Source organism: Blattabacterium sp. (Mastotermes darwiniensis) str. MADAR (genome assembly GCF_000233435.1).
In the GTDB taxonomy this organism is placed as follows: Bacteria; Bacteroidota; Bacteroidia; order Flavobacteriales; family Blattabacteriaceae; genus Blattabacterium.
Genome location: NC_016146.1, coordinates 57,672 through 115,342, shown reverse-complemented (window position 1 = coordinate 115,342; position 57,671 = coordinate 57,672). Strand labels below are relative to the sequence as shown.

Genomic DNA, 57,671 nt, shown 5'->3' with positions numbered 1-57,671 from the left:
TTCTTCCCGTGTGAAACTTTTTATTATTCCATTATCGGTTTCATAGACTTTTACTTCTAATAAAGTATCCTTTACTTCCACTCCATAGGCTCCAATGTTTTGAATTGGGGAAGCCCCAACTGTACCAGGAATAAAGGATAAATTCTCTAAACCAATGAATCCTTTTTTTATAGTCCAACCTACGAATTTATTCCAATTTTCTCCAGCAAAAGCTTGAACAATTGCTTGAGAATTGGTTTCCTTAATCACTTTCTTCCCTTTTATCCCAATTTTTATTACTAGTCCTTGATAATAATTTTTTAAAAAAAGAATATTACTTCCATTTCCCAAAAAAAATTTTTTAATATAAGGATATCTACAAAAAGTTTTTTGTATCTCTCCTATACTTTTCACATTTACAAAATAATGGGCATAAACATTTATTCCAAATGTATTAAAATTTCTTAGAGAGAAGTTTTTTTGAAAATCTAACATAATAGAAAAATATTTTCATAAATCAACAAAGACAATTTTGTACGTAAATATTGTATGATTAAATTTATTCGTTTATTATTTATTTAACAAAATCATTATTATGAAAAAAGGAGGAAGTTTTTTTTGGGGTTTTATTCTTGGAACTATGGCAGGTATAATAGTAGGAATTCTTTTATATCCTCAAAAAAAAGAGCATAAAATTAAAAATATACTAGGGAAAAAAACAGAAGAACTGAGAGATAATTTACAAGAAATAAGTAAAAAAATTGGAAAAAAGGTACATAGAATTAAATCTGAATTTGAATCAAAGTGGAAAAAAAATAAAATAGATGATAAAAATGACAAAGTAGAAGAAGAATTGGGGACTTAATAAGTTTTTTTTTAATGTTCACTTTTATTAAAAATTTTATCAATAGAAAATTGGAATACTTTCAAAATGAAGCTATAAAAGTGATAGTATCCCTAATGACCGAAATATTCATGAACTTTTTTTTACTTATATTTTTCATAATTATTTTTTTTTTAGGTAGCCTTTATTTCTCTTTTTTACTATCCTATTATTTTGGAAGTTATATTTTAGGATTTGGAATTATTACTTTTTTATATTTTATTCTTCTGTTGGTATTATTTTTTTTCTGTAAAGATTTTATACGATGTTTTATAAAAAATTCCCTTCTTAAAATTTTTAATAGAGGAAAATAAAAAAAAAAATGAAATTAGAAGTTATTTATGGCATACATCCATTAATAGAAGCCATTAAATCTAAAAAAACTATTATAAAAAAGCTCTTTTTTCAAAGAGGCTGGGAACAAGGATCTAATACTTATAAAAAAAAAAATTAATCAGTATTTCAAAAGAAAATAACATACCCATTTATACTGTTACGAAACAGAAATTTCATCGATTTAAAAATAAAAATCATCAAGGAGTTTTTGCTATTCTTTCTCCAATAGAAACTTATCATATAGAAGATTTACTTCCTGTGTTTTATGAACAAGGAAAAAATCCAATTTTGCTCATTTTAGATTGTATTACAGATGTCAGAAATTTTGGATCTATAATTCGTACTTCTGCCTGTGCAGGGGTAGATGCTGTCATCATTCCAAAAAAAAATACAGCTATGGTTGGATCTGATTCAATCAAAACTTCTTCAGGAGCTTTATTTAAAGTTCCGATATGTCAAGAGAAAAACATTTTAAGAACTATAGAATATTTGATTGAATCAGGATTAAATATTGTTTCTGCTACAAAAAAATCCAATAAATATTGGTATGATATTGATTTTTCATCTCCTACGGCTTTAATTTTAGGAAATGAGGAAAATGGAATCCACCATAAATATTTAGAACTTTCCTATGAAAAAGCAAAAATACCAGTAGGAAAAAAAGGAATATCTTCTTTAAATGTTGCCGTAGCTTGTGGAATACTTTTATATGAAATATTACGACAAAGAAAATTCATTAAAAGATAATTTAAAAATCAAATGGATCCTTTAAAAATCACTTTTAAATTGTCTTAAAAAACGAATATCGTTATCAAAATAAATTCTAATATCATGGATTTTATAAATCAGTATGGCAAGGCGTTCTATTCCTATTCCAAAAGCAAATCCAGAATAAGTTTCTGAATCAATGTTTACGTTGTTCAATACTTTTGGATCTATCATCCCACATCCCATAATTTCTAACCATCCTGTATTATTATTATGGTCACAATAATATACATCCACTTCAGCACTAGGTTCTGTAAATGGAAAATACGAAGGACGGAATCGTATTTTTATTTTTCCAAAAAGGGATTTTATCAAATACTGAATGGTTTGTTTGAGATCTGAAAAGGATACTTTTTTATCTATAGAAAAACCTTCTGCCTGATGAAACATAAAATGGGAACGTGAGGAAATTGTTTCATTTCTATATACTTTTCCTATAGACAAAACACGAAAAGGAGGACTATTTTCTTTCATATATCGTATTTGCACAGAAGAAGTATGTGTACGCAACAAAATATCTGGATTTTTGTATAAAAAAAATGTATCCTGCATATCCCTGGATGGGTGATCTATAGGAATATTTAAAGCCGTGAAGTTATGCCAATCGTCTTCAATTTCAGGTCCTTCTACATAAGAAAAACCAATTTTTCTAAAAATTTCTATAATTCGATTTTTTATAATCGATATGGGATGTAAAGATCCTATTTCTATAGATATTCCTGGCATTGTAGGATCGAAATTTAGAATATTTTCATTTTTCATGAAATATCTTGAATGATTCCTTTGTATTTTTTCTTGAACCTTCTTTTTTAAATCATTGATAATTTTCCCAAAAATCTTTCTTTTATGAATGGGTTCTTTTTTTAATTCTTTAAACAACATTGTTAAAATACCTTTTTTTTTTCCCAAAAATTTAATTCTGAATCTTTCTAAGTCCTCAGATGTTTGAGCCTGAAAAAATTTTATTTCTTCTTTTATTTTATCCATTTTTTTATCCATAAAAAATGATCATTTTTTTTTTATCATCCATCAATAATATTTTCCTCAATCATATAACGAATGATAGCTTTTTTAATTAAAAAAGATTGTTCTCCCTTAGGAATTTTTTTTTTAGATAGATAATGTGGCCATCCTTCTTTATCCTTTCCAATAAAAACATAATACCCAAAAGGTTCTAAAATTCTACATATTGCGATATGTAAAAGGTTCATTTTCTCTTCCCTTTTAAAGAATCTATTTTTTCCTTTTCCTAGCTCTTGGATTCCTATCAGGTAAATAATTCCAATGAGATCAATTTTTCCTTCTATGTAAAAATGATTACGTATATATAAAACTACTTTATTCCAATTTATATGAAATTCTTTTTTCATATTATTATGTTCTTAAAAATATTTAATTTATGATTTTAACAGATATAATTATTTTAATTATAGTTATTTATGGGGGATACAAGGGGTATAGAAAAGGGTTATTATCCCAGTTATTTGTATTCATGATATTTTTCATGCTTATATATAAGGGAATCGATTTATTTCACTTATTTTCAGAAATATTACCAAAAAAAGTAAATATAAGGAAGGAAAAACCATTTTCAACAGTTTTTTCTCTAATAATTTTATTTTTTTTTATAATTATTATAGCTTTTTTCACTAAAAAAATCATAGAATTTATTTTTAGAATTACATGGATCAATCCACTTGATAAATGGTTAGGTGGTCTATTAGGATTGATCAAATATTTTTTTTATCTATCAATATGTATTCTTTTACTTAAAGAAGCAAATGAAAAAATAAATTTAATTCCTTATAATTTTTTTCAAAATTCCTTTGAAAAAGAATTTCAATATATTAGAAAAGGTCCAATTTTTAATCAACTGGAAGAATTATACTTTTTATTTTCAAATGAACTTTAAAAGAAATATTTTTTCTATAAGATCCAAAAAAGAATTTGAAACTTTAACCTTGGATATATTCAATTTTCAAGTAGAAAATAACAAAATTTATAGAGATTATCTTCAATCATTAAAAATTAATCCATATCGTATTCAAAATATTTATGAAATACCTTTTTTACCTATTTCTTTTTTTAAAACACATAGTGTTTGGAGTAGTCCAAAAAGTATCGTACCAGAAATAATTTTCACCAGTACTGGAACTACAGGAATAAAAAGTAGGCATTATGTAGCTGATTTGAATGTTTATATTAATAGTATTTGTAAAGGATTTGAATACTTTTATGGTCCAATAGAAAACTTCCAATTTTTAGCCTTCTTTCCTCTTATCCATAGAAAGGATTCTTCCTTAATTTATATGATAAAATATTTGATACAACAAACATATAAAAATAACAGTCATTTTGTTTCCTTAAAAGAAAGAAAACCTCTCTCCCTTCATTTTCATGAAAAAAAAAATATTTTACTTTTTGGACTAAGTTTTTCTTTATTAGATTTTATAGAAAATAATAAGTATACTTATACTATAGAAGAGTCTGGAAAAAAAAATATTATTCTCATGGAGACAGGAGGAATGAAGGGAAAAAGAAAAGAAATAATTCGCGAAGAGTTACACCATCTTTTAAGAAAAGGTTTTTCTCTAAAAAATATTCACTCGGAATATGGAATGACGGAATTGCTTTCTCAAGCATATGCAAAAAAAAACGGGATATTTAGATGTCCTCCTTGGATGAAAGTATACATCAGAGACCAGGAAGATCCTTTTATTCATATAGGAAAAAATAAAATTGGTGGAATTGATATCATCGATTTATCTAATTATTTATCCTGTCCTTTTATTTCTACCAATGATTTAGGAAAAAAAATCAATGACGATGAATTTGAAGTATTAGGAAGAATGGATTTATCAGATTTGCGTGGATGCAATATGATGACCTTTTTTTAAATTTTTATGTGTTTCAACAACAAAATAGAATCGTCTTTTCTTGATGAGGAAAAATGGGATAAAAAATCGGTATATAATAAAAGTATTTCTTCTATATTTTCTGTAATATTTTTTGATTGTAAAAGGATGTCCAACATTAATAAGGTATTTTTTGTTCCATATTTTTTATGGAGAATTCCCATCACCTGTTGATTCATTTGTTCCTCTATCTTTTTGATAATTTTAATTTTTATGGTACGATTAACTTGTCCCACATGTTTCTTAAAACTTTTATTTATGGTTATTTTTTTTATGATATGGAAATGTTCCAGCATAAAATGCTCAATCGTAAGCAAATTCTTTTTCTGATGGAATTTTAAAGGTTTATGGCTATTAATCACATGAAATAAAGTTCTATTGGTAATAATATCTGAAGAGTTCATGATTTCTTTAGTTTTGTTATATATCCGTATATAAAGTATTCCAAAAAAAGGTTCAATAGTCCTATTTTTTCTAATCACTCTAATTAAAGAATTTTGTATCCACGTAAAATTTTCCTTTACTTTTAAAAAGCTTTTTCTACTATATTGAAGGCTTTTTAAATTATATTTAGTAATTCCTTCTATACTACTTTTATAAATCTGTTCTATAGATTCCAGTATAGGACCTAAGAGATCCGAATTATCGGAATTTTTGTTTTTTAAAGTTTTCCCTAAAGTAAAGGGGCCTAAAAGTGTTTTTTCCTCTTCAATTTTTTGATATTGTACTTTTTGAGAGTTTTTATAACTCTTGTAAAAAACAACAATCAATAAAACAATAAAAAATATCAGTGCCCATACTTTTATCAAATACAAAAACGACACCGTGATCCCTGCCATGATAAATGCTATAAGACCTGTTAAAAACCAGCCTCTTATTACTTTTAGTACTCCTGATACTCTGTAAACAGCACTTTCTCTATCCCACGCTCTATCTGAAAGAGAAGTTCCCATAGCCACCATAAAAGTTACGAAAGTAGTGGATAGTGGTAATTTTTGAACAGTAGCTATAGAGATCAATATACTAGATATAGTTAAATTAGAAGAAGCCCTAACTAGGTCAAAAGCTACGTTGTCATCTTTTTGTGTTGGTTGCTTAAAATTTTTTTCTATTCTAACCAAAAATCGTTTCGGAAATAAATTAAAAAATTTATTTCCGAAATATAAAAAAAATCGAACTATTCCTCTTGAAAAAGAATTGGATAAAAATTTTTCTTGAACTTCATTCTGTCGACTTAAATTAATTTCCGTATTGGTGATTGTTTTTGTTTTTTTAGAAAACCAAAGTGTCAATATCATAATTATACCTGAGAATATCAAAATTAAAGATGGAACTTGTACATTTCCAGATAAACTTTTCATATTAAATTTTTCAGCAGGAGGACTTCCTGCTGCTTTCCATATATTATAAGATTGTATACTAGCTATAGGAACCCCTATAAAGTTGACTAAATCATTACCTGCAAAAGCCATTGCTAAGGAAAATGTTCCATATAATACGACAAATTTTAAGATATTATATCCTAAAAAAAAGAATACCTTCGTCACAAAGATCCAGGTTGTAAATAGTACAAGAAAAAAAACAAAAAAATGGTGATTCACCCACCTCATAAAATTTTGGATCAATAAGGGCAATCCTGTTGGATGATCATCCACTACTACTTGTAAAGGACTATGCAATCCTTTTACAATCAAAAAGTAAGTCATACTACTCAATGAAATAGAGGCCCATATCACTCCTACATATTTTAATCTACTTTCATATTCAAAACTTAATAAAAGTCGTATGAAATAATGAATAAAAGCTCCGGAAAAAAAAGAAATTATAATGGATAAAAAAATTCCTATTCCTATTGTTAATGTTTTTTCCGCTTTAATGTATTGACTCAAATGATGAAGTGGTTCATTACTTAATGGAGAAGCCATTTTTATCATGGATAGACTAAATGCTCCACCTAATAAACAGAAAACCATCGATACTGTGGTAGAAGTAGGTAATCCGAAAGTGTTAAAAACATCCAATAAAATAATATCGGATATCATAACAGCTAAAAAAATAAAAATAAGATCGGAAAAAGAAAAAAAAGACGGATCAAAAACACCCTTTCTCGCTACTTCCATCATTCCACTGGATAAAAAAGCTCCCAATAAAATACCTAAACTAGAAAAAACCATGATAGTTTTACGAGAAGCTACTTTAGATCCAATAGCGGAATTAAGAAAATTTACGGAATCATTAATCAAACCAACAATAAGATCAAAAACGGATAATACAAAAAGAATCACTATAATTGATGGATAAAAAAGTTTCATAAAGAGGTAAGTATTAATTAATAAATTTCACGAAAAAAACAAAAGTATATTATTTGGTTTGTTTTTTTTCAATAAAAGCAATTTGATATTATCAAAAATTGTCAATAATTTTTGACTATTTTACAATTTTTTCAAAGATTCTTTGATTAGATTTTCCACAGTAAATTCTGGATTATTATCTAAAATATCTTCTAATACTTTTTTAGATTCTTTAGGAGAAAAACCTAGAACAATCAAAGCACTTAAAGCTTCCTTTCTTATTACAGAAGGAGTATTCATTTTTACGTTTTTTTCTTTTTTAGGAATAATTCCTTTAGGAATTTTATCTTTAAGTTCTATTATAATTCTATGAGCCGTTTTTATTCCGATTCCTTTAACTCTGTTAAATGCTTCTATATCTTCTTCTGATATAGATTTTTCTATTTCATATGGAGTTAAGGAAGACAATAAGGTTATAGCAGAACTCGGTCCTATCCCATTCACAGATATCAAATGAGAAAATATTTTTCTTTCTCTCCTATCAAAAAAACCATATAGAACATGTTGGTTTTCCTTTATAAAAAGATAAGTATAGATATATATATCTTCTCCTTCTTTTTCTACCAATAAAGAAGAATAAGTGTAAGAGGATATATGAATGTAATAACCGATTCCATTACAATCTATTATTAAATAAGATTTATTTTTTTCAATTAACTTTCCTCTTAGATGTGTTATCACTTAATATAGAAAGTTATTTTTTTCTAAAAAAAATTCTTATAGGAACTCCTCTGAAATCGAAGTAATAACGAATTTTATTTTCGATAAATCTTTTATAAGATTCTTTTATATACTGAGGATAATTAGAAAAAAAAATAAATTTAGGTGTAGATGTAGGCAACTGAGTACAATATTTTATTTTAATCAACTTTTTTTTATAAGTAGGAGGATTTATTTTAAAAATGGGTAACATCACTCTATTCAATAAATTCGTTTTTAATTTTTTTTTACGTATTTTAAAAATATGATAAGCTATGGGGATAATTTTATTTATCCCCTCCTTATTTTTAGCCGATACAAAAAGTATAGGAACATTATCAAATGGGGCAATATTTTTTCGAATAAAAATTTCGAAATTTTTCTTCCTGGAACAGTTTACATGTAATAAATCCCATTTATTAATAATAATTATTATTCCTTTCTGATTTTTTTCAACTAATCTAAAAATATTCCTGTCTTGCGATTCCCATCCACGAACAGCATCAACCATCAAAAGACAGATATCTGTGTATTCAATTGTTTTAACCGTCCTCATAGTAGAATAAAAATCTATACTTTCACTTATTTTTGATCTCTTTCTTACTCCAGGTGTATCGACTAAAATACATCGATATCCAAATTTTTGGTAGAAAACATCTAGACTATCTCTAGTTGTTCCAGAAATATTTGTTACAATATGATGATTTTTTTCTAAAAAGGAATTGATCAATGTGGATTTCCCTACATTGGGACGTCCGATAACCGAAAAACGTGGAAAATAACCTTTTTCCATTATTTTTTTTTCTTCTAATTCCTTCAATATTTCTACCAATCCATCCAACATGTCTCCAGTTCCACTCCCATTTATAGCGGAAATAAAATAATAATTACTAAATCCTAAACGAAAAAAATCTGTATTATGATACATGTATGTTCCGTTATCTACTTTATTCACGATCAATAGAATTGATTTTTGATACTTTCTTAGTATTTGAGAAATTTCTATCTCTACATCGAGTAAGCCTATTTTCATATCGATCAAAAACAAAATTACATCAGATTCTTTTACAGCTATTAAAATTTGTTTCCTAATTTCTGTATCCAGAATATCCATCTTATTATTATATCCTCCTGTATCTACTACAGAAAAAGTAACTCCATTCCATTCAGAATTTCCATAAATACGATCCCTTGTTACTCCACTTTTAACATGTACTATAGCTTTTCTTTTTCCTACAAGACGGTTAAACAATGTCGATTTTCCTACATTGGGACGTCCTACTATGGAGACTAAATAACTCATTTTAAAAAATTATTATATTAACAAAGGTAGAATTTTTTCACTATTTTACGTTAAATATTAATTCAAAAAAAAATGCGTATAGATATTGTTAGCGTAGCTCCTGAAATACTAAAGGGGACCTTGTATAATTTTCTCATTAAAAGAGCTATATATAAAGGAATTATGGAGATTTATATTCATGATTTACGAGATTATGGTTTAGGAATATGTAAGAAAGTGGACGATTATCCTTATGGAGGGGGATCCGGAATGGTTATTCGAATAGAACCTGTATATAGGTGTTTTCACAAACTATTCTCAGAAAGAAATTACGATGAAAAAATTTTCATGACTCCTGATGGTAATATTTTTTCACAAAAGGATGCTAAAGAATTAACTTACAAAAAAAATATTCTTATTCTTTGTGGTCGTTATAAAGGAATTGATCAGAGAATTAGAGATCACTTAATTTCCAAAGAAATATCTATCGGACCTTATATTTTATCTGGGGGAGAACTAGCGGCAGCTGTTGTAGTAGATGCTATAACCAGATTGTTACCTGGAGTACTTAATAATCCAGATTCCATGATGACGGATTCGCTTCAAAGAGGTTCTATTTACACTCGTCCGGTAATTTATAAAGGGTTATCCGTTCCAAAAATACTTTTATCTGGACATCATCAAAAAATAAAAGAGTGGATCCGTAAACAATCCAATCCATAAGAAGAAATACAATATGGTCCTATGGTCCCATAAATTAATCGTTCTATATTTTCACTTTTTTATATCTATCTTTATCGATCGATACAAAACAAAATAAAAAAATTAGGATTATGAGGAAAAGTGAAACAAAAGATTATACGGCAGATAGTATACAATCTTTAGAAGGAATAGAACACATAAGGATTAGACCTTCTATGTATATTGGAGACGTAGGAATTAGAGGATTACATCATTTGGCTTACGAAGTGATAGATAATTCCGTAGATGAATCCTTAGCCGGTTTTTGTGATAAAATATGGGTAACAATTCACAAGGATGGATTTATTACAGTTCTTGACAATGGTCGTGGAATTCCAATAGATATTCATAAAAAAGAAGGTAAATCAGCTCTTGAAGTAGTAATGACTAAAATTGGAGCAGGAGGAAAATTCGATAAAAACTCCTATAAAGTTTCTGGAGGATTGCATGGAGTAGGGATATCCTGCGTAAATGCCTTATCCAGAACTCTTATAGTCACCATTTATCGTAATGGAAAAGTTTACCAACAGGAATATTTTAAAGGAAAAGCTCTTTATGATGTAAAATGTTTAGGAAGAACCAATAATAAAGGAACAAAAATCCATTATTTGGCTGATCATTCTATTTTTAGTTCTATCACATATGATTATGACATATTATCCAAACGTTTGAAAGAATTATCTTTTCTAAATAAAGGATTACACTTGTTTTTAAAAGATGAAAGGAATAAAAAGAAGGAATATTTTTCCTCTAAAAATGGATTAAAAGAATACCTTTCTATTTTGGATAAAAATAAAGATACATTAACCAAAAACATTATTTCCATTGAAGGAGAGAGAGAAAGTACCATTGTAGAAATAGCGATGCAATACAATACTTCTTTCAAAGAAAAAATTTATTCTTATGTTAATAATATCCATACTTATGATGGAGGGACTCATATATCTGGATTTCGAAGAGCTTTAACAAGAACGTTAAAGAAATACGCGGATGTATATGGTTCATTATCCAATAAAGATAAAAAAATAGAATTAACAGGAGATGATTTCCGAGAAGGAATTACAGCTATTATTTCTGTCAGGGTGATGGAACCTCAATTTGAAGGACAAACTAAAACAAAATTAAGCAATCACGAAGTAGGAGGAGTTGTAGAAAAAATAGTTGGGGAAAGATTGAATATTTATTTAGAAGAACATCCTAGTGATAGAAAAAAAATTATAGAAAAAGTGATCTTATCCGCTAAAGCTCGTCAAGCTGCTAAAAAAGCAAGAGAATTTATACAAAAAAATAATCCAATCCACAATAGTTTTTTACCTGGAAAATTAGCGGACTGTTCCTTCAATAAACCAGAAGATTGCGAAATCTATTTGGTAGAAGGAGATTCTGCAGGTGGAACTGCTAAACAAGGTAGAGATAGAAAATTTCAAGCCATCTTGCCTCTGCGAGGTAAGATACTAAATGTAGAAAAGGCCGTTCAGTATAAAATATTTGAAAATGAGGAAATAAGAAATATATTTACCTCCTTAGGGGTTTCTATTGAAACTGAAAACAATCAAAATAATTTAAATATCAAAAAACTTAGATATAATAAAATTATTATTATGACAGATGCGGATATAGATGGTAGTCATATTTCTACTTTGATTTTGACATTGTTTTTTCGTTATATGAAACCATTAATAGAAAAAGGACACATTTATATTGCTACCCCTCCACTTTATTTAATCCGAAAAGGAAATCGTTTTCAATATTATGCTTGGAGTGATCAGGAAAGAGAAAATATTCTTCACCAATTAGGGGGTAGGAAAAATGTAAATGTACAACGTTACAAAGGATTAGGAGAAATGAATGCAGAACAACTTTGGGATACTACTATGAATCCAAAAAAAAGAACCTTACGAAAAGTGAATATAGAAAACCTTTCGAAAGCTGATAAAATATTTTCCATTCTTATGGGAGATGAAGTTCCTCCACGTAGAAATTTCATAGAAAAAAATGCAATACATGCAAAAATTGATGTTTAGAATATTTTTTATCCATCGTGTAAAACAATTTTTTAATGAATTATATTCAGTCAATCCTATTAGGTATTATTGAAGGGATTACAGAATTTTTTCCTATTTCTTCTACAGGACATATGATCCTTGCATCTTCCTTAATGGGAATACTGAATAAAAGGATAACAAAATTATTCCTAATATCGGTTCAACTTGGAGCTGTTTTTTCGGTTGTTCTTTTATATAGAAAAAAGTTTTTTTTTCAAAAATTGGATTTTTATTTAAAAATTTTTATAGCTAGTTTTCCCATAGGATTGTTTGGTTTTTTCTTCAACAGTAGAATAACTTTTTTTTTAGAAAATCCACTTATTGTAGCTATTTCTCTTCTTATAGGAGGACTAGTTATTTTGAAAGCAGAAAATTATTATGAAAAAAATTTTTCTAAAAAAAAGAATCATAATCTTACTTATTTTAAAGCTTTTATTATTGGATTATTTCAATGTCTTTCTCTAATTCCAGGAGTATCTAGAAGTGCTGCTACTATAACATCTTGTATGCTTCAAAATATTGAAAGAAAAAAAGCTATTGAATTTTCCTTTTTTTTATCTATTCCGGTTATTGTAATTGCTACATGTAAAAAATTAATGGAACATTACTTCCCCTCAATTTATTTAAGTTTTTCCTTATTTGATTTCCGTATAGGTTTTCTTTTTTCAAAAGAACTTATTTTGCAAGAAATAGGATTATTATTGATTGGAAATATAATAGCTTTTATTACAGGAATCATATCCATAAAATGTTTTATGTCCTATATAGAAAGAAAGAATTTTAAACTATTCGGATATTATAGAATTATTTTGGGATTTTTCTTTATTGTTATACATTATTTGGTTAAACCAATTGGAAATGATTAAAACGGTCCATACTACTAATTTTTCTTTTTCCAAAGATGGAATTTTTGATGTGCTTCTTCATCCCTTAATACTCCTTTTTTAACTCCTTCTAATAAATGTTTTTTGAGGTACACTCCATTTCTTCTAAAAATAGATTTCACTGTATCTGTAGGTTGTGCTCCTTTTATCAACCATGATACAGAATTTTCTATTCTTAGTACAGTTGAAGGAGGATCCGTATGAGGATTATAAGTTCCTATTTTTTCAATAAATTTTCCATTTCTTGGAGAACGGGAATCGGCTACTACTATATGGTAAATAGGCCTATGTTTTTTTCCAATTCTTTTTAATCGTATTTTAACAGACATAATTTTGATGAATGAATTACAATTACGGTAAATATAAAATATATATGGATAATTCGTTGCACGCATCCGGATTAATGTTTTTGAAAAAAAATGGTATATATTTACATTTTTCATAGACCCGTTGTGTAACGGTAGCACAGCAGATTTTGGTTCTGTTAGTTGGGGTTCGAGTCCTCACGGGTCTGTCACCGAATTATCCTTTTTTTTTAGGTTGGATTTTATTACAAAATGAATATTGGAATGAAAATAAAAAAAAAAAAAATTTTACTAATAGCATTTTTAAGTTTTTTTGCATATGTGGTCATACACTTATCCAAAAATTTTTTGGGATTAAATCCATTGACTCTTTGTCTATTAAGATGTGTTGTCATCTCTATTTTCATATTTTATTCCTTTTTGAAAAAGGACTTAACGACTTGGATATTGTTATCCATTATCATAGGAATAGAATTCGGAATAGATCAACCGAAAATAGCTATGGAAATGAGATTCTTATCTCAAATATTTTTGAGGCTTATCAAAACTATTATAGCTCCAATATTATTTTCCACTTTAGTAGTTGGCATAGCAAGTCACTCCAATATTAAACAATTAGGGAATATGGGATGGAAATCCCTATTATATTTTGAAATAGTTACAACTTTAGCCTTATTCATTGGTCTTATTGCTATTAATGTATCCCAAGCTGGAGTAGGAATTGTTATGCCTTCAGGAATAACAGGAAACCAATTGCCAAAAGTAGAAAGTAAAACTTGGCAAGATACCATACTTCACGTTTTTCCAGAAAATTTCATTAAATCTATATATCATGGAGAGGTATTACCTATTGTAGTTTTTTCCGTAATTTTTGGAATATCTATGGTATTCTTGGATAAAAAAAAACGTATACCAATATTGATATTGGCAGAGAGCCTTTCAGAGATCATGTTTAAATTTACCAAAATAATCATGTATTTTGCTCCTATAGGGGTTGGATCTGCTATAGCTTATACAGTAGGACATATGGGGTTGGATATATTATATAATCTTTTTCAATTGTTATTGACGCTTTATATCGCTTTGTTTCTATTTTTAATACTGGTTTTACTTCCCATACTCTTATGGATTAAAGTTCCTTTGAAAGGATTTGTAAAAGCCTTAATGGAACCTGTATCATTAGCGTTTGCCACTACAAGTTCAGAATCCGCTTTACCTCTTCTTATGGAGAATTTAGAAAAATTAGGAGTTCCTAGAAAAATTATTGCTTTTGTGATTCCTACTGGTTACAGTTTTAACTTAGATGGGACTACTCTTTATTTATCTTTAGCTACTATTTTTGTAGCACAAGCTTCTGGAATTCCTTTAAGTTTTAGTCAACAAATATTTATAGGTTTAACTTTAATTTTAACTAGTAAAGGGGTTGCTGGTGTTCCTAGAGCTTCTTTAGTAATTCTTTTAGCTACTGTAGCTTCTTTTGGTTTACCTAACTGGCCTATATTAGCCATTATAGGAATAGATGAATTAATGGATATGGCTCGTACTACCGTAAATGTTATAGGAAATGGATTAGCTAGTTGTGTGATTGCTCGTTCTGAAGGAGAATTTGATGATAAAAAAATGTTAAATTATATAGGAAAAAAACGTGAGAATAATGATTGATGAATTTAATAAGTATTTTTTTATTACGTAAATTTTGAGAAGTAATTGTTTTTTTTATAAAAAAGATCAAAACGATTTTATCGTTTCAAACGGAGTAATAACAAAAAAAAGTCCTTCTAATATAGCTCTAATAAAATATTGGGGGAAGCAGAAAAATAGGATTCAAATTCCATTGAATTCGTCTATTAGTTATTCTCTAGAAAATGTTTACACGATAACAAAAGTTATTTATTCTCTTGGAGAAAGAAAAAAAAAAGATCTATAAGGATTTTTTTTTCCGGAAAAGAAAAAACTAGTTTCCTTCCAAAAATATTGGAATTTTTTCATAGAATATCATTGTATTGTTCTTATATTCGATATTTTAATTTTGTTATAGAAACCGAGAATACTTTTCCACATAGTAGTGGAATTGCTTCTTCAGCTTCCTCCATGAGTGCTTTAGCTTTGTGTATCATGGAAATAGAAAAAAAACTAGATTCTTCTTTAAAAAAAGATTTTTTTTTAAGAAAAGCTTCTTTTTTAGCCAGATTAGGATCTGGAAGTGCTTGTAGATCTATATACCCTGGACTTGTAGTTTGGGGTAGACATAAATCCATAAAAGGCAGCAATAATCTTTATGCAATTCCCTATCCCTATAAAGTTCACCCTATTTTTACAAGTATTATAGATACTATTTTGGTAATAGATGAAGAACCTAAACCAATTTTGAGTTCAAAAGGACATCAGTTAATGAATAACCATCCTTATGCTAAGGATAGATTAAAATGTGCTAATAGAAATATGGAAAGACTAATATCTATATTGAAAATGGGGGATTTAAAAAATTTTGGAGAATTAATAGAACATGAAGCTTTGACTCTTCATGCTCTGATTATGACCTCTAATCCATATTTTTTATGGATGAAACCAAATACACTTCATGTACTTTATAAAGTATGGGATTTTAGAAGAAAAAGCAAAAGCAATATCTATTTTACACTAGATGCAGGATCCAATGTTCACCTTTTATATCCTATACAAGAAAGAGGATCCATCAGAAGATGGATCTATAGGGATCTTTTCTCTTATTGTAAAAAAATTATAGAAAGTTTTTGTCAATAAATTAATCGATTGTCTATATTTGTTAGAAAGAAGGAAATGGTGGACGTAGCTCAGTTGGTTTAGAGCATCAGATTGTGGTTCTGAGGGTCGCCGGTTCGAATCCGGTCGTCCACCCAAAAAATTAATTCAATACTTTTTTTATTCTTGTAAAGGCTTCTATAATTTTATCTTCTGTGGAAGCATAAGAAATACGTAAACATTCATCATTTCCAAAAGAACTTCCACTAACAGTGGCAACTTTAGCTTTATCAAGTAAAAATGAAGATAAATCTTCTGAATTATGGATAATTCTTCCATAAAATTTTTTTCCAAAAAGATCTGAAACCTTTGGAAATATATAAAAAGCTCCATTTGGCTTATTAGTTTTAATTCCAGGAATTTCCTTTATCATATCCAAAACTAAATTTCTCCTTTTTTTAAACTCCTTGATCATATATTCTATTTCAATTGGGGAAGCTTTTAATGCGGAAATAGCTGCACGTTGTGCGATAGAATTAGCACAAGAAGTCATTTGCCCCTGTATTTTATCACAAGACCTAGCAATCCATTCTGGAGCTCCAATATATCCAATTCTCCATCCTGTCATAGAGAAAGCTTTAGACAATCCATTGAGTGTAATGACTCTATGATGAATATCAGGAAAAACAGCAATACTAGTATGTTTTTCAGAATAACAGATATGTTCATAAATCTCATCAGAAAGAATAATTACTTTTGGATGTTTTTTTAAAATTTCTACTAAATCTTTTAATTCTTTATAGGAGTAAACACTTCCTGTAGGATTGCATGGGGTATTAAAAATAAATAATTTTGTTTTTTGGGTAATAGCTTCTTCTAATTGTTTTTTATGAATTTTAAAATTGTTTGTTATAGTTGTAGGAATGATAACAGGAGTCGCTTCACACAATTTAACCATTTGATAATAACTAACCCAATATGGAGAGGGAATGATAACTTCATCATTTTTATCCAGTAAAGATAAAAGAACATTCATAATAGATTGTTTCCCTCCAGTAGAAATTACAATCTGAGAAGGAAAATATTTCAACCCATTATCACGATAAAATTTTTTGCATATTATTTCTCTAAGTTCTAAATATCCGGAAACTGGAGTATAGTAATGATATCCTTCATCAATAGCCTTTTTTGCAGCATTCAAAACGAAATAAGGTGGGGAAAAGTTAGGTTCCCCTACACTTAAGTTAATGATGTCTTCTCCTTTATTTTTTAATTCTCTAGCTTTACTAGACATAGCTAAAGTTTGCGAAAAAGATATATTTTGTATCCGTTTGGATAATAATCTATTTTTCATAGATAGAAAATTTGAAATGATGGCAAATCTAAATAAATTTGATTATAAATTATGATTATGGAATTAATTAAAAAGTATTTTCCAGATTTATTGGATCAACAAATCAATAAATTGTCTTTATTGAAAGATTTGTATGCCTATTGGAATTCTTATGTAAATATTATTTCTAGAAGAAAATTATACAATTTTTATCAACAACATGTTCTTTTTTGTTTAGGAATTGCTAAAGTATTTTCTTTTTTTCCTGGATCGTGTGTTATGGATTTAGGAACGGGAGGTGGTTTTCCAGGAATACCTTTATCTATAATTTTTCCTCATACAGAATTTATATTAGTTGATTCCATTAGTAAAAAAATTAACATTGTAGAAAAAATTATCCATAATCTACAATTAAAAAATGCGCATGCTATTTGTATACGTGCAGAAAAATTAGAATATAGATTTGATTTCGTTGTCAGCAGATATGTAGCAAAAATAGAAAAAATACATAATTGGATAAAAAATAAATTTAGATGCAAATCTAACTGTAAAATTAAGAATGGATCCTTATATATAAAAGGAGGAGATCTTTCTGATGAATTAAAAAAATTCCCTCACGCGGTAGAATATCCTCTAAGAAATTATTTTCAAGAATCATTTTTTATAACTAAAAAAGTTATTTGGATTTCCAATATTTAAAAGTTATGAATCCTAAAAAAATTATTATAGAAAAAGTCAAACAAAAAGGAGGATGGGTGAATGCTCATGCACACTTGGATAGAGCTTATACTCTAACCAACAAGAATTTTAAATACTCTTATTATTCTCTTAAAAAAAAATGGTATTTAGTTGATGAAATGAAACGTTTAGCTACAGAAGAGGACATTTATATTCGTATGGAAAAAGCTTTGGAATACTTCTTAAGGCAAGGAACACAAGCATTATGTACTTTTATTGATGTGGATGAAATTATTGAAGATAGGGCATTAAAAGCGGCTAAAAAATTGAGAAATAATTATGGTCGTTCTATTCATCTACGTTTCGCCAATCAAGTTCTTAAAGGAGTTTTGGATAAAAAATCGAAATATTGGTTGGATCAATCAGTGGAATTTGTAGATATTATTGGAGGATTACCCGCTAAGGATTATGGAAGAGAAGATGAACATATCGATATTTTACTAAAAATAGCTAAAAAAGAGGGAAAGTTAGTACATGTACATGTGGATCAATTTAATACCAATGAAGAAAAAGAAACTGAAAAACTAGCGAAAAAAACTATTGAATATGGGATGCAAGGAAAAGTAGTCGCGATACATAGTATTTCTTTAGCAGCACATGATAGAAAATATCGTTATGAAATATACCAATTAATGAAAAGAGCTCATTTAATGGTAATATCTTGTCCTATTGCTTGGATTGATCACACTAGAAGTGAACGTTTTACTCCTAGCCATAATTCCATTACTCCAGTGGATGAAATGGTTTCTGAAGGAATTATAGTAGCTTTTGGAACCGATAATATCTGTGATATATACAAACCTTTTTCTGATGGAAATCTTTGGATAGAATTGCGTGTTATGTTAGAAGCTTGTCATTATTATGACATCGACCATTTGGTGGAAATTTCTACGAAAAATGGATTAAAAGTATTAGGAGTCAAATAATCTTATTCTCTATTTTCTGGACGCATTTGCGGAAAAAATAAGACTTCCTGAATAGAATTTTTTTGTGTCAGTAACATCACTAATCTATCTATTCCAATTCCAATACCTGCAGTAGGAGGCATTCCAAATTCTAAAGCACGTATAAAATCTTGATCAATAAACATAGATTCATCTGTATTTTTTTCTGATATTTGTTTTCGAAAACGATCAAGTTGATCTATAGGATCATTAAGTTCTGAATAAGCATTAGCAATTTCTTGTCCATTGATAATAAGTTCAAAACGTTCTGATAAATTTTTTTTATGACGATGTCTTTTAGTTAAAGGACTCATTTCTACAGGATAATCAATAATGAAAGTCGGATTTTTATAATGTTTTTTGCATTTTTCTTCAAAAATGTTCTCAATCATTTTAGATTTGTTCATTTTTCTATTTTCCACTATATGCAATTTTTTACAAATTTTTCTTAATCCTTCCTCTTCCATATCTTTGATATCCAATCCAGTATTTTTTTTAATGGCCTCAAAAATAGGGATTCTAGGGAACGGAGTTTGAAAGCTAATCCAATTGTTTTTTTTTTCTATATTATATTCATTTTGTACTTTTTTGTAAATACACTTCATAAGTTCTTCTGTGAATTTCATCATCCAATAATAATCTTTGTAAGCAACATAAAGTTCTAGCACAGTAAATTCTGGATTATGAAGACGATCCATTCCTTCATTTCTAAAATTCTTAGAAAATTCATAGACTCCATGAAAACCACCAATTATTAGTCTTTTCAAATAAAGTTCATTAGCAATACGCAAATATAATGGAATTCCAAGTGAATTATGATAGGTTATAAAAGGACGAGCTATAGCTCCACCAGGAATGGATTGTAGAATAGGAGTGTCTACTTCTAGATAACCTTTATGGTCTAAAAAATTTCTAATTTCTCGTATTATACGAGTTCTTTTTAAAAAGATTTCTTTCACATGATCATTCACAATAAGATCTACATAACGCATACGATAACGTTGTTCTGTATTAGAAAAGGCATCATATATTTTTTTATTTTTATCCACTTTTACTTGTGGTAATGGACGTAAAGATTTAGACAGTAAAGTTAATCTATGAACATGGATAGTAATTTCATCCATCTTTGTCTTAAATAAAAAACCTTTAACTCCAATAATATCTCCTATATCTATAAGTTTCTTTAAAAGAATATTGTAGGAATCCTCTTTCCCCATTTTTTCTGAGTAAAAATGATTCTTATTAAAGTATATTTGTATACGTCCAGTATGGTCTTTAATTTCTCCAAAAGATGCTTTTCCTAAAATTCGCAAACGTATTAAACGTCCAGCTATACTGATGGTTTCTTTCTCTATAAAATTTTTTTGTATATCAACAATGGTGTTGGTAATGCAATACTCCTCTGTTGGATAAGGATTGATTCCTAATAGTCTTAGTTGATTTAGTTTTTTTCTACGTATAATTTGTTGTTCGGATAAGTTAGGCATAAAACTCTTTTTATTCAGAAGCGTAGTAAAAACAAAATACGAAGGTACATTTGTTTTTTTTATTATATTCTTATTTGAAAGAAATTTTTCAAAAATAAAAAACTATGAGAAAAAAAATCCTCTTCTTCGAGGACTTAGGAAAAAAAGAATATAAAGAAACTTGGAAATATCAGAAAATATTATTTGATGATATCATACAAAAAAAAGTAAATGATAGACTTTCTCAAAAAATAGCAGGATATTTGCTATTTGTGGAACATCCCCATGTATATACCATAGGAAAAAATGGGAAATATAAACATTTATTAGTTTCATCGGTTTTTTTAAAAAAAATAAAGGCTACATTTTATCAAACAGATAGAGGTGGAGATATCACTTACCATGGTCCTGGACAATTAGTTGTATATCCAATTTTAAATATGGATTATTTCTTTACGGATATCCATAAATACCTACGTCTTTTAGAAGAAGTGATTATCCATTTTTTATTAAAAAATTATGAAATAAAAGGAAAACGAGAAAAAGGACAAACAGGAGTTTGGTTAAAGGGAAAAAAAGGTAAATCTAGAAAAATATGTTCTATAGGAATTAGAATGAGTCGTTGGGTAACTATGCATGGATTTGCTCTAAATGTAAACACAGATTTACGGTATTTCGATTATATCATTCCTTGTGGTATTTTAAATAAAGAAGTAACTTCTTTAAAGAAAGAATTAAACAATAAGATATCTTTTTCAGAAGTTAAACATCTAGTAAAAAGATCTTTTCAAGAAATTTTTGATGTAGAATTCATTAAAGAAAAGGTTTAGCAATCATTACCCCATCTTTATCTAATTTAGTTAGAAATACCTCTTGTAAAGTGTTTCTAAATATAGGATTCGAAAATATCTTTGTTCTAATATAATTTTCAGTATATCCATACAAATACTCATTATTTATAGAATTTTTCTCAAACAAAACAGTTTTTTTAGTAAAAATTTGTCTTTCACAAAAAGAACTATATTTTTGTTTGGAAAGTCCTCTTAATATTTTGTTACGTTTCCATTGTATTTTTTTAGAAACCTTTTCCTGTTGTAGGTATATAGATGTTGTATTCGGTCTTTGAGAATAAGAGAATATGTGTAGAGAAGAAATCTCTAATTTTTTCAAAAAATGATAAGTTTCTAAAAAATGTCTATGCGTTTCTCCAGGAAATCCAACAATAATATCTGAACCTATATAAGCATCTGGAATAAAATATCGGATTATTTTCACTTTTTCTTGATAAAGTTCTCGTCCATAACGTCTCTGCATTTTTTTCAATATGTAGTTACTTCCAGATTGTAAAGGTATATGAAAATGAGGAACAAAATGTTTGCTTTTCGATAAAAATTCTATACATTCTTCTCTCAATAAATTAGGTTCTATTGAGGATAAACGGATTCTTCCTTTTTCTTTTATTTGATCTATAGCCTGTATCAAATCGAAAAATGTATAGGAACGACGTTCATGATTTCCGTATATTTTCTTTCCATAGTCTCCAATATTTATTCCAGTCAATACTATTTCTTTAACCCCTTTATTAAAAAGAAACTTTATTTGTTTCAAAACATTTTCTATACTCTCGGAACGAGAGTATCCTCTTGCCATTGGAATAATACAATAACTACACTTGTAATCACATCCATCTTGGATTTTAAAAAAAGAACGAGTTCTATCCCCAATAGAATACGATGAGAAATAAGAATAATATGTATTTCTTGAAATAATTTTTGCAGGATATCTTTTTAATAAAAATACTCGATCTATATAATCGGTTATTTGAAATTTTTCTTCATAACCTAATACAAGATCTACACCACGAATATAAGAAACTTCTTTAGGATTAAGTTGTGCATAACATCCTATCGCAATAATAAAAGCTTTTGCATTTTTACTCAGAAAAAGACGTACCATGTACTTAAATTCAGTATCTGCCTTTTTTGTTACAGAACAACTATTGATCACATATATATCTGAACAACTATTGAAAGAAACATGTTCATAATTTAAATTCGAAAATTTCCTTGCTATCGTAGAAGTTTCTGCATAATTTAGTTTGCATCCAAGGGTATAAAAAGCTACTTTTTTTTTTCCCATTTTTATGAAGTTAAGAGGAAAAATAATCTAACAGTCCACAATGACTTGCCTTCATAGCTTTTTTCCCTTTTGTCCAATTTGCTGGGCAAACTTCTCCACTTTTTTCATAGTACTGAAGAGCGTCTACCATACGAATAGCTTCATCGACATTTCTTCCTAAAGGAAAGTCATTAATTAAAATATGTCGTATAAACCCTTTTTTGTCTATTAAAAATAATCCTCTATAAGCAATAATTTCTCCCGTAGCTTTTAATTCTTCATTATTTAAAATCCAATTTCCAGATAAAACTCCATAGTTGTGGGATATTGTTTTATTTATATCAGAAACGATAGGATAAGTTACCCCGTATATTCCACCTTTCTCTTTTGGTATTTGTAACCAAGCCCAGTGAGATTGTTCCGTATCTGTAGATATAGCAATGATTTGTACATTTCTTGATTCAAAATCTTTACTTCTTTCTTGAAATGCGTATATCTCTGTGGGACAAACAAAAGTAAAATCCTTAGGATAGAAAAAAAGCAATACATACTTACTCCCCTTAAACTGTCCCAAAGTAAAATTGGGAACAATGTCTTTTCCATTCAATACAGCGTTAGCCGTAAAATTAGGCGCCTTTTTTGCAATTAATGTATTCATTTTTTCAATTTTTTATATGCACGAATTTACCAAAATTATTATAAGAATCAAAAATAAAAAAAGAATTTCATTTATACATATCGATGTAACTTTTTATTGATTTCATTTTTTAAACTTGTTAAATGCATTATTTTTTTTATAAAAAATTTATTATCCTCCCTATTTTTTTTAAAATTATTGATCTCTTGTTGAATCAATTTCAAAAAATATTGGGACTTATATCTCAATAAAAGATCCATAAGATATCTATCTATGTTTGCATTTTTGGATGGAACTTCAATTCCTTTTCTATTCCATTGGGATAATGAATATAATTTTTTCTTTTTTTCAAAAAATTTACATTTTTCTATGGTTTTTTTTTGTAACCATATTTTATCAAATATTTTTTGATGATAATTCAAAGAAAAACGTAAATTGTGACATTGAAAAGTATGGAATATTTCTTCGTAAACCGTAGTGTAGTATCCTTCTTTTTTTATTATCTTATCCCCATAGAATAAAATTAATTGTATCAATTTTTTTTCAAGTATAAGAAGATAATTTATGTTTTTTTTTTCTAAAGAAATCTTCTTTTCCTTATTATAAAAAGTTTTTTTACTTATCTTTCCCAATTCATAAATTAGAATTTCTTGACGTATTTTTAGTTTTTTAGAAGCTTCTTGCAGGTATAATTCTCTTTGAATAAGATTGGATATTTTTGAAATACTATTCAGAATATTCCAAACTAAAAATGATTTTTTAATTGGATCATCTTGGTGGAATTTTTCATATATTTTTTGTTTGAAAGAAACAAAATTATAACTGTTGTTGACTAAAAAATCTCTCAATTGAGAAGAAGAATATTTTTTGGACAAGATATCTGGATCTTCTCCATTATGAATAAATACTAAACGTAGGTTTATTTCTTGTTCTAAAATCATATTTATTCCTCTTAAAGAAGCTCTAATTCCGGAAATATCCCCATCATAAAAAAGAATAATATTTTTCGTAAATTTCTTGATCAATAGTATTTGATCTATAGTGAGTGAAGTTCCAGAAGAGGAGACAACATTTTTTATACCAGATTGATGTAAAGAAAGTACATCTGCATACCCTTCTACTAAATAACAAAGATTTTCTTTCAAAATCGTTGTTTTAGCTTGAAAAAACCCATACAAGATTTTACTTTTCTGAAAAATATCATTCTCAGATGAATTTAGATATTTAGTTGAACGGGAATAGCTACTGATAGACCTCCCACCAAATCCTAGAACTATTCCTGATAGATTATGTATTGGAAAAATTACACGTTGACGAAAACAATCAAAATTATTGGATTGTTTGAATCCAGTAAGACCAGATTTTTTTAAATCACGTATTTGAAATCCTTTTTTCAAAGCTTTTTTGGTGAATGAATTACAAGAATAAGGTGCATAACCTAATTCAAATTTATGAATCGTTGTTATATCAAAATTTCTTTGTTTCATCAAATAGTTCAACCCTTTTTCTTTCCCTTCTTTTGTAAAATGCAATTGTTCAATGAAAAAACATTTTGCATAATCCTGTATTAAGTATAAATTTTGATCATGATTAATTTTCCTAATGGTTGAATTTACTTCATATTCATGAATCTTTATATCATACTTTTTAGCTAGATAATGTAAGGATTCTACATAAGAAAAATTTTCGTGCTCCATTAAAAATGTAATAATATTCCCCCCTTTTCCAGAACTGAAATCTTTCCATATTTTTTTTGTAGGAGAAACTATCAGAGAAGGTGTTTTTTCATTAGAAAATGGACTAAGACCTCTATAATTGAGACCACTTTTTTTCAAAGAAACAAAATCTCCTATAACTTCTTCTATACAGGAAGCAGAAAATATTCGTTTTATAGTTTCTTTGGAAATCATATAAGACAAAAATTACGGATTTTAATTGTTGCCTAGTTTCATTCTATGAATAATTGTTTTTGGGTTTTTATTAGAAAAAATGGTAGTTCCTGCTACCAATATGTCTGCTCCATTTTTGAATAATAAAGAAGCATTTTCTAAATTTATACCTCCATCTACTTCGATAAGTGCAGAAGAATGTTTTTTTAAGATTAAATCCTTAGTATCTTCTATTTTTTGATAGGTTCTACTAATAAATTTTTGTCCGCTAAAACCAGGATTTACACTCATTAGCAAAACAAAATCTATATCTTGAATAATATCTTGTAAAAGACAAACTGGAGTGTGAGGATTTACTGCTACCCCCACTTTCATTCCATATTTTTTAATGGAAAAAATGGTTTTGTTTAAATGAATACAAGCTTCATAATGAATATGCAAATGATCGGCTCCACAACCTTTTAATTGTTCTATATATCGTTCTGGTTGCAAAATCATTAAATGTACATCCATAGGTTTATGGGCATATTTTTTTACATATTTTATAAACAAAGTTCCAAAAGAAATATTAGAAACAAAAGAGGAATCCATAATATCAATATGGAACCAATCCGCTTCACTTTCATTCAGCATTTCTATATCCCGATACAAAAATGCCAAATTTGCTGAAAGTAAGGATGGAGCAATAATTTTTTTCATATTTTATTTTTTAAAGATCATGAAATCATTGGTTCAATAATAATTCCCGTCTTAGAAAAACCTCCATCATGATACAAATTTTGCATCGTTACTTTTCTTGTAAAATCCGAAAAAAGTGTAATTATATAGTTGGCACAATCTTGTGCGGAGGCATTCCCTAAAGGGGATATTTTTTCTGAAAAAATAAAAAATTGATCGAATCCTTTGATTGACTTTGCGGACTTTGTCATACTAGGAGATTGTGAAACCGTATTAACTCTGACTTTTTTTTTTATTCCCCAATGATAACCAAAATTACGTGTTATACTCTCCAGATAGGATTTATAATCCGACATATCTCCATAATGAGGAAAACTTCGTTGAGAAGCCACATAGGTTATAGCAACAATAGATCCCCATTTATTCATCGCATTTTTATTCCAAGCAGTTTGCATAATCTTATGATAGGATACAGAAGAGATTTCCCATCCCTTTCTCAAAAAATCATAATTAAGAGAGGTATAAGGGTTTCCTTTTCGAATATTGATGGACATAGCTATGGAATGCAAGATAAAATCGATCTTTCCTCCAAAATGATCCAAAGTTTTATCAAACAAAATATTAAGATCTACGATAGAAGTAGCATCTGCAGGAATAACCATAGATTCTGTTTGATGAGATAATTCATGAATTTTTCCCATCCTTAAAGAGGCAGGAGTATTGGTTAAAATAAAAGACGCTTTTTCTTCATAAGCACGTTCTGCTACCTTCCAAGCAATAGAATTTTCATCCAAAGCTCCAAATATAATTCCTTTTTTCCCCTTCAATAGATTGTAAGACATAGTCAAAAATTTAACAAAAATACCTATTTTTAATTAAATGTTAAAAACATCTTTTATGATAGATAAATAATCCAATTTTTCCCATGTAAAAAGTTCTACTTCTTGTTTTTTTTGATTCCCTTCTATATCCGAAAAATACTTCCATACTTTTCTTGGATTTTTACCCATATGGCCATATACAGCCGTCTCCTCATATATTGGTTGACGTAATTTCAATCTTTTTGTTATAGCGTAAGGACGTAAATCAAAAATTTGCTTTATTTTTACTACAATATCTTCATCAAGAAGTTCTTTTTTAGAAGTTCCATAGGTATTCACAAAAATACTCATCGGTTCTGCTACACCCACCGCATAGGCTATTTGGATCAATAATTCATCTGCGACTCCTGCCGCAACAAGATTTTTTGCAATATGCCTAGCCGCATAAGCTCCAGATCTATCCACTTTAGAAGGATCTTTTCCAGAAAATGCACCTCCTCCATGAGCCCCTCTTCCTCCATAAGTATCCACTATAATTTTTCTTCCGGTAAGTCCAGTATCTCCATGAGGTCCTCCAGTAACAAATTTCCCTGTAGTATTGATGTAATATTTCGTTCTATCAGTAAATAATTTTTTTATGTCTTTCGATAAGATATTCTTTACCCTTGGAATCAAAATATTTTGAATATCGTAAACGATACGATCATGCATTTTTTCTTTTGTGTCGAATTCATCATGTTGAGTGGATATCACGATAGCGTGAATATGTATAGGGACATGTTGATCCGAATATTCTAAAGTAACTTGAGATTTTGCGTCTGGACGTAAATAAGGCATTTCTTCTCCTTCATTTCGTATGAATGAAAGTTCCTTTAATAGATGATGAGACATTTCTAATGATAAAGGCATATAATTTTCCGTTTCCTTAATCGCATAACCAAATACAATTCCTTGATCCCCAGATCCTTGGGTATATTTATTGTTACTTTTTATCCCCAGTAATAAATCCTTAGACTGTTCTTGAATAGAAGAAATGACTCCACAAGAATCGGCATTGAATCCATATTCATTTTTGGTATATCCAATTTTTCGAAGGATATCACGAGCTATTTTATGAACATTTACCCATGTTTTAGAGTTTACTTCTCCAGCTAATACAATTTGTCCCGTGGTGACTAAAGTTTCTATAGCTACTTTTGCTTCTGAATCATAAGCCAAAAAGTGATCCAATATAGCGTCCGATATCTGATCCGATATTTTATCAGGGTGTCCTTCTGAAACAGATTCGCTGGTGAATAAGTAAGGCATTTTTTTTTCTCTATGCTATATCCTATTTTGAATATTAATAGATTCTTTATGCAATAGGTTGAAAAATCCTTCAAGGATATCTTCCGAAATTCCTAATTTTTTACCAAATTTTAGATTTTTATTCAAAATAAAATTCCATCTATTTGGTTGTAAAACAGATATATTGTATGTTTTCTTTAAAGTCCCTAATTTTTTGGAAATTTTCATTCTTTCTGCTAGAAGAGCAATAATATTTTCATCTATTTCATCAATTAATATTCTTAAAGAATCTAAATCCTTTTGATTTTTAGATTTTATATTATCATCATTATTGGAATCTTTCAACTTTTTTAACATTTCCAAAAGTTTTTCCGGAGTGATTTGTTGTTGAGCATCACTCCAAGCATGATCCGGATCACAATGACTTTCTATCATCCATCCATCATATTTAAAGAAGTGATAAGCTGTTTTCGCTATTTCAAAAATACCTGTTTTATTTCCGCAAATATGTGAAGGATCACAGATCACTGGAATTCTAGGAAGAATACTCCTAAAATTTAATAATAGATTCCAATTAGGTTGATTACGGTATTTAGAGGTTTTATAAATGTAAAAACCACGATGGATTACCCCTAATTTTCTAACTCCTTTTCTAAATAAACGTTCTAAAGCTCCTATCCATAATTCTATATCAGGATGTATAGGGTTTTTCACCAAAACAATTTTATCCTCTTTTCCTTCTAAAGAATCCGCTATCTCTTGAACAGTGAATGGACTTGCAGTACTTCTTGCTCCTATCCAAAGCACATCTATATCAAAGGACAACGCCAACTTCACATGTTCTGCATTGGCTATCTCTGTAGCTACCATTAATCCTGTATTTTTCTTTACATTTTTTAGCCATTGAAGTCCATCCTTTCCAATTCCTTCAAAATTATTTGGTTTAGTTCTAGGTTTCCATATTCCTGCTCTAAAAACCTGTACATAGGAAGTATTCAACCTTATAGCTGTTTCCTTTATTTGTTGTTCGCTCTCTGCACTACAAGGCCCCGATATGGTTATAGGTTGATCCAATTTTTCAATCCAAGATCTGTCTATACTATTATTCAGAATATCTTTTTCCATCACAATACATTTAATTTATACATATTTTTTCTTTTATATCGTTTGCTTTTTTTATATATCGATCAATTTTATGAAATTCTTTATTTTTTAAATATTTACGAAATCTTTTCAAGTGATCAATATAAATATCTACAGCTTGAATCAGATTGTTCCTATTAGAAATAAAAATAGGAAGCCACGTTTCAGGCTTACTTTTCGCTAAACGTGTAGTAGAATCTAATCCACTTCCCTTCATACTATTAAAAATTTCTTCTTCTTTAAATCTTTTTAGAACTGTTGAAGCTAAAGAAAAGGAGACAACATGAGGTAAATGAGAGATATAAGAAATATAAAAATCATGTTCTTGGGATGTGAGATAAATCATACGCATATCCATTACAGAATAAATTTTTTCTGCTATAGATATCGCATCTGGATCACTCAATTCAGAGTCACAAAAAATACAATTTTTTTTATAAAAAAGATCTGAATTCGCAAAAATAGGTCCAGATTTTTCAATACCTGCAATAGGATGTGTAGCCACAAAACGACTTCTTTTTGGATGAGAATAGACACTATTACAAATTTCATACTTAGTGGATCCAGTATCTAAAATTACTGTATCACTACGAATTTTGTGAAGGATACTTGGAAGTATTTTCTCTATTCCATCTACAGGAATAGATAAAATAATAACGGAAGATTGCAAAATAAGATCCTGTAAAGGAATTATTTCATCGACAATTCCAAGTTTCACCGCATGTAAAGCATTTTCCTTATTATAGTCGGTCCCTATAAATTTATCTCCAAAATTGGATTTTCTTAAACCCAAACTAATAGATCCCCCGATTAAACCTAATCCTATAATTCCAATATTCATGAAAAAATTCTATTTTTCGCTTTTTCCAAAACTTTTACAGGACAACACATGGACAATCTTACATATCCTTTTCCATTATCCCCAAAGATACTTCCAGGTGTAATAAATATGTGATAATCTTTTAGAATTTTATCGGACCATTCACGATCATTTTTATCAAAATCTGTAATTCTAGCCCAAACAAATATTCCGGAACTTTTTCTTCTATATTCCAAATATAGACGATCACATATCTCCCATATAATTCTTTTACGTTTAAAATATTCTATATTGAGTTTTTTAAACCATTCTGAATTTTGATTCATGGCTTCTATAGCACCCATCTGTATGGGATAATACATTCCAGAATCCATTAGACTTTTTACTTTTATAATATTTTTAATAAATTCTTTTTTTCCTATTATCATTCCAACACGCCATCCAGCCATATTATAACTTTTGCTTAAAGAATTTAATTCTAAAGAAAACTCTTTAGCTCCTTTAACATTAAAAACACTCAAAGGCCGTTGGTTATTCAATAGGAAACTATAAGGGGTATCGTGAACGAGTAAAATACGATTCCTTTTGGCAAAGAAGACGATTTCTTCTAACTTTTCAAAAGTTAGAGTTGCACCTGTAGGCATATGAGGATAATTGATCCACATAATCTTCACATTAGATAGATTTTTCTTCTCCAAAAATTTTATGTTTGGACTCCAATCCTCCCTATCATGAAGATCATAATAAATAATCTCAGATCCTAAAAGTTTGGATATAGAAGAATAAATAGGATACCCAGGATTGGGAATCAAAACTTGATTTCCTTTGTCTAAATAAGATAGGCTAATATACATAATTCCTTCCTTAGATCCCATTAAAGGCAAAACTTCTTTTTCATGATCCACATTCACTTTATAAGTCTTTCCATACCAATCAGAAATTGCCTTACGTAAACTTTCTATCCCAATAGAACTTTGATAAGTGTTAGCTTCTTTTATTTCTGAGGCTTTTTTCATTTTATGAATAACTCCATTTGGAGGAAGAAGATCTGGATTTCCAATTCCTAAATTAATGACTTCTATTCCCTTATTCTCAAGATTTTGAATGTATCTCATCTTTTCGGAAAAAAAATATTCCGATATTTTATGTATCCTTTTTGCTACTAAAATCATCAAGATAATATTCTTCCATTTTTATATTCTCCCATAATAGAAAGTTTATGAATACAGGGTATTTTTTGTATACGTTCTTTCATCCTCTCATAATTTATTATACTATTGAATAGAATATCCACATAAAATGAATATTTCCATGGATTTTCTATGATGTATTGTATCTTAGTCATCTTGATTCCAAGATGAAATAGAAGACTATATATAAGACTCAATACTTTAGATATGCTTCCGGTAGTAATTTTTAAGCTGAGTGAAGCTTTATCAAAATCATTTTCTTTTTTATATTTTTTAGAAAAATTTTTAATAACAAAAAATCTGGTAAAATTACTTTTAAGGGTTTGTATATTCCTAGCAATAATTTCTAACCCATATTCATTAGCAGCTTTTTCTGATGCTATAGCAGCTAATCCTTTCTTATTTATATTTAAAATATATTTAGCGGCATAAGCTGTGTTAGAATATTTGTATGTCCTGATATCAGGATGTGACTCTATGAATGATTCACATTGCAAAATAGCCATTGGATGAGAATAAATTTCTTTTATGTCTTCTAGTTTTTGTCCAGGAAAAGCCATTAAATGATGTTGTATAGGCATAAAAACTTCTCCCACTATTCTTAAGTTGTATTCAGATAAAAGACTGTAGTTAGTTAATATAGACCCAGCTATGGTGTTCTCTATAGCCATAAACCCAATATCTACATTGGATTTAGCTACGGAATAGGCTATTTCTCTAAAGGAAGAACATTCCATCAATTTGTAATTACATCCTTCAAAATATCTGGAAACAGCAGCATGATGAAAACACCCCTTACCCCCTTGTATAGCTATTTTTTTCATAATGAGTTTCATTCTTCCTTCATGAATCCTTATCCTTCATTCAAGAAAACAAAGGTAAAAAATAATTTGATTTCATGCAATCGGAATCAAAAAATAAAAAGATGAAAAGAAAACGGTTAACTTTATATTTATATTTTCATTTTCTACTAATTATGTATGTATGCAAAAAAATAGGGATCCTATAATAAAAGGATGGAGAAAAGAAAATAAAGACCCTTCCCTTTCTGAGGTTTTTTCTTCGGTTTCCGTTCCTCAAAAAAAAGGAATCTGGAGAAAATTTTTTGCTTTCACTGGACCAGGACTTCTAATTGCAGTAGGATATATGGATCCAGGAAATTGGGCAACAGATATTGCTGGAGGATCTAAATTCGGATACATGCTTTTGTCCGTTATTTTTATATCCAATATTTTTGCTATTATCTTACAACATTTGGCTTTAAAATTAGGAATTGTTTGTGAACGAGATTTAGCACAAGCCTGTAGAGACCATTATCCACCATTTATTAGTTTTATATTGTGGTTATTATGCGAAGTAGCTATTGCTGCATGTGACTTAGCGGAAATCATTGGTTCTGTGTTGGCCTTAAAATTGCTTCTTGGAATTCCAATCACATGGGGAGTATTAATTACAACTATAGATGTTTTGCTCATTTTATTCTTTCAGTATAAAGGGTTCAGATATATTGAAAGTGTGGTCGCCATATTAATTGTTACAATTTTAATTTGTTTTAGTTTTGAAATTATTAGCTCTAAACCAGAAATTTTTCCTATTTTAAAAGGAATAATCCCTAATCCTGAAATAATTAAAAACTCACATTCTTTCTACATTTCTATTGGAATACTAGGAGCTACCGTAATGCCTCATAATCTTTACTTACATTCAAGTATCATACAAACAAGGAATTATCCACGCACTATTGAAGGAAAAAAAATGGCCATAAAATATGCAACTATAGATAGTACGTTATCTTTATCCTTAGCTTTCTTTATCAATGCAGCAATATTAATTATATCTGCAGCTACCTTTCATAAGACTGGACATACAGAAGTAGCGGATATTATGGATGCACATAAACTCTTAACCCCTATACTAGGATCTAGTCTAGCTGGAGTTTTTTTTGCACTAGCTTTACTAGCCTCAGGACAAAACTCTACACTTACTGGAACTTTAGCTGGACAAATTGTGATGGAAGGATTTCTTCACATACGATTAAAACCTTGGATTAGAAGATTAATAACTAGATTAATAGCTATTATTCCTGCTATGATATCCTCTATTGTTTATGGAGAAAAAGGAACTGCAGAATTACTAATAATTAGTCAAATAATTTTATCAATACAATTAAGTTTTGCGATTATTCCATTGGTAAATTTTACAGGAAATCCTGATAAAATGGGATCATTTGTTAATGGAACTGCTTTAAAAATATTAACTTGGTTGATCACTATCATCGTTGTTCTACTAAATTTATTCTTATTGTACGACTCTTTAGGTAGGCAATACTTCAAAATTTAGCAGTAACTCCCGTTGACGATGTAAACGTATACTAGCCTGATGTTTTCCTATTGTTTTAATCACCTTATTTCCAGGAATCCTGATAAATTTTTTCTCTATATGGATTCCTTTTTCATTTAAAGCTTTCATTACCTCTTGATTATTAATGGAACCGAATAGTTTTCCTCCCTTTCCTACCTTAGCTTTTATTTTTATAGTTAATTGTTTTAATTTTTTTTCTATTTCTTTGGATTTATCCATTAAAAAACTTTCTTTTCTATGGCGATGTTTCAATATTTCACGAATATTCTTTACTGTACCAGGAAGAGCTAATACAGCATAACCTTTAGGAATTAGATAGTTTCTAGCATAACCTGGTTTAACATCTAATTCTTCGTATTGAAATCCTAAATTTTCCACGTCTTTTTTGAGAATAACTTTCATAATTTATCTTAAATCATCGGTAACAAAAGGTAAAAGACCAATTTGTCTGCATCTCTTTATAGCAGAATTTAATTTGTTTTGATTTTTTTGTAAAGTACCCGTAATACGACGTGGTAAAATTTTACCTTGTGCATTCAGAAATTTTATTAAAAATACAGGATCCTTATAATCTATATACTTAATATTCCTTTGTTTAAAATAACAATATTTTTTTTCTAATTTTGTTTCTATTTTAAGAGGAGACAAGTATCTCAAATCGCTATCAGTCCCTTGTTTTGTATTGTTTGGATCCTTATAATTTATTATTGTCATTTTTCAATAATTTATCTCTTCTTTTTTCTGCATATTTTATCCCATATTTATCTAACTTTACAGTGAGGAAACGTAAAATACGTTCATCTTGTCTCAATTTAAAATCTAAATCAGATACTAAGTGAGAATGGAATAAAAATTCAAACAAATGATAACAACCACTTTTTTTCTTTTGAATCGGATAAGCTAATTTTTTTAATCCCCAATGTTCCTGATAAACAATTTTTCCATTTTGTTTGATCAGATAATTTTCATATTCCTTTGCAGTCTTTTTTGCTTGATCATCCGATAAAATAGGAGTTATTATCATAATATTTTCATAATGGTTAAGCATTTGAATTTTTTTACAAAAATGCAAATTTATATTTTTATGTTCTTTTTTCAAAAAATTTTTTCTTTTATTTCCTTCATTATATTCTCTATACGTTGTATACTTTCTTTTTTTCCTAGCATTTCCAAAATAATGAAAAGGTCGGATCCTTTTAGGGAACCTACTAAAGAAAAGCGAAATAGTTGCATTATCTTACATTTATTTTGAATTTTTGTTTCAAACAAAAATCTCAAATTTTCAGATGTAAATGGATGAATATCGGATAATAAATTTTTACAAATTTCTAATTGAACAATAGTATTTTTATGACAAATTTTATTAAAAAAACTGGATTCATAAGAACTAGGAGAAACAAAAAAATAAAAGGAATGTTCCCAAATTTCATGAATGAAATGAATTCTATCTATTGTTAGATGGATGACTTTCCATAAATAATCTTTTTCATAGAAAAGAGAACGATTTTGCAGTTTTCTGTAAAGAAATGAAAGCAATTCCTCTTTTTTTTTTTTTAAATATTGTTTATTGAACCAATTGGCCTTTTTTAAGTTAAAAACCATTCCAGATTTATTGATGTTTTCTAAAGAAAAAGAATCTTTTAATTCTTGTAAAGAAAAAATTTCTTTTTTCATTCCAGGATTCCATCCTAATAAAGCTAACATATTAACAAAAGCTTCTGGAAAATAACCTAGTTCTCTATATCCTTGTATAGTTTTTTTAGTTTCTGGAACTACCCATTTCAAAGGAAATATAGGAAAATCAAAACTATCTGCATTTCGTTTGCTGATTTTTCCTTTTCCATCATTTCTTAATATTAAAGGTAAATGTGCAAACCTAGGAGGATTCCAACCAAAAGCACGATATAATAATATGTGTAAAGACATGGAGGGTAACCATTCTTCTCCTCTGATGACATGAGTTATTTTCATCAAATAATCGTCTATAGTATTAGCTAAATGATAGGTAGCCTCCCCATTAGATTTTAACAATATTTTATCGTCTAAGTGATCTGTATTGACTAGAATAGTTCCACGTATCATATCATGAATTTTCAATTTTTCTCCAGGTTTAATTTTAAATCGAACCACATAAGAAGATCCAGAATTTAACTGGTAATCCAATTGTTTTTTTGTCATGTTTAAGGAATTTTTAAGGTGTATTCGCATACTCGCATTATAAGAAAAAGTTAATCCACGATCGGAATACTCCTTCCTTCTACTCTTAAGTTCCTGATCTGTGTCAAATGCATAATAAGCATGTCCTTCCTCTAACAATTTAGAAAGATAGAAACGATAAATTTCTCCACGTTGAGATTGATAATAAGGAAGGTAAAGTCCACCATAACCAACTCCTTCATCAGGTTCTATTTTACACCATTTTAATGTTTCCAAAATATACGACTCAGAATTAGGAACAAATCTTTTTCGGTCAGTGTCTTCCATTCTTAGAATAAAAGTCCCTCCATGTTTTTTAGCAAAAAGATAATTGTATAAAGCGGTTCTTATTCCACCTAAATGTAATGGACCTGTAGGACTAGGAGCAAAACGAACTCTTACACATGACATAATTGACATTATTTTCCAATACAAAATTTTGAGAATATATTTTTTAGTACTTCTTCATTGGTTATTTCCCCTGTTATCTCTCCTAAATAATGTAAAGCTCCTTTGATATGTATAGCAACTAAATCTTCTGGACGTCCTTGATTTAAAGCTTTATGGGCCATTAATACCTCTTTTAAGGATTTTTTAAAAGCTTCATAATGTCTATTTTGAGTCACAATAATATTTTTTTCTTTTATTTTTTCAATGAATAAATTACTTAAAGTATAGAGCATGCTTTTTATTCCGTGATGATTTTTTGCAGAAATTTCAAAAAAATAAGTAACCTTTGATTTTAGGTTGTAGTGATCTATAAAAGAGGAAATATCCGATTTATTAGCAATCACTAAAATTTTTTGAAGTGGATACTTTTCGTGTATAATTTTAATTTCGTTAACAATTTTTTTCTGTTTTTTTCTATCCTTGATGGAAGCGTCAAAAAGGTATAAAATTGCTTGGGAATCTTTTATTTTTTCCATTGTTTTTTGAATTCCCATCATTTCTATGGGATCTTTGGTTTCTCTAATTCCTGCTGTATCCACAAAATGGAAATGAATTCCATTCAGAATCAATTCTCCTTCTATGCTATCCCTGGTAGTACCTTCTATGTGAGATATAATAGAACGGTTTTCCTTAATCACGTGATTGAATAACGTAGATTTACCTACATTGGTTTCTCCAATAATGGATACATAAATTCCTCTTTTTATGGCATTTCCTAACGAAAAGGATTCAATTAAATCTTTTAATGTTTCTTCCAAATACTTTAAAAAAGAAAAAAGCTCTGATCTTTTGACAAGAACCACATTTTCTTCAGAAAAATCAAGCTCAAGTTCTAGTAAAGAAGCGAAATCCAATAATTTTTTTCGTAAATTTTTAATGGTATTAGTCAAAGTTCCTTTTATTTGTTTCAGAGATATTTCATGATAGGCTTTATTTTCCGAAAATATGAGATCTGCTATAGCTTCCGCTTGTGATAAATCTATTTTATTATTTGAAAATGCACGAAATGTAAATTCTCCAGGACGGGCTAAACGTAATCCTTTTCTGATTAGTAATTGCAATATCTGTTGTTGGATATAATAAGATCCATGACAAGAAATCTCTATCATATCTTCTCCTGTATAAGAAAGAGGAGATTTAAATATAGATACTAGAACTTGATCCAACAAATCCTTTTTTTTATCATCTACAATATACCCTAGATGAATCGTATGCGTAGATTGATCTTCCAATTTTTTTCCAGACTGAACAGAAATAAAAATGTTCCCAATAGTAGATATAGAATTTTTTCCAGAAATACGAATGACAGAAATGGCACTGGATCCAGGAGGGGTGGCCAAAGCAACAATAGTATCATCGTCTAGCATAAAAAATTATTTTTATAAAAAATAAGTATTTTTTCGTATTCTATGATTTATTTTGATGAATTTTACCATTTATTTTATGAAAATCTTCAACAAGTATATCCAAAAAAAAAGGAGTTAGAAAATATATTTTTCTTGTTAACTACTCATATTTTTAAATGTGGAAGAACGAAAGTTCTCTTAAAATTAAGTAGAAAAGAAAAAATAGATGATTTCATCTACAACCAATTGATAAGAAAATTATGGGAATTGAAAAAAAACAGACCCATTCAGTATGTAATTGGGAAAGCCTCCTTTTTTGGGATGGATTTTCTGGTTAATGAAAAAGTTTTTATTCCAAGACCAGAAACAGAAGAACTCGTTTCATGGATCATACAGGATAAAATGAAGAATAGTGAAAAAGTTCAAATATTTGATCTTGGAACAGGAAGTGGATGTATTGGGATTACTTTAAAAAAAAAACTTCCTAACAGTTATATTCATGCCATAGATTTTTCTCATGAAATCCTTCTTATAGCGAAAAAAAATGCAAAATTTCATAACGTAAAAATTTTTTTAAGAAAAGTTGATATATTACGAAATTTGATTTCTATTCCAATAAAAAAATATCCTGTTAATATTATTGTGAGTAATCCTCCTTATGTAAGAATATCAGAAAAAAAATTCATGCATCCAAATATTTTTCAATATGAACCTTTTAAAGCTTTATTTGTTCCGGATGAAGATCCCTTCATTTTTTATAAGAAAATTCTTTCTTGGATATGGAAAAAGAAAAGTTTTACTGGATCCGTAATATTTGTTTATTTTGAGATCAACCAATTTATTCATTTAGATTTTTTTATCGATTTTATGAAAAAAGCAGGTTTTCTGGATCTAGAAATAAGAAGAGATTTACAAGGAAACTTACGAATGATTCGTGCAATAAAAAAAACATAAAAAAAATGGAGCATCAAAAAAAAAACATTAAAAAAAAAATATATCGTTTAAGAAAAGAATTATTGAAATATAATTATCAATATTATACACTGGATACTTCTCATGTATCCGATTACGATTTTGATAAAAAATTAAGAGAATTGTCTCTATTAGAGAAAGAACATCCAGAATTATACGATCCTACATCTCCCACAATCAGAATCGGTGAAATCATTTATAAAAAAAATAATAGATCTACAATAATTCGTCATGGATATAAAATGTACTCCCTTCAAAATACCTATTTCAAGAAAGAATTGATGGATTGGATAAAAAAAATTCATAAATATTCTTCTTCTTCTTTCGTCTGCGAACTAAAATATGATGGAGTATCCATTAATTTAATTTATAAAAATGGGTTCTTGATCCATGCGGTGACTCGTGGAGATGGAAAAAAAGGGGAAAATGTGACAGCAAACGTACGAACCATACAATCCATTCCCATAAAATTAAGTGGAGAAAACCATCCTACGGATCTTGAAATAAGGGGAGAAATTTTTATTTCTATAAAAAAATTTATAAAAATAAATACAGAAAGAAAAAAACAAGGAAAAAAACCTTATTCCAATCCAAGAAATACGGCTAGTGGAATCATAAAAATTAAAGATACAAAAGAAGTAGACAAAAGAAATCTATCTTGTATTGTATACTCGGTTATAGGAAAAAATCTTCCTTTTGATACGCAATATCAATCTCTCAAATATCTACAAAAATGGGGATTTAAAGTTCCCGAATATGCTGTCCTTTGTAAAAGGGAAAAGGATATATTTCATTTCATGAACTATTGGAATCGATGGAAACATCTCCTTCCTTACCATATCGATGGCATAGTAATTAAGGTCAATGAATACCAAAAACAAACCCTTTTAGGATACACGAATAAATATCCTCGTTGGGCCATTGCTTATAAATTTAGACAAAAAAAATTATCGGAAACAAAATTATTAAATCTAAAATTTCAAGTAGGACGTACTGGAATCATTACTCCTGTAGCTCATGTTATTCCTACCAAAATTACTGGAACCATAGTGAAAAGAGTTTCGCTTTATAACAATCGTTTTATCCAAAAAATGAACCTTCATTATGGGGATTATCTTCTATTGGAAAAAGGAGGAGATGTTATTCCAAAAGTGACAAAAGTAAATGTTAAAAAACGATTAATGAATGCCACTCCTATAGATTTCATCAAAGCATGTCCATCATGTCATAGTTTTTTAATAAAAGAGAAAGAATTATTCTACTGTAAAAATAGAAAATGTCCTTCTCAAATCAAAGAAAAAATACAACATTTTGTAAGTGCAATGAATATACAATCTATTGGAAAAAAAATCATTAATCGATTATACAAAAATGGTTTTTTATACAGTATTTACGATTTATATCGATTAAAAAAGGAAGAAATTATTAAAATAGATGGAGTGAAAGAAAAATTAGCAGATAGTATGATAAAAAATATTGAACAATCCAAAAACCATTCTTATCATAGAGTTCTATATGGATTAGGTATTCCTCATGTAGGAGAACAGATGGCTAAAAGGTTAACAGAAATTTTTACGAATGTAAAAGATTTAATGAATGCGGATTCCAATATTCTAACATCTATTTCAGGAATAGGAAAAAAGATAGCAAACAGTATAAAAACTTATTTCTCAATTATAGAAAACAAAACAATGGTGGAAAGACTTATAGAACAGGGATTAAATTTTTACAAAAAATCTTCCAGGATTAAAAGCATGATTGAAGGAAAATCTTTTGTATTCACAGGAAAACTATCTTGTATGACTCGTCATACAGCTAAAAATATGATAGAACTTTTAGGTGGGAGAGTATTTAATACTGTGAATAATAAAATTAATTTCATTGTTGTTGGAAAAAACTTTGGTTCAAAATTAGAAAAAGGAATGAATAAAAATAATGTACAAATTTTGAATGAAGATGTTTTTATAGATCTCATTGAAAAGGCTAAAAAAGAAATAAAACTTTAACAGAATCAAATAGTTTCAAACAAAAAGTAGTCTATATGGATGGTTTTGTTTTTCATAGATAAAACAGTATATTTATTCATTCATTTGGTCAGTTGGTGATTGTATTATTGATCATCATAAGAAATCTATTTTTTTTATGTTACTAAAAAATATATTTACCGAATCTGGATTCGAGTCTGAAGCTGAGTTTATTCCTTTAATGAGTCAAGATGAAGAAGATCAGCTTCTTAAAGATGACATTCCAGAACAATTATGTATATTAACAGTGAGAAATATGGTTTTGTATTCTGGGATTGTTTTTCCAATTATAGCAGGAAAAAGTGGATCCATCCAACTATTACAAGATGCTTATGGATTTGATAAAACGGTTGGAGTATTAACACAAAAAAATTCCGTAATAGAAAATATTAGTGAAAAAGATTTGTACTCTATAGGAACAGTTGCTAAGATATTGAAGTTGTTAAAAATGCCTGATGGAAATACCACTGTTATTTTACAGGGAAAAAGAAGATTTAAAGTAAACCGTTTCATTCAAAAAAATCCATATTTTAAAGCGGAAATTCTAGCTTTAGAAGAAAAAAAACCTTCTTGCAAGGATAAGGAATACCTTGCTTTAGTTGAATCCATCAAGGAAATTGCTATAAAAATCATTCAGGATAATCCAAATATTCCATCCGAGGCAAGTATTGCTATTCGGAACATAGAAAGTCCTTCTTTTTTAATTAATTTTGTAGCCGCTAATATGAATTTAGCTACTAGAGACAAACAAAAATTGTTAGAGTACGATGATTTAAAAAAAAGGGCTATGGAGACGTTACGTTTTCTTAACGTAGAACATCAACAAATAAAGTTAAAAAACGATATTCAATCTCGTGTTCGTAGTGATATGGATCAACAACAGAGAGAATATTTTTTGCATCAACAAATTAAAGCCATACAAGAAGAATTAGGGGATATTTCTTATGAAAAAGAAATTGATGAAATGCGTGCCAAAGCTTCCAGAAAGAAATGGCCTAAAGAGGCTAAAAAACAATTCGATAGAGAACTACTTAAAATGCAAAGGACTAATCCTCAAATGCCAGAATATACGGTGCAAAGAAATTATCTAGAATTGATGATAGATCTACCATGGGAACGATACTCAAAGGATAATTTTGATTTAGAATTTGCCCAAAAAATATTGGATAGAGATCATTACGGTTTAGAAAAAGTGAAAGAACGTATTATAGAATATCTAGCTGTATTAAAATTAAGAGGAGATATGCGTTCTCCTATTCTATGCTTTTATGGTCCACCTGGAGTCGGTAAAACCTCTTTGGGTAGATCTATAGCTACCGCTCTTAAAAGAAAATATGTACGTGTTTCTTTAGGAGGTTTACACGATGAATCTGAAATACGTGGTCATAGAAGGACTTATATTGGAGCTATGCCAGGAAGGCTATTACAATCCATACGAAAAGTAGGAACTTCAAATCCTGTTTTTGTGATTGACGAAATAGATAAGATTGGATTAGGAACTAATGGAGATCCTTCTTCTGCTATGTTAGAAGTTTTAGACCCAGAACAAAATACCTCTTTTTACGATAATTTTTTGGAAATGGGTTATGATTTATCAAAAGTATTGTTTATTGCTACAGCAAATTCTCTTTCCAACATCCAACCAGCTCTTATAGATAGGATGGAAGTCATAGAAATGAATGGATACACGGTGGAAGAAAAAACCCCCATTGTCAAAAAGCATATTCTACCTAAACAACTGAAAGAAAATGGATTGAAAAAATCAGATTTAATACTTGGGACTAAACAAATTGAAAAAGTTATTGAAAGTTATACTAGGGAATCTGGACTAAGAACTCTAGAAAAAAATATTGCAAAATTAGCACGTTACGCAGCAAAGAATATTGCTATGAATAGAAAATATGTGAAACGTTTAAGTATTGAAAAAATAGAGGAAATTCTTGGAATTCCAAATGATCCAGATCGTTATGAAGTCAATAATGTCCCAGGTGTAGTTACAGGTTTGGCTTGGACTAATTTTGGGGGAGATATTTTATATATTGAATCCAGTTTGTCCAAAGGAAAAGGAAATTTGAGTATTACCGGAAATTTAGGAACCGTTATGAAAGAATCTGCGACAATCGCTTTGCAATATATTAAAGCTCATTATGAGGAATTAAACATTGATCCTAAAATGTTTGAAGAACAAAATGTGCATGTACATGTCCCTGAAGGGGCTGTACCTAAAGATGGGCCATCTGCAGGAATTGCTATGTTGACTTCTCTTGTTTCCAGTTATACAAAAAGAAAATTAAGACCTCATTTAGCTATGACCGGTGAAATTACTTTAAGAGGAAAAGTCTTACCTGTAGGAGGAATTAAAGAGAAAATTTTAGCGGCAAGAAGGGCTAATATTAAAGATGTTATTCTTTCACAGGATAATAAAAAAGATGTGGAAGAAATCAAACAAGACCACTTAAAAGGATTAACCTTTGATTATGTTAGAGATATGAATGATGTGATTAATTTATCCTTATTATAAAATAATCCGTAAAGAAAAGAAAGATGGAGAGATGGCAGAGTGGCTAATTGCGTCGGTCTTGAAAACCGTTGAGGTTTTTTCCTCCGGGGGTTCGAATCCCTCTCTCTCCGCTTTTAAGGGGAAGGGACTTAGGAAAACAACGGTTGACTCACAGGGTTAGGGTTCTTTTTCCTAATTTTCTTAGTTGTTTTTCAATACTTCCATTGGTTATTTTTTGAAATAACAATGTAGATTTACCCAATACATGTCCTGGACATATAATTTCTTCTTTGTTTTCTATTTTATTCCAAAAAAGAGTTTTCAAACGAAGCATTTTAAATAATTTATTTGCAGTATATGGAAGAAATAGCTCTGACAATTGCGCTAACATTCCAACGATTTGGAAAGAAACATAAAGAATGGTCTCTAATCGTTGTTGATTTGTAAACCCTTTCCAAGGTTCTTCTTCGGTTAAATACTTGTTGCCCATTCTAGCCAAATCCATAAAATAGACTAAAGCTTCACGAAATCTAAAAGATTCGATCAATTTTCCTATATTTTCTGGGTATTTTCTTATTTTTTTTAAAATATGTTTATCCATGATGGATAAAATTCCAGGATTTGGAATAATCCCATTGTTATATTTTTGAATTAAAGTTAGACTTCGATTCACAAAATTTCCAAATACAGCTACCAATTCAGTATTATTTTTTCTTTGAAAATCTTTCCAATTAAAATTATTATCTTTTTTTTCTGGCATGTTAGCTATAAGAATGTAACGAAGTGGATCCTGTTGATTGGGAAAATCTTTTAAGTATTCATGAAGCCACACTCCCCAATTTCTAGAAGTTGAAATTTTTTCATCTTCTAAATGAAGAAATTCATTAGCAAGTATCTTATACGGTAAAATATATCCATTATTATACGCTTTGAGTATAACTGGAAAAATAATGCAATGAAATACAATATTATCTTTTCCTATAAATTGAATGAGTTTAGTATTTTCATTTTTCCAATAAGGCTTCCAATCTTTTTTTTTTCGTTTTGCCCATTCTATGGTAGAGGATATATAGCCTATGGGAGCTTCAAACCATACATATAGTACTTTTTCTCTTACTTCTTTTTTTGTTGTTGTAATCAATGGAATAGGAACCCCCCAATTAAGATCCCTTGTAATAGAACGAGGTTTTAAGCCTTTATCCAACCATGATTTTGCTTGTCCATAGACATTCCCTTTCCAATCTTTTTTATGATCCTTTAAAATCCATTTTTCTAAAAAATTTTGATATTTGTTTAAAGGTAAATACCAATGTTTTGTTTTTTTCAAAATTGGAATACTTCCACTGATAGTAGATCGTGGATCTATTAATTCTTCAGGACTTAACGAAGACCCACAATTTTCGCATTGATCTCCATAAGCTTCTTTCTTTTTGCAATGAGGACATATTCCGGATATATATCTATCCGCCAAAAATTGTTTAGCTTCGTTGTCATAATATTGTTCAGATACTTTTTCAAAAATTTTTTTTTCTTTATGAAGTTTCTTAAAAAAAGAAGTAGAAATTTCGTGATGAATAACTGTAGAAGTTCTGGAATAATTATCAAAATGTATACCAAAATTGGTAAAGCTATCTTTGATCAAGAAATGATATTTATCGACTATTGCTTTAGGAGTCGTCTTTTCCTTTTTAGCTTGTATGGGAATAGGAGCTCCATGTTCATCCGAACCACATATAAAAAGGACCTCTTTGTTCTTTCGTCTAAGATAACGAACAAAAATATCTGCGGGTAAATAAACTCCAGATAAATGACCTATATGTATTGGTCCATTAGCATATGGTAATGCAGCTGTTACTGTATATTTGGATTCTTTCATAAATTATAACTATCTTTTATTGACAAAATTAATCTTATAAAGATTCATCATTAATGATGCAATATGAATAATAAAAAATTATTTTTAATAGATGCATACACAATTCTTTATCAAGGATATTATGCTTTTATAAAAAAACCTCTTTTAACTTCCAAAGGAATAAACACTTCTCCTATACTAAATTTTACCTCTTTGTTGATGAATCTACTGAATGAGGAAAAGCCTTCCTATATGGCCACTATTTTTGATTACAGTAATCAAATTATTCGTAAAAAAGAATACCATAAATATAAAGATCATAGAAAAAAAAAACCAAAAGATATTTCTATTGCTATTCCTTATCTTATAAAGATTTTAAAATCGTTTAGAATTTACTTTTTGTATGCTAAATATGGGTACGAAGCAGATGATGTTATTGGAACTATAGCCAAAAAAGCAGAAAAAAAAGGATATATGATTTATATCATTACTTTAGATAAAGATTTTTGCCAACTTGTAACAAAGAATATAAAAATTTACAGACCTCCTTTTAAAGGGGAACCAAAAAGAATATTAGGAATTGAGGAAATAAAAGAAAACTTTGGAGTTTCAAGTCCAAAAAAAGTTATAGATTTATGGAGTATGATGGGAGATTCTTCTGATAATATTCCAGGATTACCAGGAATAGGAGAAAAAAAGGCAAAAGAATTTATTCAAAAATATGGAAGTCTTGAAAAATTTTTAAATTCTACCCATCACCTTCGTGGTAAAATAAAAAAAAATATTGAAAAAAATAAAAAATTAGGTTTTTTATCTAAAAAATTAGCCACTATTGTGACTAACATCCCCCTTTTCTATTTCCATGAGGAAAAATTTTATATAAAAAAACCGAACTGGAATTCCATAGAAAAAATATTTTTGGAACTTGAATTTAAAATATTATTAAAAAAAGCCTACCAATATTACCTTTACAAAAATTCATTCTAAATTTTATTTTTTTCTATAGAACTTATGTTTGTTCATATAATCCCAAACTTCCGGTTGAAGTAAAGGTTTCATATTTTTTCCATTTTGAATGGAACTTCGAATGAAAGAAGAAGATATTTCAATAATTGGGGCTTTCAAAAACAATATTTTATTATGTCGAATAGGAATAAAAAAATGATTAGAACAAAAACCAATACGAGGATATACAAAAACATCATATTTATTCAAAATAATTTTATAATCTTTCCATTTGTTCATGGAATAGAAAGAATCTATTCCAAGAATGAGAGTAAATTTTTCTTTAGGATATTTTTTCTCTATTGCATCAAGTGTATGAATGGTATAAGAAGGATAATATCCAGATTCTATATCCAAAACACTCATTTTTTCATAATTCGAAATGGCTATACGTACCATTTTCATTCTATGAACATAATCTAAAAGATTCGTTTTTTTTTTAGTGGATTTTGTGGAGAAACCACGAACCAAATATGATCTATATCTAAAAATTCTACTATATGATTAGCAAGAATAACATGTCCTAAATGAATGGGGTTGAATGATCCAAAATAAAGTCCTATTTTCATACCAAACAAAAATAAAAAATACCTATTTTTCATCTAGTTTATCTGAACAAATTATCAAAAATACCCTATTTTGCATAGAATAAACATTGAGTTATGTAAAAAAAACATTGGATGTACAAAAATTTTCATAAAAAAAATATTATTGAAACTATTTTTGGTTTTTTTTTACTAGGAAACAGCATCTTTTTATTCTTAAGCTTTTTTTCTTTCCTTTTCCATTGGAAGAATGATCAAAGTCAAATAGGAAAATTTCTTGATGAAGGAATAGTGGTAGAAAATTTACTTGGAAAAATTGGAGCAACTATTTCTCACTATTTGATTTACTGTGGAATAGGAATTAGTGCCTTTTTTTTTCCTTTATTATTGTTATTGATAGGATTAAGAATTTTTTTTGTAGGAAAACTTATACTGAAAATTTATCAATCTATAATGCATAAATTTTTATTTTTTAGCCTATGGTTTCCAATAACATTTTATCTTTTTTTTCCTAAAAATGGAATATTAAGTGGAATTTTTGGTTTTGAAATCGGTATTTTTTTGATTGGTTTATTTGGAAAAGTAGGACTAGGAATACTAGTTACTAGTATCTTTATTCTTTATATCATGTTACGTATAAAAAAAAAAAATATTAGAAAACAAACTTTAAACGAAAATAGGGATTTTCTATTCAAACGTTCAAAAAAAAATTTTTTTCATCATGAAAAAAAGAAATTTTCTATGGAAAATCATCCTTTTTTTTCCAATAAAGAAAGTAGTACCAGTATTATAATCTATAAAAATGAAAAAAATTTAGTAGAAAAGAATAAAAATAAAATTATTCAAATACTTAACCATTATAACATAGGAATAGATAAAATAAAGTACACTATAGGACCTAATATAACTTTGTACGAAATATTTCCTAAGGTAGGTGTTCGTATTTCAAAAATAAAAAACTTGGAAAATGAAATGGCTTTAAATTTATATTCTTTAGGGATAAGAATTATAGCGCCTATACCTGGAAAAGGATCCGTAGGAATAGAAGTTCCAAATAATCAACGTTCTACCGTATATATGAGAAACATTCTTTACTCGGAAGAGAGTTTAAATAAAAGTCATAATATGGAACTTCCCATTTTCTTAGGACAAACCGTATTTAATGAAATTTTTATTGTAGATCTAGCAAAAATGCCTCATTTACTTATAGCAGGATCAACCGGACAAGGAAAATCCGTATGGTTAAATGCTGTGATTGTATTCTTGTTATGTAAAAAAAATCCAGAAGATTTAAAATTTATTTTGATTGATCCAAAAAAAGTAGAATTATCTGTCTACAAAAAAATTTCTAAATCTTATTTTGCTATGTTGCCTAATTCCATAGACCCTATCATTACAAACATACATGAAGTAAAAAAAATCTTAAATGCTTTATGCAAAGAGATGGATAAACGATACGATCTTTTAGAAAAATCTATGGTTAGAAATATTAAAGAATACAATGGAAAATACAAAAAATATCATTTGCCTTACATTATCCTAATTATTGATGAATTTTCAGATTTAAGTCTATCTTTCCAAAAAAAAAAAATAGAAATATATATTACCCGCTTAGCACAGTTATCCCGTGCTGTAGGAATTCATTTGATCATTGCTACACAACGACCATCGGTTGATGTGATTACTGGATTAATTAAATCTAATTTTACAGAAAGAATTGCATTTAGAGTTAGTTCTAAAATAGATTCTAGAACTATTCTAGACTGTACAGGAGCGGAACAATTAATTGGAAGAGGAGACCTTTTATTTTCCAATAAAAATGAGTTAATACGGTTACAAGGTCCTTTTATAGACCTATCAGATATTCAAAAAATAGTTGATTTTTATGGAGAAAATAAAAACAATGAATACTTCTTTTTACCGTATCCGGATGAAAAATGAGTAAAATACTTTTCTTATCTTTAAAAAAAGGTAGAGCAATGATAAAACTAAAAAAATTGGATCTATATATGATTCGTTTATTTATAGTTCCTTTTTTATTCACTTTTTTTTCGGTAATTTTTGTATCTCTAGTTCAATTTTTTTGGAGTAAAACTGACGAATTAACAGGGAAAAACATTCATATCTTCATCCTCATAAGATTTTTATTTTATTTTGTAATTACGATTATTCCATTAGTAGTGCCTATTTCGATATTGTGGAGTTCCATCATTACTTATGGAGAAATTTCAGAAAAACAAGAACTTATCGCTATTAAATCTTCTGGAATTTCCCTTTTTCGTATTATGATCCCTATTTTAGGTCTAACATTACTCCTAGCCTTAGGTTTGTATTTATTTTCGGATTATGCAATTCCAAAAGCCAAAAAAAAAACCAAAGAATTAGGATATCAAATTTCAATATCTCATCCATCTTTAAAGTTAAAAGAAGGAATTTTTGTAAACCTCTTTCCAGATTTTTTCATGAAAATAGAAAAAAAATATGGAATAGATAAAAACCATCTGGAAAATATTTTCATTTTTTTTTATGGAAAAAATTTATCAATCAATACTATTATTGCTAAAAAGGGTATTTTGATAGCAGCAGAAGATGGATCTTTTAGATTAAAATTAATTAATGGATATTTTTATAGTGATAACCAATATTATCAAAAAAAACCATCCTATTCCTATCAAATAGTACAATTTGATACTCTAATTCAATATTTTAAAATTCCAGAAAAAAAAATAAAAAATTTAGAGGATGATTATTATCAAACTTTTAATACAAAAAAATTAATCGAAAAAATAAATTCTTTAAAAAAAGTAACCAATCAATTGAATTATAATTTTCTTACAAAAAGAAAGAATTCAAAAGATAAGCTTCAACAAAAAATTATGAATGAAAGGAAAAAATATTTAGCTAAGTATCAACTAGAATTGCAAAATAAATTTACATTCCCAGTAACATGCATTATAATGTTCCTTATGGGAGCCTCAATAGGATCTATTGTACGAAAAGGAGGAATTGGGGTTACAACTATTATGGCACTAACTATATTCATCATTTATCATACTTTACTTACCATTGCTCAAAATCAAGGAAAAAAAGCTGACTTATTATGTCCATGGATAAGTGCTTGGATTCCAAACTTTACTTTTTTTCCAATAAGTATATGGATGACTTATAAAACAGTTATGGATGATTTTTATCAAAAATAGAGGATTCATTATTATGGTTTTTTATGATAAAAATTGGTGTAATCTAAATTGTATTGAAGAAGCATTACAGGATATCCAAAATGGAAAATTGATCATTGTGGTGGATGATCAAAATCGTGAAAATGAAGGAGATTTTATTGTTGCAGCAGAAAAAGTAACCCCTAAAATTGTAAATTTTATGATCACTCATGGGAGAGGGTTGGTTTGTGTTTCCTTAACAGAGGAAAGATGTGATCAATTGGAACTTAAAATGATGGTAAAAAATAACACAGATCCTAGAAAAACTGCTTTTACAGTATCTGTAGATGTCCGTGGATATGGCGTTAGCACAGGAATATCTGTTTCAGATAGAGCAAAGACCATCCTAGCACTAGTCCATGAAGAAAATCCAAAATCCTTTAACAAACCAGGTCATATATTCCCCCTTAGAGCAAGAAAAGGAGGTGTACTAGAAAGACCAGGACACACAGAAGCTGCCATTGATATAACTAAAATGGCCGGATGTACGCCTGGAGGAGTATTGGTAGAAATTCTTAATAAAAACGGATCTATGGCGCGTCTTCCACAATTAATTCAAATAGCTAAAAAATTTAATGTAAAAATTATTTCTATAGAAAATCTCATAAAATATAAAATAAAATATGATTCAATACGGAAAAAATGATGTAAAATTTTTGCGGTCTGGACGGGACTCGAACCCGCGACCTCATGCGTGACAGGCATGTATTCTAACCAACTGAACTACCAGACCCATCCTCATTTCATTATTCATTGACTGCTTATTAAAGGATCTAATTTTTTTCTTATCTCCTCTTTAGATGCTACTCCAATATGCATATCTTTTTTTTCTCCATTTTTAAAAAAAAACATGGTAGGAATGCTGCGTATTCCATATTTGGAAGATGTTTTTGGATTTTTATCTACATTTAACTTTACCACCAAAGCTTTTTCTTTATATTCGGTGAATATATCTTTTAATACAGCAGACAAAGTTCTACATGGAGAACACCATGGAGCCCAAAAATCCACTAAAACAGGAACATCCGATTCCATAACCATTTTTTCAAAGTTATCATCGTTTATTTCTTGTATCATATTTATTCCGTTTAAATCAAAGAACAAATTTACCTTTTTTGTTTTAAAATTGAAAGTCTTTTAACAGACGAATGTAAATATCTATTCCATCTATAATTTCTGAAATAAGAACATACTCATTAGGCGTATGAGAACGTTTGCTATCTCCTACACCCATCTTAATGGTTGGAAAAGGCATAAGACTTTGGTCAGATAGAGTAGTAGACCCATAAGTTTTTATTCCTATTGATTTAGATTTCAATACTATAGGATGATTTTTATCTAGGAAAGAATAATTTAAATGAGAAGAACGTGGTATCGTTTTAGAACAAATGTTTTTTTGTATGATTTCAATTAATTCTTCATTTGAATATAATTCATTAGTTCTAATATCAATGACAAAAGAGCAAAAATCAGGAATAACATTATGTTGGATCCCTCCTTTTATTTTAGTGACCGTTAATGTTGGAAGTCCGAGAATTTTAGATTTTCTATCAAACTGAAAATTTCTTAAGTATTCTATGTCTTTTGTGGCAATATATATAGCGTTAATCCCTGTATTTTTTGCAGAATGTCCTGTTTTTCCTTTAGCAATGCAATCTAATACAATCAATCCTTTTTCAGCTATGGCTACTTGCATTTTTGTTGGTTCTCCTATTATTCCTAAGTCGACAAATCCCAATTCAGGTAAAATAGATTGTACGCCTAATGAACCAGAAATTTCCTCTTCTGCAGTAATAGAAAGTACCAATCTATAAGGCAATACAGAGAAACTACTTAAATAAATAAAAGTAGCAATTAGTGAAACAACAGAAGCTCCCGCATCGTTACTTCCCAATCCTATTAATTGATCCTCTTTTTTTATTGCAGTAAAAGGATCCGTTTTCCAATTTTTACCTGGTTTAATTGTATCATGATGAGAATTTAATAGTATTGTACGAATATTTTCTTTTTTAGTAGCATAATTAGTACTTTCTGTCCATATATTGTTGTATTTTCTTTGGATATGAAATCCATATTTAGAAAGATAGTTCTCTATTAAAACAGAAACCTTTTTTTCTTTTTTGGATATAGATGGCGTATTGATTATTTGTATAAGAAGTTGTATAGCTTCTTCCTTTAAGAAATTCAAATTCACTAAAGACATAAAATAGTCTTATTATTCTCCTCATTTAAATACAAAGGGTTACCGATACTAACCTTAGATACTCCATTTCTTAATGCAAGAAAAGCATTTTCCAATTTTGGAATCATACCATTTTTAATAGTATGATTATTTTTTATTCGTTGAAATAAACGAAAATCTATTCTTTGAAAATAAGATTCCGCATCATGTAAATCTCGTAATACTCCTTTTTTATCAAAACAAAAATGTAACTCTATTTCATTTTCATCATTACAATCCTTAGTTAAAGATATGGCTATGTATGCAGCTATAGTATCTGCATTAGTGTTTAAAAGATCACCTTTCCCATTATGAGTAATAGGGCATAATACAGGAACAATATTTTTTTTTAAAAGGGATTTTATAAAATACGTATTAACACTTTTACTGGTTATATCCCCTACATATCCATAATCAATATTGTTGGTTTTTAAACGAAAAAATGATTTTAGACAATTTCCATCCGCTCCGCACAATCCCAAAGCATTACAATCATAAGATTGTAATAGGGCAACAATATTTTTGTTTATCATCCCTGCATAAGTCATAACCAATAGATCAAGTGTTTCTTTATCCGTAATTCTTCTTCCTTGTATAAATTTTGGAATAAGACCCATTTTCTCAGAAAGTATATTGGCCTTACTCCCTCCTCCATGAATCAATATTTTATTACCTGGTAGTAGTAAAAAAGATTCTAAAGAAGAAAGAAGAAGTTTTTTTTCTATAATTAAATTTCCTCCAATTTTTACTATATGAATTTTCATGACAAAGATTGTAAAATCTTCAAAAAAATTATTTGAGTAGCATAAATTCTATTTTCTGCTTGTTGCAAAACGATAGAATATGGACTATCCAAAACCGAATCTTCCACCACAATATTTCTCCTTACAGGTAAACAGTGCATAAATTTAGCTTCATTGGTTTTTTTCATCTTTTTTTCGGTAATCATCCAATCATAACTATGACAAAGTATTTTTCCATAATTCATATAACTACTCCAATTTTTCGCATAAATAAAATCTGCATTTAAAAATGCTTCATTTTGTTTATATGTGATAGAAACTCCATCAGAAAATTTTTCATACAAATCATACTGTTCTGGACAAGTAATGGTAAAATCTATTTCTTCGATTTTGGATATCCATTGAGAAAAGGAATTGGCTACAGAATGTGGTAATGGTTTTGTATGAGGTACCCAACTTAACACAACCTTACTTTTAAAAAAAGGTCTAAATTCGGCAATAGTCATTACGTCCGCTAAAGACTGCAAAGGATGCAATGTAGCACTTTCCAGGTTTACTACTGGAACTTTAGAATAGTTCAATACTTTCTTAAAAAGTATCTCGTTATAATCATAATCTCTGTCTATAAGATGAGGGAAAGTTCTTACTGCAAGAATATCACAATACAAACTCATTACAGAAATGGCTTCCTTGATATGTTCTTGAGTATCTTTCATCACATTTCCATCCTCCATTTCTATTTTCCATGAATCTCGATGAAGGTCTAATACCCAAATATTGCATCCTAAGTTATAAGCTGCTTTCTGGCAACTAATCCTTGTACGTAAACTAGGATTAAAAAAAACCAATCCAATTGTTTTATTTTTTCCAATATGTTGAAATCCATATGGATTTTTCTTAATAGTTATGGCTTCTTTAATGAGGTCATACACGTTTACGACATCTTCTACACTAAAAAAATTTTTCATAATTCATAATAATCAACAAAAATAGAACAAAAGAAAAAAATATAACTTTTTAGAAAAAAAAAATCGTAAATTGTTTTTCATTTTCAAGTTCATTCAATAAACCATGTTCAATTCTAATTTTTTGAAAAACAAATATTCTAATAATACGAAAATCATATTTTTTGAAAAAACAATGGAAAATGGATTACATATCATTTTACATCAAGACAATACAAATCCTTTAGTTTCTGTTTCGGTTTTGTATCATGTAGGAACTAAAAATGAATCTCCTGGTAAATCTGGATTTGCTCATTTTTTCGAACATCTTATGTTCGAAGGATCTAAAAATATTAAAAGAGGAGAATTTTTTAAATATATAGCCTCTAATGGAGGGAAAAATAACGCTTATACCAATCATGATGAAACTTGTTATTACGAAGTTTTACCATCTGATCGTCTTCCTTTAGCTTTATGGTTAGAATCTGAAAGAATGTTTAATGCTAAAATAGATGAGGAAAGTATTCATATTCAGAGAAAAGTTGTAAAAGAAGAAAAAAAAATGCAAATAGAAAATCAACCATATGCTAAAGCAATTTCAGAAATTATTCCTTCTTTTTTATTCCAAAAACATCCTTATAAATATCCAATTATTGGTCTATATAAAGATTTAGATACGGCTACAGAAAAAGATTACAATAAATTTTATGATACTTATTATGTTCCAAATAATGCAATTTTAGTTGTTGCAGGTGATTTTGAGATAAATGAAGCTATAGAATGGATTCATAGATATTTTTATTCTATTCCCAAAGGAAAAATAGATTTTCATATGAAAAAAATAGAGGAAAAACCTATTAAAGAGGAGGTTTTTTCTACATATATGGATAAAAATACCAAAGTACCCGGAGTTTTCTTATCCTACAGAATTCCAAAAATAATTGATCAAGATTCTTACGTATTAAAAATAATAGACCATGTACTTTCTTCTGGCGAAAGTTCACGTATAACAAAAAATGTAATAAATAAAAAACAACTGGCTTCTTATGCAGGGTCTTTCTTAGATATTATGGAGGATTATGGTATTTTTATTATATATGGATTAATCAATCCTGGAGTTACTTTGGATGAAGTAACAAAAGTTATAGATGAAGAAATAGAAAATTTGAAAGACAAAGGAGTGAATCAGTATGAATTGGATAAACAAAAAAATTATTTTGAAAAAAAAATTCTTTTTGATAATTATTCTATGAGTGGAATAGCAGGAAATTTAGCCCATTATTCTTTATACTATAAAAATACAGACTTAATAAATACGGATATAGAAAAATATCGAAAAATATCTGTAGAAGATATCAAGATCGTAGCTAATAAATATTTAAATGTAAATTGTAGAGTGCGTTTGTATAATGTTCCATCAAATTATTAATGGTTAAAAAACAATCATTTTTATCCTTTAACTTTTCATACATACAAAACAAATATGTTCTTTCCAACATTCAATCGAAATTTACCACCTAGGTCTTTAAAAAAGAAGACTGTTATTAATATTGAACCACCAAAATTTTTTAAAATGCAAAATGGATTAAAAGTTTTGGTCGTTGAAAATCATAAACTTCCTTTAGTTAGAATAGGATTAGAATTAGATTATCATCCATTTCTTGAAAAAGATAAAGCTGGAATAAAAAAAGTTTTTGGTAAAATGCTACGTTCTGGAACAAAAAATCATTCTAAAGAAGAATTAGATGAAATTATTGATTATATTGGAACTACTTTGTATACCTCTTTTTCGGGAATATCCATTTCTACTTTAAAAAAATATTTGGAAAAATCTATTTCTATAATGAGTGATATTCTATTGAATAGCCAATTTGATAATTTTAAAGAATTAGAAAAAATAATCAAACAAAAAATTATAGATATAAATTTATCAGAAAAAGATCCAAATGCTATTTTGCAACGTGTTCGAAATGTTTTGTATTTTGGGAAAAATCATCCCTATGGAGAATATGAGACTTACGATACCATAAAAAATATTACTCTCAACGATTTAAAAAAGTTGTATCATAAATATTACATTCCAAATATTTCTTACCTATCCTTTATAGGAGATATTTCTCAGGAAGAAGCAAAAAAGTTATGTGATCATTATTTCTCTAAATGGAAGAAGGGTTCTTGTTCTCAGGAACAGGAACAAAAAAGAATGAATGTTTCAAATCATAATACAAACACAATAGAAATAGATATGGTGGATATCCCTTCTCTTACCCAATCTACCATTTGTTTCGGGAAACCTGTTCCATTTAGAAAAAATGATCCTACTTATTTTTCTTCTATTTTAGCAAATGGAATTCTAGGAGGAGGACCTCAAAGTCGTTTGTTTTTAAATCTTAGAGAAAAAAAAGCTTATACATATGGAGCTTATTCAATTTTAAAATCGGATAAGAATATAGGTTATTTTTCTGTTTATACTCAAGTAAGTAACGGGGTTACGGATAAGGCCATCAAAGATATTTTGAAAGTAATTGTAACAATTACGGAAAATAAAGTTTCTTCAGAAGAATTGAACATTAAAAAAAAAGAAATATGTGGTCAGTTTATTCTAGATTTAGAAGATCCAAATAGAATTAGTGATCTTTTTATTAGTGAATTAAAAAATAATCTTCCAAGTGGTTTTTACAAAAATTATTTGAACAGTATTCGGTCTGTAACTATATCGGATATATATTATTCATGCAAGAAATTTTTTTCCGTAAAAAATGGAAGAATCTTAATTATTGGAAGGGAAAATGATGTATTGCCTAATTTGAAAAAGTTAGGTTATCCTATTCGTTTTTTTGATAAATTTGGTCAAATATTAAAATGAATGAAATAATGAATGAAAATCATTCTTCTTTAGAGAATCGTATTATTTCTGTATTAAAAACTATATACGATCCAGAAATTCCGGTAGATATTTATGAACTTGGTCTTATTTATGATATCAAAATTTATAGAAAAAAAGAAGTAAAAATAATCATGACTCTAACAACATTGAATTGTCCAGTAGCAGATAGTTTGCCCATAGAAGTAAAAGAAAAAATTCAATCTTCCATTGAAGAAATTACAAAAATAGATGTAGTTTTAACGTTTGACCCTCCTTGGAGTAGAGAATTTATGAGTGAGGAAGCGCGTTTAGAACTTGGATTGTTATAATATGAAATACAATTATGAGCATTTTTAGTTTACTTTTTTATGGTTTATTAATCCTTTTAATTCTATCTTTTTTTTCTAGTTTTATTTTCATTGTACATCAGGAAACAGCGGCTATTATTGAAAGACTTGGTAGATTTCATAGGATTCGTCAATCTGGATTACATGTCAAAATTCCTATTTTGGATAATATAGTTGGAAAACTAACATTAAAAATTCAACAATTAGATATTTTGGTGGATACAAAAACTAAAGATAATGTTTTTGTAAAAGTAAAAATTTCCGTACAATTTCAAGTGATCAAAAATAAGGTATATGAAGCTTTTTACAAATTGGATAATTCTCATACACAGATTACTTCCTATATATTTGATGTAGTAAGGGCTGAGGTTCCAAAAATGCGTTTAGACGATGTTTTTGAACGAAAAGATCATATTGCTATTGCTGTAAAAAGGGAACTAGAAGAATCTATGTTAGATTATGGATATTCCATAATAAAAGCCTTAGTTACAGATCTAGATCCTGATGATCAGGTGAAACAAGCCATGAATCGTATTAATACGGCTGAAAGAGAAAAAGTTGCTGCGGAATACAAAGCGGAAGCAGAAAAAATTAAAATTATAGCTAAAGCTAAAGCGGAAGCTGAGAGCAAAAAATTACAAGGAAAGGGAACAGCAGATCAACGTAGAGAAATAGCAAGAGGAATTTTAGAATCTGTAGAAGTATTAAATAATGTTGGAATAAATTCACAAGAAGCTTCTGCTCTAATTGTTGTCACACAACATTATGATACCCTTCAGTCTATGGGAGAAAGTTCTAATGCTAATTTAATTTTATTGCCTAATTATCCTGGATCTGCTAGCGATATGTTGAATCACATGATCACTTCCTTTAACATATCCAATAAAATTGGAGAAACTATAAAAAAGAAAAATGAAGGAAAAAATAGTAAAAAAAATAAATAATATCATATGGAAATAATAGGAAGAGTTAAGAAATTGTTTGATATTCAAAAATTTGATAGTGGATTTCGAAAAAGGGAAATTGTTCTTACTACAGAGGAACCCTATCCTCAGAATATATTGATAGAATTTATTCAAGATAAAGTAGATTTATTGGGATCTAT

Annotated in this window: 52 protein-coding genes, 4 tRNA genes and 3 pseudogenes (2 of these 59 cut by a window edge); 28 read left to right on the top strand and 31 right to left on the bottom strand. The window is 28.5% G+C overall.

The window, feature by feature from the left end:
• On the bottom strand, window positions 1-474 hold the start of the coding sequence (murB, locus tag MADAR_RS00540; RefSeq protein WP_014158587.1) for a UDP-N-acetylmuramate dehydrogenase. The gene continues 549 nt to the left of window position 1, outside the view; the window shows 474 of its 1,023 coding nt (coding positions 1-474); the start codon lies at window positions 472-474; its stop codon lies beyond the left edge, outside the window.
• Window positions 475-574: 100 nt separating this feature from the next.
• Between murB and MADAR_RS00535 the strand changes: the two genes are divergently transcribed.
• Both MADAR_RS00535 and rlmB read left to right on the top strand, forming a co-directional pair.
• Complete coding sequence (locus MADAR_RS00535; RefSeq protein ID WP_014158586.1) at window positions 575-844, top strand: YtxH domain-containing protein; 270 nt, start codon at window positions 575-577, stop codon at window positions 842-844.
• Window positions 845-1,184: 340 nt separating this feature from the next.
• Window positions 1,185-1,945 (top strand): annotated as a pseudogene (rlmB, locus tag MADAR_RS00525) (23S rRNA (guanosine(2251)-2'-O)-methyltransferase RlmB).
• A 21-nt stretch (window positions 1,946-1,966) separates the two neighbouring features.
• Here the strand turns inward: rlmB and pheS are convergent.
• Both pheS and MADAR_RS00515 read right to left on the bottom strand, forming a co-directional pair.
• Complete coding sequence (gene pheS / locus MADAR_RS00520; protein WP_014158584.1) at window positions 1,967-2,965, bottom strand: phenylalanine--tRNA ligase subunit alpha; 999 nt, start codon at window positions 2,963-2,965, stop codon at window positions 1,967-1,969.
• A 23-nt stretch (window positions 2,966-2,988) separates the two neighbouring features.
• The gene (locus tag MADAR_RS00515; RefSeq protein WP_014158583.1) at window positions 2,989-3,336 is read right to left on the bottom strand and encodes a hypothetical protein; all 348 of its coding nucleotides are present in this window, start codon (window positions 3,334-3,336) and stop codon (window positions 2,989-2,991) included.
• 29 nt (window positions 3,337-3,365) lie between these two features.
• On the opposite strand from MADAR_RS00515, the gene MADAR_RS00510 reads away from it, so the two are divergent.
• Window positions 3,366-3,878: a CvpA family protein gene (locus tag MADAR_RS00510; protein WP_014158582.1), complete on the top strand. Its 513-nt coding sequence runs from the start codon at window positions 3,366-3,368 to the stop codon at window positions 3,876-3,878.
• Complete coding sequence (locus tag MADAR_RS00505) at window positions 3,868-4,863, top strand: LuxE family acyl-protein synthetase/acyl-CoA reductase (RefSeq protein ID WP_014158581.1); 996 nt, start codon at window positions 3,868-3,870, stop codon at window positions 4,861-4,863. The genes MADAR_RS00510 and MADAR_RS00505 overlap by 11 nt, the downstream gene beginning before the upstream one ends.
• Here MADAR_RS00505 and MADAR_RS00500 read toward each other — a convergent pair.
• The 3 genes from MADAR_RS00500 to der all read right to left on the bottom strand — a co-directional run bounded on the left by MADAR_RS00500 (window position 4,860) and on the right by der (window position 9,234).
• Window positions 4,860-7,193 carry an inorganic phosphate transporter gene (locus MADAR_RS00500; RefSeq protein ID WP_014158580.1) on the bottom strand — a complete coding sequence of 778 codons (2,334 nt, stop codon included), beginning with the start codon at window positions 7,191-7,193 and terminating at the stop codon, window positions 4,860-4,862. The genes MADAR_RS00505 and MADAR_RS00500 overlap by 4 nt on opposite strands.
• A 120-nt stretch (window positions 7,194-7,313) precedes the next feature.
• Window positions 7,314-7,913 carry a Holliday junction branch migration protein RuvA gene (ruvA, locus tag MADAR_RS00495; RefSeq protein WP_014158579.1) on the bottom strand — a complete coding sequence of 200 codons (600 nt, stop codon included), beginning with the start codon at window positions 7,911-7,913 and terminating at the stop codon, window positions 7,314-7,316.
• A gap of 13 nt (window positions 7,914-7,926) precedes the next feature.
• Window positions 7,927-9,234: a ribosome biogenesis GTPase Der gene (der, locus tag MADAR_RS00490; RefSeq protein WP_014158578.1), complete on the bottom strand. Its 1,308-nt coding sequence runs from the start codon at window positions 9,232-9,234 to the stop codon at window positions 7,927-7,929.
• Between the two features lie 72 nt (window positions 9,235-9,306).
• Between der and trmD the strand changes: the two genes are divergently transcribed.
• The 3 genes from trmD to MADAR_RS00475 all read left to right on the top strand — a co-directional run bounded on the left by trmD (window position 9,307) and on the right by MADAR_RS00475 (window position 12,865).
• Window positions 9,307-9,936 carry a tRNA (guanosine(37)-N1)-methyltransferase TrmD gene (gene trmD, locus MADAR_RS00485; RefSeq protein ID WP_014158577.1) on the top strand — a complete coding sequence of 210 codons (630 nt, stop codon included), beginning with the start codon at window positions 9,307-9,309 and terminating at the stop codon, window positions 9,934-9,936.
• Window positions 9,937-10,046: 110 nt separating this feature from the next.
• A complete protein-coding gene (gyrB, locus tag MADAR_RS00480) occupies window positions 10,047-11,978 on the top strand; it encodes a DNA topoisomerase (ATP-hydrolyzing) subunit B (RefSeq protein WP_014158576.1) in 1,932 nt (643 codons plus the stop codon).
• 35 nt (window positions 11,979-12,013) lie between these two features.
• Window positions 12,014-12,865, top strand: coding sequence for an undecaprenyl-diphosphate phosphatase (locus tag MADAR_RS00475; RefSeq protein ID WP_014158575.1), 852 nt, complete (start codon window positions 12,014-12,016; stop codon window positions 12,863-12,865).
• A 14-nt stretch (window positions 12,866-12,879) separates the two neighbouring features.
• Here MADAR_RS00475 and rpsP read toward each other — a convergent pair whose 3' ends face one another.
• On the bottom strand, window positions 12,880-13,212 hold the full coding sequence (rpsP, locus tag MADAR_RS00470; protein ID WP_041177984.1) for a 30S ribosomal protein S16: 333 nt from the start codon (window positions 13,210-13,212) through the stop codon (window positions 12,880-12,882).
• Window positions 13,213-13,326: 114 nt separating this feature from the next.
• Here rpsP and MADAR_RS00465 point away from each other — a divergent pair.
• From MADAR_RS00465 to MADAR_RS00450, 4 genes and pseudogenes are all read left to right on the top strand, one after another.
• Window positions 13,327-13,397: transfer RNA gene (locus MADAR_RS00465), tRNA-Gln, on the top strand.
• Between the two features lie 43 nt (window positions 13,398-13,440).
• The gene (locus MADAR_RS00460) at window positions 13,441-14,850 is read left to right on the top strand and encodes a cation:dicarboxylate symporter family transporter (protein WP_041177983.1); all 1,410 of its coding nucleotides are present in this window, start codon (window positions 13,441-13,443) and stop codon (window positions 14,848-14,850) included.
• 34 nt (window positions 14,851-14,884) lie between these two features.
• A pseudogene (locus MADAR_RS00455) lies at window positions 14,885-15,951 on the top strand (diphosphomevalonate/mevalonate 3,5-bisphosphate decarboxylase family protein).
• A gap of 39 nt (window positions 15,952-15,990) precedes the next feature.
• Window positions 15,991-16,065, top strand: a tRNA-His gene (locus MADAR_RS00450).
• 7 nt (window positions 16,066-16,072) lie between these two features.
• Here the strand turns inward: MADAR_RS00450 and MADAR_RS00445 are convergent.
• Window positions 16,073-17,263 carry a pyridoxal phosphate-dependent aminotransferase gene (locus MADAR_RS00445; RefSeq protein WP_014158572.1) on the bottom strand — a complete coding sequence of 397 codons (1,191 nt, stop codon included), beginning with the start codon at window positions 17,261-17,263 and terminating at the stop codon, window positions 16,073-16,075.
• A gap of 57 nt (window positions 17,264-17,320) precedes the next feature.
• Between MADAR_RS00445 and rsmG the strand changes: the two genes are divergently transcribed.
• Both rsmG and MADAR_RS00435 read left to right on the top strand, forming a co-directional pair.
• On the top strand, window positions 17,321-17,941 hold the full coding sequence (rsmG, locus tag MADAR_RS00440) for a 16S rRNA (guanine(527)-N(7))-methyltransferase RsmG (protein WP_041178018.1): 621 nt from the start codon (window positions 17,321-17,323) through the stop codon (window positions 17,939-17,941).
• Between the two features lie 5 nt (window positions 17,942-17,946).
• Window positions 17,947-18,906 carry an amidohydrolase family protein gene (locus MADAR_RS00435; RefSeq protein WP_041178017.1) on the top strand — a complete coding sequence of 320 codons (960 nt, stop codon included), beginning with the start codon at window positions 17,947-17,949 and terminating at the stop codon, window positions 18,904-18,906.
• 2 nt (window positions 18,907-18,908) lie between these two features.
• Here the strand turns inward: MADAR_RS00435 and lysS are convergent, their stop codons facing one another.
• Window positions 18,909-20,411 (bottom strand): lysine--tRNA ligase, encoded by a 1,503-nt coding sequence (gene lysS / locus MADAR_RS00430; protein WP_014158569.1) that lies wholly within the window; start codon window positions 20,409-20,411, stop codon window positions 18,909-18,911.
• 104 nt (window positions 20,412-20,515) lie between these two features.
• Between lysS and lipB the strand changes: the two genes are divergently transcribed.
• Entirely contained in the window at window positions 20,516-21,220 is a 705-nt protein-coding gene (lipB, locus tag MADAR_RS00425; RefSeq protein WP_014158568.1) for a lipoyl(octanoyl) transferase LipB, read from the top strand.
• Here lipB and mtaB read toward each other — a convergent pair.
• From mtaB to MADAR_RS00375, 10 genes are all read right to left on the bottom strand, one after another.
• Entirely contained in the window at window positions 21,204-22,529 is a 1,326-nt protein-coding gene (gene mtaB / locus MADAR_RS00420) for a tRNA (N(6)-L-threonylcarbamoyladenosine(37)-C(2))-methylthiotransferase MtaB (RefSeq protein WP_014158567.1), read from the bottom strand. The genes lipB and mtaB overlap by 17 nt on opposite strands.
• Before the next feature lie 10 nt (window positions 22,530-22,539).
• The gene (locus MADAR_RS00415) at window positions 22,540-23,166 is read right to left on the bottom strand and encodes a peroxiredoxin (protein WP_014158566.1); all 627 of its coding nucleotides are present in this window, start codon (window positions 23,164-23,166) and stop codon (window positions 22,540-22,542) included.
• A gap of 71 nt (window positions 23,167-23,237) precedes the next feature.
• Window positions 23,238-25,055: a DNA primase gene (gene dnaG / locus MADAR_RS00410; RefSeq protein ID WP_014158565.1), complete on the bottom strand. Its 1,818-nt coding sequence runs from the start codon at window positions 25,053-25,055 to the stop codon at window positions 23,238-23,240.
• Between the two features lie 21 nt (window positions 25,056-25,076).
• Window positions 25,077-25,733, bottom strand: a complete 657-nt coding sequence (gene rpe, locus MADAR_RS00405) for a ribulose-phosphate 3-epimerase (protein ID WP_014158564.1) — start codon at window positions 25,731-25,733, stop codon at window positions 25,077-25,079.
• A gap of 17 nt (window positions 25,734-25,750) precedes the next feature.
• Window positions 25,751-26,554, bottom strand: coding sequence for an enoyl-ACP reductase (locus tag MADAR_RS00400; protein WP_014158563.1), 804 nt, complete (start codon window positions 26,552-26,554; stop codon window positions 25,751-25,753).
• A 33-nt stretch (window positions 26,555-26,587) separates the two neighbouring features.
• On the bottom strand, window positions 26,588-27,841 hold the full coding sequence (metK, locus tag MADAR_RS00395) for a methionine adenosyltransferase (RefSeq protein WP_014158562.1): 1,254 nt from the start codon (window positions 27,839-27,841) through the stop codon (window positions 26,588-26,590).
• Window positions 27,842-27,856: 15 nt separating this feature from the next.
• On the bottom strand, window positions 27,857-28,945 hold the full coding sequence (locus MADAR_RS00390) for a bifunctional 3-deoxy-7-phosphoheptulonate synthase/chorismate mutase type II (RefSeq protein WP_014158561.1): 1,089 nt from the start codon (window positions 28,943-28,945) through the stop codon (window positions 27,857-27,859).
• A gap of 10 nt (window positions 28,946-28,955) precedes the next feature.
• A complete protein-coding gene (locus tag MADAR_RS00385; protein WP_014158560.1) occupies window positions 28,956-29,804 on the bottom strand; it encodes a prephenate dehydrogenase in 849 nt (282 codons plus the stop codon).
• A complete protein-coding gene (locus MADAR_RS00380) occupies window positions 29,801-30,955 on the bottom strand; it encodes a pyridoxal phosphate-dependent aminotransferase (protein WP_014158559.1) in 1,155 nt (384 codons plus the stop codon). Before MADAR_RS00380 ends, MADAR_RS00385 begins: the two co-directional genes overlap by 4 nt.
• On the bottom strand, window positions 30,955-31,797 hold the full coding sequence (locus MADAR_RS00375; RefSeq protein ID WP_014158558.1) for a prephenate dehydratase: 843 nt from the start codon (window positions 31,795-31,797) through the stop codon (window positions 30,955-30,957). The genes MADAR_RS00380 and MADAR_RS00375 overlap by 1 nt, the downstream gene beginning before the upstream one ends.
• A gap of 160 nt (window positions 31,798-31,957) precedes the next feature.
• Here MADAR_RS00375 and MADAR_RS00370 point away from each other — a divergent pair, with 160 nt between their 5' ends.
• Window positions 31,958-33,313 carry an Nramp family divalent metal transporter gene (locus tag MADAR_RS00370; RefSeq protein ID WP_014158557.1) on the top strand — a complete coding sequence of 452 codons (1,356 nt, stop codon included), beginning with the start codon at window positions 31,958-31,960 and terminating at the stop codon, window positions 33,311-33,313.
• On the opposite strand, the gene rplI is transcribed toward MADAR_RS00370, so the two are convergent.
• From rplI to mnmE, 5 genes are read right to left on the bottom strand one after another with little or no spacing between them, the layout of a single operon-like run.
• Window positions 33,287-33,736 carry a 50S ribosomal protein L9 gene (gene rplI, locus MADAR_RS00365; protein WP_014158556.1) on the bottom strand — a complete coding sequence of 150 codons (450 nt, stop codon included), beginning with the start codon at window positions 33,734-33,736 and terminating at the stop codon, window positions 33,287-33,289. The genes MADAR_RS00370 and rplI overlap by 27 nt on opposite strands.
• Before the next feature lie 3 nt (window positions 33,737-33,739).
• Window positions 33,740-34,048, bottom strand: coding sequence for a 30S ribosomal protein S18 (rpsR, locus tag MADAR_RS00360; RefSeq protein ID WP_014158555.1), 309 nt, complete (start codon window positions 34,046-34,048; stop codon window positions 33,740-33,742).
• Window positions 34,029-34,382, bottom strand: a complete 354-nt coding sequence (gene rpsF / locus MADAR_RS00355) for a 30S ribosomal protein S6 (protein ID WP_014158554.1) — start codon at window positions 34,380-34,382, stop codon at window positions 34,029-34,031. Before rpsF ends, rpsR begins: the two co-directional genes overlap by 20 nt.
• A 47-nt stretch (window positions 34,383-34,429) precedes the next feature.
• Window positions 34,430-35,941: a glutamate--tRNA ligase gene (gene gltX, locus MADAR_RS00350; RefSeq protein ID WP_014158553.1), complete on the bottom strand. Its 1,512-nt coding sequence runs from the start codon at window positions 35,939-35,941 to the stop codon at window positions 34,430-34,432.
• Between the two features lie 8 nt (window positions 35,942-35,949).
• Entirely contained in the window at window positions 35,950-37,347 is a 1,398-nt protein-coding gene (gene mnmE / locus MADAR_RS00345; protein WP_014158552.1) for a tRNA uridine-5-carboxymethylaminomethyl(34) synthesis GTPase MnmE, read from the bottom strand.
• 42 nt (window positions 37,348-37,389) lie between these two features.
• Here mnmE and MADAR_RS00340 point away from each other — a divergent pair, with 42 nt between their 5' ends.
• The 4 genes from MADAR_RS00340 to MADAR_RS00325 all read left to right on the top strand — a co-directional run bounded on the left by MADAR_RS00340 (window position 37,390) and on the right by MADAR_RS00325 (window position 42,953).
• Window positions 37,390-38,280 carry a HemK/PrmC family methyltransferase gene (locus tag MADAR_RS00340; protein WP_014158551.1) on the top strand — a complete coding sequence of 297 codons (891 nt, stop codon included), beginning with the start codon at window positions 37,390-37,392 and terminating at the stop codon, window positions 38,278-38,280.
• Between the two features lie 5 nt (window positions 38,281-38,285).
• Window positions 38,286-40,304, top strand: a complete 2,019-nt coding sequence (ligA, locus tag MADAR_RS00335) for an NAD-dependent DNA ligase LigA (RefSeq protein WP_014158550.1) — start codon at window positions 38,286-38,288, stop codon at window positions 40,302-40,304.
• Window positions 40,305-40,440: 136 nt separating this feature from the next.
• Window positions 40,441-42,843 (top strand): endopeptidase La, encoded by a 2,403-nt coding sequence (gene lon / locus MADAR_RS00330; RefSeq protein ID WP_014158549.1) that lies wholly within the window; start codon window positions 40,441-40,443, stop codon window positions 42,841-42,843.
• A 25-nt stretch (window positions 42,844-42,868) separates the two neighbouring features.
• Window positions 42,869-42,953: transfer RNA gene (locus MADAR_RS00325), tRNA-Ser, on the top strand.
• Between the two features lie 38 nt (window positions 42,954-42,991).
• On the opposite strand, the gene metG is transcribed toward MADAR_RS00325, so the two are convergent.
• Window positions 42,992-44,698 carry a methionine--tRNA ligase gene (gene metG, locus MADAR_RS00320; protein ID WP_014158548.1) on the bottom strand — a complete coding sequence of 569 codons (1,707 nt, stop codon included), beginning with the start codon at window positions 44,696-44,698 and terminating at the stop codon, window positions 42,992-42,994.
• A gap of 63 nt (window positions 44,699-44,761) precedes the next feature.
• On the opposite strand from metG, the gene MADAR_RS00315 reads away from it, so the two are divergent.
• Window positions 44,762-45,664: a 5'-3' exonuclease H3TH domain-containing protein gene (locus MADAR_RS00315; RefSeq protein ID WP_014158547.1), complete on the top strand. Its 903-nt coding sequence runs from the start codon at window positions 44,762-44,764 to the stop codon at window positions 45,662-45,664.
• A 3-nt stretch (window positions 45,665-45,667) separates the two neighbouring features.
• On the opposite strand, the pseudogene nadD reads toward MADAR_RS00315, so the two are convergent.
• A pseudogene (gene nadD / locus MADAR_RS00310) lies at window positions 45,668-46,251 on the bottom strand (nicotinate (nicotinamide) nucleotide adenylyltransferase).
• A 111-nt stretch (window positions 46,252-46,362) separates the two neighbouring features.
• Between nadD and MADAR_RS00305 the strand changes: the two are divergent.
• The 3 genes from MADAR_RS00305 to ribB are packed head-to-tail and all read left to right on the top strand — an operon-like array spanning window position 46,363 to window position 50,091.
• On the top strand, window positions 46,363-48,168 hold the full coding sequence (locus MADAR_RS00305; protein ID WP_014158546.1) for a DNA translocase FtsK 4TM domain-containing protein: 1,806 nt from the start codon (window positions 46,363-46,365) through the stop codon (window positions 48,166-48,168).
• Window positions 48,165-49,427, top strand: a complete 1,263-nt coding sequence (locus tag MADAR_RS00300) for an LptF/LptG family permease (protein ID WP_014158545.1) — start codon at window positions 48,165-48,167, stop codon at window positions 49,425-49,427. The genes MADAR_RS00305 and MADAR_RS00300 overlap by 4 nt, the downstream gene beginning before the upstream one ends.
• Before the next feature lie 13 nt (window positions 49,428-49,440).
• The gene (gene ribB / locus MADAR_RS00295) at window positions 49,441-50,091 is read left to right on the top strand and encodes a 3,4-dihydroxy-2-butanone-4-phosphate synthase (RefSeq protein WP_041178014.1); all 651 of its coding nucleotides are present in this window, start codon (window positions 49,441-49,443) and stop codon (window positions 50,089-50,091) included.
• Between the two features lie 13 nt (window positions 50,092-50,104).
• Here the strand turns inward: ribB and MADAR_RS00290 are convergent.
• The 5 genes from MADAR_RS00290 to MADAR_RS00270 form a co-directional block, all read right to left on the bottom strand.
• Window positions 50,105-50,178, bottom strand: a tRNA-Asp gene (locus MADAR_RS00290).
• 17 nt (window positions 50,179-50,195) lie between these two features.
• Window positions 50,196-50,522, bottom strand: a complete 327-nt coding sequence (trxA, locus tag MADAR_RS00285) for a thioredoxin (protein ID WP_014158543.1) — start codon at window positions 50,520-50,522, stop codon at window positions 50,196-50,198.
• Window positions 50,523-50,565: 43 nt separating this feature from the next.
• Entirely contained in the window at window positions 50,566-51,648 is a 1,083-nt protein-coding gene (locus tag MADAR_RS00280) for a M20 family metallo-hydrolase (protein WP_014158542.1), read from the bottom strand.
• Complete coding sequence (gene argB, locus MADAR_RS00275) at window positions 51,639-52,430, bottom strand: acetylglutamate kinase (protein ID WP_014158541.1); 792 nt, start codon at window positions 52,428-52,430, stop codon at window positions 51,639-51,641. Before argB ends, MADAR_RS00280 begins: the two co-directional genes overlap by 10 nt.
• Complete coding sequence (locus MADAR_RS00270) at window positions 52,427-53,377, bottom strand: acetylornithine carbamoyltransferase (protein WP_014158540.1); 951 nt, start codon at window positions 53,375-53,377, stop codon at window positions 52,427-52,429. The genes argB and MADAR_RS00270 overlap by 4 nt, the downstream gene beginning before the upstream one ends.
• A 172-nt stretch (window positions 53,378-53,549) precedes the next feature.
• Here MADAR_RS00270 and MADAR_RS00265 point away from each other — a divergent pair, with 172 nt between their 5' ends.
• The 5 genes in view from MADAR_RS00265 to MADAR_RS00245 are tightly spaced (at most 54 nt apart) and all read left to right on the top strand, a layout consistent with a single transcriptional unit that may run on beyond the window.
• Window positions 53,550-54,782 carry a pitrilysin family protein gene (locus MADAR_RS00265; protein ID WP_238523417.1) on the top strand — a complete coding sequence of 411 codons (1,233 nt, stop codon included), beginning with the start codon at window positions 53,550-53,552 and terminating at the stop codon, window positions 54,780-54,782.
• A gap of 54 nt (window positions 54,783-54,836) precedes the next feature.
• Window positions 54,837-56,219, top strand: coding sequence for a pitrilysin family protein (locus MADAR_RS00260; RefSeq protein ID WP_014158538.1), 1,383 nt, complete (start codon window positions 54,837-54,839; stop codon window positions 56,217-56,219).
• An 8-nt stretch (window positions 56,220-56,227) separates the two neighbouring features.
• Complete coding sequence (locus MADAR_RS00255) at window positions 56,228-56,548, top strand: iron-sulfur cluster assembly protein (protein ID WP_014158537.1); 321 nt, start codon at window positions 56,228-56,230, stop codon at window positions 56,546-56,548.
• Between the two features lie 14 nt (window positions 56,549-56,562).
• Window positions 56,563-57,510, top strand: coding sequence for an SPFH domain-containing protein (locus MADAR_RS00250; protein ID WP_014158536.1), 948 nt, complete (start codon window positions 56,563-56,565; stop codon window positions 57,508-57,510).
• A gap of 6 nt (window positions 57,511-57,516) precedes the next feature.
• A protein-coding gene (locus tag MADAR_RS00245) for a DUF3127 domain-containing protein (protein WP_014158535.1) crosses the window boundary here: on the top strand, window positions 57,517-57,671 show its 5' portion. It continues 187 nt past the right edge of the window; 155 of the gene's 342 nt are visible here — the first part of the coding sequence; the start codon lies at window positions 57,517-57,519; the stop codon falls past the right edge of the window.

Excerpts from the sequence above, each read along its gene's own strand:
- MADAR_RS00535 (WP_014158586.1), top strand. The coding sequence starts at position 575 with ATGAAAAAAGGAGGAAGTTTTTTTTGGGGTTTTATTCTTGGAACTATG.
- pheS (WP_014158584.1), bottom strand. The coding sequence starts at position 2,965 with ATGGATAAAAAAATGGATAAAATAAAAGAAGAAATAAAATTTTTTCAG.
- MADAR_RS00515 (WP_014158583.1), bottom strand. The coding sequence starts at position 3,336 with ATGAAAAAAGAATTTCATATAAATTGGAATAAAGTAGTTTTATATATA.
- MADAR_RS00510 (WP_014158582.1), top strand. The coding sequence starts at position 3,366 with ATGATTTTAACAGATATAATTATTTTAATTATAGTTATTTATGGGGGA.
- MADAR_RS00505 (WP_014158581.1), top strand. The coding sequence starts at position 3,868 with ATGAACTTTAAAAGAAATATTTTTTCTATAAGATCCAAAAAAGAATTT.
- MADAR_RS00500 (WP_014158580.1), bottom strand. The coding sequence starts at position 7,193 with ATGAAACTTTTTTATCCATCAATTATAGTGATTCTTTTTGTATTATCC.
- der (WP_014158578.1), bottom strand. The coding sequence starts at position 9,234 with ATGAGTTATTTAGTCTCCATAGTAGGACGTCCCAATGTAGGAAAATCG.
- trmD (WP_014158577.1), top strand. The coding sequence starts at position 9,307 with ATGCGTATAGATATTGTTAGCGTAGCTCCTGAAATACTAAAGGGGACC.
- gyrB (WP_014158576.1), top strand. The coding sequence starts at position 10,047 with ATGAGGAAAAGTGAAACAAAAGATTATACGGCAGATAGTATACAATCT.
- MADAR_RS00475 (WP_014158575.1), top strand. The coding sequence starts at position 12,014 with ATGAATTATATTCAGTCAATCCTATTAGGTATTATTGAAGGGATTACA.
- rpsP (WP_041177984.1), bottom strand. The coding sequence starts at position 13,212 with ATGTCTGTTAAAATACGATTAAAAAGAATTGGAAAAAAACATAGGCCT.
- MADAR_RS00460 (WP_041177983.1), top strand. The coding sequence starts at position 13,441 with ATGAATATTGGAATGAAAATAAAAAAAAAAAAAATTTTACTAATAGCA.
- MADAR_RS00445 (WP_014158572.1), bottom strand. The coding sequence starts at position 17,263 with ATGAAAAATAGATTATTATCCAAACGGATACAAAATATATCTTTTTCG.
- rsmG (WP_041178018.1), top strand. The coding sequence starts at position 17,321 with ATGGAATTAATTAAAAAGTATTTTCCAGATTTATTGGATCAACAAATC.
- MADAR_RS00435 (WP_041178017.1), top strand. The coding sequence starts at position 17,947 with ATGAATCCTAAAAAAATTATTATAGAAAAAGTCAAACAAAAAGGAGGA.
- lysS (WP_014158569.1), bottom strand. The coding sequence starts at position 20,411 with ATGCCTAACTTATCCGAACAACAAATTATACGTAGAAAAAAACTAAAT.
- lipB (WP_014158568.1), top strand. The coding sequence starts at position 20,516 with ATGAGAAAAAAAATCCTCTTCTTCGAGGACTTAGGAAAAAAAGAATAT.
- mtaB (WP_014158567.1), bottom strand. The coding sequence starts at position 22,529 with ATGGGAAAAAAAAAAGTAGCTTTTTATACCCTTGGATGCAAACTAAAT.
- MADAR_RS00415 (WP_014158566.1), bottom strand. The coding sequence starts at position 23,166 with ATGAATACATTAATTGCAAAAAAGGCGCCTAATTTTACGGCTAACGCT.
- dnaG (WP_014158565.1), bottom strand. The coding sequence starts at position 25,055 with ATGATTTCCAAAGAAACTATAAAACGAATATTTTCTGCTTCCTGTATA.
- rpe (WP_014158564.1), bottom strand. The coding sequence starts at position 25,733 with ATGAAAAAAATTATTGCTCCATCCTTACTTTCAGCAAATTTGGCATTT.
- MADAR_RS00400 (WP_014158563.1), bottom strand. The coding sequence starts at position 26,554 with ATGTCTTACAATCTATTGAAGGGGAAAAAAGGAATTATATTTGGAGCT.
- metK (WP_014158562.1), bottom strand. The coding sequence starts at position 27,841 with ATGCCTTACTTATTCACCAGCGAATCTGTTTCAGAAGGACACCCTGAT.
- MADAR_RS00390 (WP_014158561.1), bottom strand. The coding sequence starts at position 28,945 with ATGGAAAAAGATATTCTGAATAATAGTATAGACAGATCTTGGATTGAA.
- MADAR_RS00385 (WP_014158560.1), bottom strand. The coding sequence starts at position 29,804 with ATGAATATTGGAATTATAGGATTAGGTTTAATCGGGGGATCTATTAGT.
- MADAR_RS00380 (WP_014158559.1), bottom strand. The coding sequence starts at position 30,955 with ATGATTTTAGTAGCAAAAAGGATACATAAAATATCGGAATATTTTTTT.
- MADAR_RS00375 (WP_014158558.1), bottom strand. The coding sequence starts at position 31,797 with ATGAAAAAAATAGCTATACAAGGGGGTAAGGGGTGTTTTCATCATGCT.
- MADAR_RS00370 (WP_014158557.1), top strand. The coding sequence starts at position 31,958 with ATGCAAAAAAATAGGGATCCTATAATAAAAGGATGGAGAAAAGAAAAT.
- rplI (WP_014158556.1), bottom strand. The coding sequence starts at position 33,736 with ATGAAAGTTATTCTCAAAAAAGACGTGGAAAATTTAGGATTTCAATAC.
- rpsR (WP_014158555.1), bottom strand. The coding sequence starts at position 34,048 with ATGACAATAATAAATTATAAGGATCCAAACAATACAAAACAAGGGACT.
- rpsF (WP_014158554.1), bottom strand. The coding sequence starts at position 34,382 with ATGCTTAACCATTATGAAAATATTATGATAATAACTCCTATTTTATCG.
- gltX (WP_014158553.1), bottom strand. The coding sequence starts at position 35,941 with ATGTCATGTGTAAGAGTTCGTTTTGCTCCTAGTCCTACAGGTCCATTA.
- mnmE (WP_014158552.1), bottom strand. The coding sequence starts at position 37,347 with ATGCTAGACGATGATACTATTGTTGCTTTGGCCACCCCTCCTGGATCC.
- MADAR_RS00340 (WP_014158551.1), top strand. The coding sequence starts at position 37,390 with ATGATTTATTTTGATGAATTTTACCATTTATTTTATGAAAATCTTCAA.
- ligA (WP_014158550.1), top strand. The coding sequence starts at position 38,286 with ATGGAGCATCAAAAAAAAAACATTAAAAAAAAAATATATCGTTTAAGA.
- lon (WP_014158549.1), top strand. The coding sequence starts at position 40,441 with ATGTTACTAAAAAATATATTTACCGAATCTGGATTCGAGTCTGAAGCT.
- metG (WP_014158548.1), bottom strand. The coding sequence starts at position 44,698 with ATGAAAGAATCCAAATATACAGTAACAGCTGCATTACCATATGCTAAT.
- MADAR_RS00315 (WP_014158547.1), top strand. The coding sequence starts at position 44,762 with ATGAATAATAAAAAATTATTTTTAATAGATGCATACACAATTCTTTAT.
- MADAR_RS00305 (WP_014158546.1), top strand. The coding sequence starts at position 46,363 with ATGTACAAAAATTTTCATAAAAAAAATATTATTGAAACTATTTTTGGT.
- MADAR_RS00300 (WP_014158545.1), top strand. The coding sequence starts at position 48,165 with ATGAGTAAAATACTTTTCTTATCTTTAAAAAAAGGTAGAGCAATGATA.
- ribB (WP_041178014.1), top strand. The coding sequence starts at position 49,441 with ATGGTTTTTTATGATAAAAATTGGTGTAATCTAAATTGTATTGAAGAA.
- trxA (WP_014158543.1), bottom strand. The coding sequence starts at position 50,522 with ATGATACAAGAAATAAACGATGATAACTTTGAAAAAATGGTTATGGAA.
- MADAR_RS00280 (WP_014158542.1), bottom strand. The coding sequence starts at position 51,648 with ATGTCTTTAGTGAATTTGAATTTCTTAAAGGAAGAAGCTATACAACTT.
- argB (WP_014158541.1), bottom strand. The coding sequence starts at position 52,430 with ATGAAAATTCATATAGTAAAAATTGGAGGAAATTTAATTATAGAAAAA.
- MADAR_RS00270 (WP_014158540.1), bottom strand. The coding sequence starts at position 53,377 with ATGAAAAATTTTTTTAGTGTAGAAGATGTCGTAAACGTGTATGACCTC.
- MADAR_RS00265 (WP_238523417.1), top strand. The coding sequence starts at position 53,550 with ATGGAAAATGGATTACATATCATTTTACATCAAGACAATACAAATCCT.
- MADAR_RS00260 (WP_014158538.1), top strand. The coding sequence starts at position 54,837 with ATGTTCTTTCCAACATTCAATCGAAATTTACCACCTAGGTCTTTAAAA.
- MADAR_RS00255 (WP_014158537.1), top strand. The coding sequence starts at position 56,228 with ATGAATGAAAATCATTCTTCTTTAGAGAATCGTATTATTTCTGTATTA.
- MADAR_RS00250 (WP_014158536.1), top strand. The coding sequence starts at position 56,563 with ATGAGCATTTTTAGTTTACTTTTTTATGGTTTATTAATCCTTTTAATT.